Raw genomic sequence first — 44,764 nt, 5'->3', positions numbered from 1 at the left:
AAGGACTCCCGGCTGCGGAAGCTGTCCTTCACCGGTTCCACCGAGGTCGGCCGCCGGCTGCTCTCGGATGCCTCCGAGACCGTGCTGCGGACCTCGATGGAACTCGGCGGGAACGCCCCGTTCGTGGTGTTCGAGGACGCCGACGTCGATACCGCCGTCGCCGGGGCGATGCTGGCGAAGCTGCGGAACATGGGCGAGGCCTGCACCGCGGCGAACCGGTTCATCGTGCACGAATCCGTCGCCCAGGAGTTCGCGGAGAAGTTCGCCGCGAAGATGGCGGGCATGACCACCGCACGGGGCACCGAGGCCGAGTCCAAGATCGGCCCGCTGATTGATGCCAAGAGCCGGGACAAGGTCCACGAGCTCGTCACCGACGCTGTCGCGGCCGGCGCGGTCGCGGTGACCGGCGGTTCCGCCGTGGAGGGCCCGGGTTACTTCTACCAGCCCACCATCCTCACCGGCGTCACCGAGGGCACCCGGATCCTGTCCGAGGAAATCTTCGGTCCCGTCGCCCCGATCATCACTTTCGGCACCGAGGACGAGGCCGTCCGGCTCGCGAACAACACCGAATACGGGCTGGTGGCCTACGTCTTCACGCGGGACCTGAACCGGGGGATCCGGATGGGTGAACGGCTCGAGACCGGCATGCTGGGCCTGAACGCCGGCGTGGTCTCCAACGCTGCCGCCCCGTTCGGCGGCGTCAAGCAGTCCGGCCTGGGCCGCGAAGGCGGGCTCGAGGGCATTGAGGAATACCTCTACACCCAGTACATCGGCATCGCCGACCCCTACGCCGGCTAACCGCAGAACCTAGCCACACGACCTAGCCCCGGCGCACCCGGCGGACGGAGTTGCGGATCTTCCCCCAGGATTCCGCGAGTCCCCGCCGGGTGCGTTGTGCTGTCCGGGAGAGGATCCGGCGCGGCGCCGGGAGGGCCCTCCGCCAGCCGGACATGACCGACGGTGGCAGCCAGTCCGCGCGCAGCCGGACCAGCGGCCTCGCGTTGGCCCGCAGCGAAGCCTGCACCAGGGCGATCCTGGCGGCGGCAGAGTTGGCAAGATCCTCGGAGTCTGCGGACTCTGCGGTCTGCGCCGGTCCGGCGGCGCCCCCCGGGCGGCCGTACTGCTGACGTTCAAAGTCCTCGGTCAGGGCGGCCGCTGCCCGCTGCCCCGGGGCATCCGTGCCGCCGGGTTCGCCCAACGCCGCCGAGGCGCGCAACCGCTGCGAGAAATGCCGCGGCGTCTCGCTCGCTCCTGGGGCCACGCCGTAGTCCGTGGCCAGGTCCCGCAGTTCCGCCCAGGCCGGCAGAGCCGGTCCGGCTGTGGCGCCGGGATAGCCGCGCGCCGCGCTCCTCAGCCTGCGGCGCCGCACCCCGCCGCGCACCAGCCGAGGGGAAGCCACCAGCAGCGCCAGCAGCAGCACCGCACCAATGCCGTACAGTGTCTGTGCCGCCTGCGGGTCCACGGGCGCCGGCGTCCCGGTTCCGGGCAGCGGAACCGTGCCGGGGGCCGGGACCGGTGCTTGCGGGGAACGGTTCCCGGGGGTCAGGGCGTCGTTGCGTTCGTTGGTGCTGGCGCCGCTGGGCAGGGAGGCATCCGTGGCGTAGGCCGGAACGAGGCCGCGGGACGGCGTCGGCTCAAATGCGACCCAGCCGACGCCCTGGAAGTAGAGTTCCGGCCAGGCATGGGCGTCGCGGGCATCGACTTCGAACTCCGGAAGCGGACCCTGTCCCGAGACAGCCACCGTGGCCCCGGTGGGGCGGCCGGGCGCGTAGCCCACGGCGATCCTGCTGGGAATGCCCTCCAACCTGGCCATCACGGCCATGGCAGAGGCGAAATGAATGCAATAGCCGCTCTTCTGGCTCAGGAAGTCCGCCAGCACGGACAGCCCGTTGCCGTCGTAGCCGCCCTGCACGGGGGACTGCAGGGAGTAGCTGAACTCGGTGGAGCGCAGGTACCGCTGGATCGCCATGGCTTTCGCATACGGCGAGGCGGCTCCGGCCGTCACGGTCTTGGCCGTGCTGCTCACAACCTCCGGAACGTTCGACGGCTGCCGCAGGAACTGCTCCGGGACCCCGCGCACCGGCTCGGAGGCCCCCGCCAGCAGCGCTGCCGTGACCTGCGGAGTAACGGACATGACCACGTACTGCTGGTCGCGGGAGTTGGTGTCGACCCCCTTGATGCTGAGCGTGGCAGGATCCCAGCTCCAGCGCCCGGTGAGGCCGTTGACGGCTTCGGGTGCATACGGCGCGGGCAGGTACGGGCTCGTGTACTGGCCGGTGTTGACGGCCGTGATCACGCGGAGCTCTGTCGGGGCCCTATCAAGCCCGGACTCGATCCTGCCGGTCCCGGGTTGCCGGGTGGACTCCCGGTCATCAGGTGCCCAGGAATCGCCGTCGAAGCTGTCCACCGTCACCGAACGCAGGTATGGCGTCGTCGGCGAGTTCGTGGCGAAGGTGATCCGGCCCTCGCCCGAGGGGCTGCGCAGGCTGTTGCCCAGGCTGATCATCGGGTTCAGGCCGGTGGCGCCGCCGAAAGGGTTCAGCCGTGAGCCCTGCGGGAACGTGCCCTGCTCGAATCCCGGGATGACAGGCTGCAACAGCAGCGTGACGGTCAGCGCCGCGGCGGCTGTGATGGCTCCGCGCCGGAGCTGCCCGGGGTTCCGGGCGGTGTCGGCCAGGGTGCGGGCATCAGGGGTGAACCAATGGCTGCACCCGAGAATCAGCAGATACCCGACGGCGGCGCCCACGAACCCCAGCACTCCCACGCTTTGCGGCTTGACCATCGCCGGCACCACGAGGATTGCCAGGATCCCCAGCCCGCTTGTGGCCGGCAGTGCCAGCGGGAACGCCAGGGCATCGATGAGGATCACCAGCAGTCCGAGGACCGCGCAGATCAGCATCACGATTCCGGCGTTGGGGGCCACCGGGGTGCTCTCGGCAAGGACGGTTTCGCTGGCCCGCCGGAGGAACTTTCCCAGGTAGTTCATGGTCTCCGGGGACGGGAGGAACCCGGCAATGCTGTGCTGCCGGAAGAAAATGAAGGTCAGGGCCACGACGAGCGCCACCAGGCCGCCGGCAGCGACCAGCCATGTCCTGGCCCGCAACGACCGGAGCATTGCCATGGAGAACGCGACGGAGAGAACGGTGCTGAAGACCGGGGAGTACCAGGCCCATCCGCGCAGGACGCCGTTGAAGCCGAGGGCCGCGCCTGCCACTGCCACCGCGACGGCGGTCCCCATCACCCAGGGCTGGGCGCCGGGTCCATCCGGCCGGGGCGCCGCGCCGGGGGACCAGACTGTCGGTTCTTCCTTGCCAGCCGTGCCGGTTCCAGATCCGGAGCTGCGGTGCGGTGCGAGTGTCATGGCCGGCCCCCCACGCCGCGGCGGACGTCGGCCGCGGCGGACATCGCAGGGTCGGCCTGGTCAAAAGCTGCCCATGCGTCCGGCAGCGGGCTCCGCGCAGTTACCGCCACGGCCCGCCATCCGCCCAGCCGCAACGCCTCCAGTACCTCGGGCATTGGACCGGAATCCTGTGCCTGGTCCACGACCAGCAGCGCGAAGGCGTTCGCGCCGAACCCGGCCGCGGGAGACAGCGCCCGGGCCTCCGCCGGGGACAGGCTGCCCAGGATCGCCAGGACCGGTCCCCGCAGCCGGTGGGCGGAAAGCTTGTCCATCAGGGCGTCGTCGAAGACCTGCGGGGCTCCCGCCGCAGCTTCCCGCGGGCGGGGCTGCGGGGCGCGATCCCGGTGCTGTTGGGCATGGTGGTGCGGGTGGTGCGGGCCGGAAAGTTCGATGGCGGCCAGGCTTTCCGCGATGGACTGCAGTCCTGATGTTCCGGTGTATGCCTCGGCGTCCGGGTCGGGAGCGGACGGTGAATTCCGGAAGGCGGGCGCACCGGCGGTGTCCAGGAACCGCAGCGAGTAGTTGCGTTCCGCGAGGTGCGCGCCGATCGACATGGCCGCCGTGACAGCCCACTCGAAGGCGTCGCAGGTCAGCAAATCATGGCCGTCCCCGTCCCCGCTGCTCGAGTGGCCGCCCGGGGACAGGGCGCTGTGGCCAAACACGCCGTGGGGATAAGCCGAGAGGCGCTGATCCAGGATGATGGTCGCCTCGGGGGTGGTGACGGACTCCTCCTGCCGCACCATGAGGGACCCGTGGCGGGCGGTCGCGGCCCAGTGCACTCGGCGCAGCGGATCCCCATGGCGGTATTCGCGGGTCATAACGTCGTCGTCGCTGGGATTGGCCCGCGCCCGCGTGGGTGTGACGCCGTCGTGTCCGCGGGCGCCTGCGAGGCCCGTCTCGGGGAGCTCCACGGCGGCGGGCGTCACGGTGAGGAGGTCGCCGTCGTCAATCGCGTGGCGGTGGAAGGACAACCCGAAGGGGTCGCTGAACTCCGCCGTCACGGGCCCAATGAGGAACTGGCCCCGCCGGGGCGAGCGAAGGTGGTATTCATAGCGGCTGGTGCCGGCGGCAGCCCCACGTGCCGGGAATCTGAAGACGGGGGATTCGCCGAACCGGGCCGGCAAGTGTTCCTCCATAATCGCGTGGCCGGTCCCTGGCCCGGTCCGCGCGACGGCCAGCCGCACAGTGGTGCGCGCGGACGTTTCGACCGGCGACGGGCTGAATTCGCGGTAGACCTGGAACCTCGGCTTCAGGACGCGGGTTCCGGCCAGGGCCAGCACGGGCAGGACCAGCAGCAGTACGGCCAGGGCGAGCAGATCCCGGCGCCCCATGATCTGCGCGGCCAGCAGGGACAGCGCGCCCGCGCCCAGCAGGCCCCAGCCGCGGGTGCTGAATAAGTGCCCGGGCAACCGATCCCTCAACGCCACGGCGGACCCATTCCCTAGCGGGGGTTCGGCAGTTTGGGTGCCGGCGCCGCCGCCATGGCCGAGGCCTTCTTCCGGCCAGCGGGGCCGGTTCCGTTGGGTGAAGCCGTCACTTCCGGCGTGACGGGGATCTTGGCGATGATGGCCCGGATGACGGATTGCGGCGTCTCGCCCGCGCTGGCCGCCTTGCGGTCGAGGATGATCCGGTGGGCGAGGACCGCTTCGGCTACGCTGACGACGTCGTCCGGCAGCACGAAGTCGCGGCCCTCCAGCGCGGCTGTAGCTTTCGCCGCGCGCAAGAGCTGCAGCATGGACCGCGGGCTGGCGCCGAGCCGGAGAAGCCCGCTTTCACGCGTGGCCCGGCCCAGGGCCACCGTGTACTCCTTGATGGACCGTGACACGTAGACCTGCTGCACCGTGGCAATCATGGCGGCCACTTCCGCCGCGGTGACCACTGCCGTCACGCGGGCCAGCGGAGAGGACGCCTGGTGGGTCTCGAGCATCTCCATCTCGGACTCGCGGTCCGGGTAGCCCATGGAAATCCGGGCCATGAAACGGTCCCGCTGCGCTTCCGGCAGCGGGTAAGTGCCCTCCATCTCGATGGGGTTCTGAGTCGCTACCACCATGAACGGCTCATCCAGCCGATAGGACGTGCCGTCCACCGTGACCTGGTGCTCCTCCATGCACTCCAGCAGGGCTGACTGGGTCTTGGCCGAGGCACGGTTGATTTCGTCCCCGATGACGATATTGGCGAAGACCGCGCCGTGCCGGAACTCGAAGGTCCGGGTCGCCTGGTTGTAGATGGACACGCCCGTGACGTCGGACGGGAGCAGGTCCGGCGTGAACTGGATGCGGCTGACGGAGCAGTCGATGGTGCGGGCCAGGGTCTTGGCCAGCAGCGTCTTGCCCACCCCGGGGACGTCTTCCAGGAGCAGGTGGCCCTGGGCGAGAAGCACGGTGAGTGCCAGCTTGGCAGCGTCGGCCTTGCCGTCGATGACCGTATTAATGGCCGTCAGGATCCGGTTGCTGGCTGAGTGGAAGGCGTCCGCGTCCATGGCCGGCGCCGGGGACCGGTGTCCGGCTCCGTTTGGTTCCAGGCCAGCGCGGCCCGGGAGTCTCTGTCCTTCGGGGAGGATGTCGTCTAGGGAAGTGCGGTGGTAATCCATCGGCAGCCTTTCAGCCCTGGTGGGTCCCGGAACTGACCGCCAGCGGCCACCGGACCCCTCAGCGGCGTTCGCCTGTTTCCTAACGGGGAAATAACAGCGTACTAACAGCCTACTAACACAACTGCCGGGCCTGACAGAGAATTCCGGGGAAATCTCGGCGCCGGTTAGGGTGGATGAATGCTCAATCCCCTCACACCCGTCCCGTTCCGGCCGCCCGGAGACGACGGTACAGGACGCAGCGGGTATCCGCCCGCACCGGAGCCGCTTCCCGTGCCGGTCATGGACAACCACACGCATCTGGACTTTCCCGACGCGGAGCTCTTGGTGGGCGTCAAGGATGCCCTCGACGCCGCCGCAGCGGTAGGTGTCCAGGGTGCGGTGCAAGTGGGCTGCGACCTCGAATCCTCCCGGTTTACGGTCAAAGCCGTTGACCTTGATTCGCGGCTCCTTGGCGCCGTTGCCCTTCACCCCAACGATGCGCCCGGCTACGCCCGGCGCGGCGGCTTGGAGGACGCCCTGGCCGAGATCGAGGCACTGGCAGCCCATCCGAGGGTCCGGGCAATCGGTGAGACCGGCCTCGACTTCTTCCGGACCGAGGGGGAGGGCCTGGCCCACCAGCGTTATTCATTCCGCCGCCATATCGACATCGCCAAACGGCTCGGGCTGACGCTGCAAATCCACGACCGCGACGCCCATGACGACGTCGTCCAGGTATTGCGCGAAGAGGGGGCCCCGGAGCGCGTCGTCTTCCACTGCTTCTCCGGCGACGAGGCCCTCGCCCGGACCTGCAACGCGGAGGGCTGGTACATGTCCTTTGCTGGAACTGTGACATTCAAGAACGCGGCGGACCTGCGCTCAGCGCTGGCCATCGCGGAGCCGAGCCGGATCCTGGTCGAGACTGATGCGCCCTTCCTCACCCCGCACCCGCATCGCGGCCGACCGAACGCGAGCTACATGGTCCCCTATACGGTCCGGGCCATGGCCGATGTGACTGGTTCGGAGCTTTCCGAGCTGTGCGCCCAGATCGCCGCAAATACCGTGCGGGCGTACGGATCCTGGGACTGAATCGATCCTCTTCAGCCGTCCGGGATAGATACCGGGTATGCACCAATTCTTGGCGCCTTTATAACGCTTCGATTACAGTGGTCAACTATTAGCCGGGGTCGGGGAAGGCCTACGGTCAATTTCACTCCAGCAGGGCGTGCATTGTGGCAAACGAACCACATGTGCGCTCTCGTTTTGGGTGAGGCAGTGCACGCATGTTCCGTGACGCTCCGGACGATGTCCGGAGCCGCCGTTGGCGCGCTCACGAAGGGTGGTCACGTGTACTTATCCCCGTGCCCGGAAGGTCCAAGAGATTCGGGCAATTGTGGTCAAGTTCTTCACATCGGATGGAAAGTTCAGCTTCGTCAAAGTTGGCACGCAACTCGTAGTGCTGGTGGCACTGGTGCTGGGCCTCGTGGCCTTTGTCGGCAATAACAAGACGATCACACTCAACGTGGATGGCAAAGTCAGCTCCGTCCAGTCCTTCGGCGGAACCGTCGGGGAGGTCGTCAAGGGTGCCAAGGTTGAACTGCAGCCATCCGACAGGGTGTCGCCCTCGCTGGACGCCCATGTGCAGGACGGGGCAGTCATCAATGTCAACCTCGCCAAGGCCGTCAAGGTCAGCCTGGACGGCGCCGAACGGACCATTTCCACCACCGCGCCCACCGTTGAAGGGCTCGTGACCGAACTCGGCGTGGCCAGCGCCTCGCAGCTCTCCGTGCCCAAGGACGCCCAGCTCGCCGTCTCCGGTTCCTTCGTTTCCATCTCGACGCCGAAATCCGTGAGCGTCGTTGCCGACGGCAAGGCAACCAAGACCACCACCACGGCGGCCACCGTGGCCAAGGTCCTTGAGGACGCCAAGCTGTCCCTCGGAACCAGCGACCGCGTGTCCCAGCCCGGGAACGCTCCCGTGGTCAATGACATGGTGATCAAGGTTTCCCGCGTCGATGTCAGCAAGACGGCCAAAACCACCGAGCCCGTCGCCTTCGAAACACTCACCACCGAGAGCGCGGACATGTTCAAGGGTGAGAAGAAGGTCACCCAGGCCGGCGTTGCCGGCACCACCAGCAAGAGCTTCAAGCTGGTCCTCGTGGACGGCCGCGAAGCCTCCCGGACCCTGGTGTCCGAGACCGTCAGCACCCAGCCCGTCACTGAAAAGGTGACCGTCGGCACCAAGGAAAAGCCCGAGCCCGCCGCCAACACCGGTGCAGCCGCCCCCGCCATGATGAACCAGGGCATGTGGGACAAGATCGCCCAGTGCGAGTCCGGCGGCAACTGGTCCATCAACTCCGGCAACGGCTACTACGGCGGCCTGCAGTTCGACGTTGGGACCTGGCTCGGCTCCGGCGGCGGCGCCTACGCCCCGAACGCCGCAGCGGCCAGCAAGGCCCAGCAGATCGCCGTCGCCAACCGCATCTACGCCCAGCGCGGCCTGCAGCCCTGGGGCTGCGGCTGGGCCGCCTCGAGCTAGCACGCGCAAGTCCAGTTGGCCAGCCCAGCAGGCCAGGCCAGTTCTCAGCCCGGCGGCTGACAGCCGGCCACTGACCGCCCGACTCCGCGGCTACTGACCACAGCCAGGGGACCGCACAGGCCGGGTCCGGATTCCCTCCGGACCCGGCCTGCGGCGTACCCGCGCCGGGATAGGATACCTAGGTGACTGAACCGAGCCCCTCCGCCCCCGAAAGCCTCCCCGGAGCGGCGCCCGCACCGCTCATGGGTGCCTCCGATATCCGCCGGCTGGCCGAGGAAATCGGCGTGCGGCCAACGAAGACCCTCGGCCAGAACTTCGTCATCGACGGCAACACCATCCGGCGGATCGTGAACACCGCTGACATCCAAGCCGATGAGACAGTCCTGGAAGTCGGTCCCGGGCTCGGGTCGCTGACCCTAGGCCTACTGGATGCCGCCCGGAGCGTGGTCGCCGTCGAAATCGATCCGGTCCTCGCCGGGCGCCTGCCGGCCACGGTGGGGCAGTGGCGGCCGCACGCCGTCGGGAATTTCCACCTCGTCCTGGCCGACGCCATGCGGGTCACCGAGCTTCCCGTCGAGCCGACAGCGCTTGTGGCGAACCTTCCCTACAACGTCGCCGTCCCGGTGGTGCTCCACCTGCTGCAGCACTTCCCGAGCCTGCAGCACGGCCTGGTCATGGTCCAGGATGAAGTCGCCGACCGCCTCGCGGCAGGGCCCGGTTCCAAGACCTATGGCGTGCCTTCGGTCAAGGCCGCCTGGTACAGCAGCATGCGCAAGGCCGGCGTGATCGGCATGAACGTCTTCTGGCCCGCGCCCAAAATCCATTCCGGACTCGTCGCGTTCACACGCCGGGAGCCCCCCGTCACGACTGCCACCAGGGAGCAGGTCTTCGCAGTGATTGACGCCGCCTTCGCGCAGCGCCGCAAGACGCTCCGGGCCGCGTTGGCCGGCTGGGCCGGCAGCGCCGCCGAGGCCGAACGATGCCTGCGGGCCGCCGGCATCGACCCCACCGCCCGCGGTGAAGTGATCGACATTGCGGCGTTCGCCAGAATCGCCGAAGCGCACGAGCAGCCGGTCGCCTGAGGTCGTCGTGAGCTCCTTATGGCTTCCCCCGGGCGCAGTTCCGTGCTTGGAGCCCGGGCCGCAATGCCATAGCGTGGAGCCATGAACGCAGTGAGAGAGCGCTTTGCCGCGAGGACTGTTCGAGTCAAGGCTCCAGGCAAGGTCAACGTCTCACTGGACGTCGGACCGTTGCGGCCGGACGGCTACCACTCGGTTGCCAGCGTCTATCTGGCCGTCTCACTCTACGAAGAAGTTGCCGCCACCAGCACCGATACCGGTGAGATCACCGTCAGCATCAGTAACGCGAGCACCTTTGACGGCCTGGACATTCCGCTCGATCACCGCAACCTGGCCTACAAGGCGGCGGCCATCATGGCAGACGTCTCCGAACACTCCACCGGTGTCCATCTGGAAATCACGAAACGGGTGCCTGTGGCCGGCGGCATGGGCGGCGGTTCCGCCGACGCCGCCGCCACCTTGCTGGCCTGCGACGCATTGTGGAACAGCGGCCTGTCCCGCGACGAACTGGCCCACCTGGCCGCGGAACTCGGAGCCGACGTCCCCTTCGCGCTGCTCGGCGGCACGGCCGTGGGGCTCGGCTTGGGCGACGACCTCTCGCCCGCCCTCGTCAAGGCCCAGACCGACTGGGTACTCGTGACGGCGGACTTCGGCCTGCCCACCCCGGAGGTCTACCGGGCCCTGGACCGGCTGCGCGTGACCGAAGGCGTAGTGATCGAGGCACCCACCGCCGTGGACCCGATGATCCTCCAGGCCCTCCGCGGCGGCGACGCCGACGCCCTGAGCCGTGTCCTGGTCAATGACCTGCAGCGCGCCTCGATCGAACTCGCCCCTGGCCTCCGGGACACCCTTGGCCTCGGTGAATCCCTGGGGGCGATCGCCGGAATCGTCTCCGGCTCCGGGCCCACGGTTGCGTTCCTTGCACACAACCCTGCGGCGGCCGAGGGGCTGGCCAAAGATCTCCGGCACCACAGTTTCGACGCCATGGCGGTGCACGGCCCGGTGCACGGTGCCCGCATCATCTCCGATACGCTCCTTTAGGAGCTTTTTGGCGCACCGCATCATGGCTTAACAGCATCGCTTCACCGATCCACCCAATCGATACACCTAAGAAAGCAGTTCCCAGTGGCACACCTGCTCGGCGGCGAGAACCTCACGGTCTCGTATGCAACCCGTACCGTCCTCGATGGCATCACCCTCGGCCTTGAAGAGGGCGACCGGATCGGGATGGTGGGCCGCAACGGCGACGGCAAGTCGACCCTCATGCGGCTGCTGGCCATGCGCTCCACCCCGGACTCCGGCCGGGTGACCAAGCGCAGCGAGGTTAACATCGGTTACCTGGACCAGAGCGACGTCCTCGACGGCGACCTCACCGTCGGTGCCGCGATCGTGGGGGAGCAGGCCGACTATGAATGGGCCCGCAATCCCCAGATCCGCGAAGTCATGGGCGGCCTCGTGTCCGACGTCGACTGGCACGCCAACGTCCACGCGCTCTCCGGCGGGCAGAAGCGGCGTGTGGCGCTGGCCAAGCTGCTGATCGAGGACCACGACGTCATCATGCTCGACGAGCCCACCAACCACCTCGACGTCGAAGGCGTCGCGTGGCTGTCCCGGCACCTGAAGACCCGCTGGCGGGCCAACCAGGGCGCCTTCCTCGTGGTCACCCACGACCGCTGGTTCCTGGACGAAGTCTGCACCAAGACGTGGGAAATCCACGACGGCATCATGGACCCGTTCGACGGCGGTTACGCCGCCTATGTGCTGGCCCGCGCCGAACGTGACCGCTCCGCTTCCGTGGTGGAAAGCAAACGCCAGCAGCTCGTGAAGAAGGAGCTCGCCTGGCTCCGCCGCGGTGCCCCGGCCCGTACCGCCAAACCGAAGTTCAGGATCGAGGCGGCCAACGCCCTGATCGCCGACGTCCCCGAGCCGCGCGACTCGACGGCGCTGAGCAAGATGGCCACGGCCCGGCTCGGCAAGGATGTCCTGGACCTCGAGAACGTCTCACTGGACTTCCTCGGCGGCGACGCCGGGCAGAAGCTCTTCGACAACATCACGCTGCGGCTTGCGCCGGGGGAGCGGCTGGGCCTCGTGGGCGTCAACGGCGCCGGCAAGACCACCCTGCTGAAGCTCCTCAACGGCGAGATCCAGCCGAGCTCCGGGAAGGTCAAGCGCGGCAAGACGGTGGTCACCGCGGTCCTCACCCAGGAGGTCAAGGAACTCGACGACGTCTCGGACCTGCGGGTGATCGAGGTGATCGAGCGGGAAAAGCGCTCCTTCAACGTCGGCGGCAAGGAATTCACCGCCGGCCAGCTCGTGGAGCAGCTTGGCTTCACCAACGAGAAGCAGTGGACCCCGGTCAGGGACCTTTCCGGTGGCGAACGCCGCCGGCTGCAGCTCCTGCGCCTGCTCGTGGGGGAGCCGAACGTGCTGATGCTTGACGAGCCCACCAACGACCTCGACACCGATACGCTCGCCGCCGTCGAGGACGTGCTTGACGGCTGGCCCGGCACCCTCGTTGTGGTCAGCCACGACCGGTACCTGCTGGAGCGCGTCACGGACCACCAGATGGCGCTCCTGGGCGACGGGAAGATCCGCGCCCTGCCGCGCGGCGTCGACCAGTACCTCGAACTGCGCGAAGGCGCGCTCGCGGGCTCCACGATCACCGGCGGCGGGAACCCCGTCACATCCTCTGCTGCCGGCTCCGCCCCGGCCGTCGCAGGCCCGTCCGAGGCCGAAAAGCGCGACGCCCGCAAGGCCAAGAACCGGATCGACCGCCAGCTGGGCAAGCTCAAGCAGCAGGAAGACAAGATCCACGCTCAGATGACCGCCGGGGCCGGGGATGCCAGCAAGTTCGACCAGCTCGCCGAGCTCAACGCCAAACTCGGGGAGCTCGCCGGCGAACGCGAAGCCCTCGAACTCGAATGGCTCGAGGCCCTGGAAGTGCTGGGGGAGTAGCCTCCGGGCGGGCGCGGGACATGCCCAGTGTGTTCAGGCACGGCTGGACATGTCCCCTGCAGGCTGAAACCCCGCCGGACAAGTCCCGCTGCGCAGGCCAACACTGGGCATGTCCCTTGCAGCGCTGAAAACGCGCAGGACATGTCCCTCAACGCAGGCCAGCACTGGACATGTCCCTTGCAGGGCTGAAAACCCGCCGGACATGTCCCACGGCGTGGGCCAGGGATGGGCATATTCGCCTTATGTCCATTCCTCGGAACCGGTACTGGGCATGTCCCGCCGAGCGCTCAAGGGGCTCGGCACCCCATTCCGGAAGTCCCTCGGAGGGCTGGATAGGCCGCCGGACATGTCCCTCAACGCAGGCCAACACTGGGCATGTCCCTTGCAGGGCTGAAAACCCGCAGGGCATGTCCCACTGCGCGGGCCGAGACTGGGCATGTCCCTTGCAGGGCTGAAAACCCGCAGGGCATGTCCCACTGCGCGGGCCGAGACTGGGCATGTCCCTTGCAGGGCTGAAAACCCGCAGGACATGTCCCACTGCGCGGGCCGACACTGGACATGTCCCTTGCAGGGCTGAAAACCCCCAGGACATGTCCCTTGGCGCGGGCCAGGGATGGGCATATTAGCCTTATGGCCATTCCTCGGAACCAATACTGGACATGTCCCACGGCAGAAAGCGCGCCCGCACCGGGACTCAGTCCTGGCTGCGGGGCCCGGGATCCTGCTGCAGCCCGGTCAGGCCGTTCCATGCCAGGTTCACCAGGTGCGCGGCGACTTCGCGTTTGTCCGGCGTACGGCTGTCCTGCCACCACCGGCCGGTGGTCGCAACCATTCCCACGAGCATCCGGGCGTACATGGCGCCGTCGGCGGGGCTGAAGCCGCGGCGGGCGAGCTCGTCCTCGAGGATGTGCTCCACCCGGGCCGCCACCTGCGAGAGCAGGGTGGAAAAAGCCCCTCCGGGTGGGACGTCGGCGCGTCGCGCATGAGGACGCGGAAGCCGTAAGTCCGGTCCTCGATGTAGGTCAGCAGCGCCACTGCGGCCCGTTCTACCAGGACGCGTGGCTTGGCGTCCTCGGCCAGGGCATCGTTGATGGCGGCCAGCAGGATGTGGAACTCACATTCCACCACCTGCGCATACAAGCCTTCCTTCGAGCCGAAGGGCCCTTAGACCACCGGTTTTGAGACGCCCGCGGAGGCGGCGATTTCCTCGATGGTGGTGCCGTCCAGGCCGCGGCGTGCGAAAAGCCATCCCAATCAACTGCGTGCGGCGGCTGCAGGCCCGTCATGCGGGGGCCGGACAGCGTGGCCAGGGGCACGCGCGGGCCTGCGCTACCGCCGTCCGCCCCGCCGGATGCGCCTGCACTCTTGCTCACGGCACCATCATGCCCTACCGTCCGGCCGCACGGCCCGCTACCGTCCGGCCGCAGCGGCCCGCCGCCCTTTTCGCGGCCCTGAGTCGCACGAGCATCAACCTTCGTGGCAGAATTGGTTCTCGTGCCACAGGTCATGCCGGCACGATCCGCTCTGGTGTAATGGCAGCACCCCGGCCTTTGGAGCCGTGGAGTATAGGTTCGAGTCCTATGAGCGGAACTGGCGAGACACACTGCGCAACCAAGCAAGGAGAGCCAATACGTGAGCCCCGAGAACACTGGCCCAGCCGCCGTGATTGTCCTAGCTGCAGGGGCCGGTACCCGGATGAAATCCCGTACCCCAAAAATTCTCCATGAGATCGGCGGCCGCTCCCTGGTCGGCCACGCGCTTCAGGCGGCCCGCAGTATCCACCCCCGTGAACTGGCCCTCGTGGTCCGGCACGAACGCGACCTCGTCGCCGCCCATGTCACGGCCCTTGACCCGAAGGCCCTGATCGTGGACCAGGACGAAGTGCCGGGCACTGGCCGCGCGGTCGAAGCCGCACTGGAAGCCCTCGATGCGCCAGGCGCCGGGGGTCCGCTGAGCGGAACAGTCGTTGTCACTTATGGCGACGTCCCCCTGCTCACCGGCGAACTCCTGGCCGAGCTCGTCGCGACTCACGAGGCCGAGGGCAACGCCGTCACTGTTCTCACCGCCGTGCTGGACGACGCCACCGGCTACGGCCGCATCCTCCGCGCAGGGGACGGGACCGTCATGGGGATCCGCGAACACAAGGACGCCACCAGCACCGAACGCGAAATCCGTGAGGTCAACTCCGGCATCTACGCCTTCGACGCCGCCGTGCTGCGCGACGCGCTGGTCCACGTCACCACGGACAACGTCCAGGGCGAAAAATACCTCACCGATGTCCTGGCCCTGGCCCGCGCCGCGGGCGGGCGCGTCGCCGCCGTCGTCACCGAAGACCGCTGGCAGGTGGAGGGCGCCAACGACCGTGTCCAGCTCTCGGCGCTCGGAGCCGAACACAACCGGCGCACCGTCGAAGCCTGGATGCGCGCCGGCGTGACGGTCGTGGATCCCGCCACCACGTGGATCGACGCCACCGTGAGCCTTGAGGAGGACGTCCGCCTCCTGCCCAACACGCAGCTGCACGGTGCCACCACGGTGGCGCGCGACGCCGTCGTCGGCCCGGACACCACACTGACCGACGTCACAGTGGGTGCGGGCGCGAAGGTGATCCGGACCCACGGCTCCGGCTCCACGATCGGTCCGCGCGCCAGTGTGGGCCCCTTCACGTACCTGCGCCCCGGCACCGTCCTGGGCGAGACCGGCAAGATCGGGGCGTTCTACGAAACCAAGAACGTCACCATCGGCCGCGGGTCCAAGCTGTCCCACCTCGGCTATGCCGGAGACGCGGAAATCGGCGAGGACACCAACATCGGCTGCGGCAACATCACCGCCAACTACGACGGCGAGAAGAAGCACCGCACGGTGATTGGCTCTGGTGTGCGCACCGGTTCCAACACCGTGTTCGTCGCTCCCGTCCGCGTGGGCGACGGCGCCTACAGCGGTGCCGGCGCGATCATCCGCCAGGACGTCCCGGCGGGCGCCCTCGCCGTCACCTTGGCCAAGCAGCGGAACTCCGACGGCTGGGTTACGGCCAACCGCCCCGGTTCCGTCTCCGCCGCCCTCGCCGAGTCTGCCGGCGCCGAGTCCGCCCTCGCTGAGTCCGACGCCGCGGGCGGCGCCCCAACATCCTCCACTACTCCGGCACCGACAGAAGAGGGCTAGCAATAATGAGCGAAATTACGGCACACGGCGAGAAGAAGCTGGTGCTGGCCGCAGGGCGCGCGCACCCTGAGCTGGCCAAGGAGATCGCGAAGGAGCTGGGCACTGAACTGCTGCCCCTGGACGCCTACGACTTCGCCAACGGCGAGATCTACGTGCGTGCCGGCGAGAGCGTCCGAGGCACCGACGCCTTCGTGATCCAGGCCCACCCGGCCCCGTTGAACAACTGGCTCATGGAACAGTTGATCATGATCGATTCGCTCAAGCGGGCCTCCGCCAAGCGCATCACGGTCGTGTCCCCGTTCTACCCCTACGCCCGCCAGGACAAGAAGGGCCGCGGCCGCGAGCCGATCTCGGCACGCCTCGTCGCCGATCTGTACAAGACCGCCGGCGCCGACCGCATCATGAGCGTCGACCTGCACACTTCCCAGATCCAGGGCTTCTTCGACGGACCCGTGGACCACCTCATGGCCATTCCGCTCCTGGCCGACTACATCCGCACCCGGGTCGGCTCGGACAAGGTCACGGTCGTCTCGCCGGACACCGGCCGCGTCCGCGTCGCCGAGCAGTGGGCCGAGCGCCTCGGCGGCGCGCCGCTGGCCTTCGTGCACAAGAGCCGGGACCTCACCGTACCCAACCAGGCGGTCTCCAAGACGGTCGTTGGCCAGATCGAAGGCCGCACCTGCGTCCTGATCGACGACATGATCGATACCGGCGGAACCATCTCCGGCGCCGTCCAGGTGCTCAAGAATGCCGGCGCCAAGGATGTCATCATCGCCGCGACCCACGCCGTGTTCTCCGATCCGGCGGCCCGCCGGCTGTCCGAGTCAGGCGCCCGCGAGGTAGTGGTCACCAACACCCTGCCGATCACCCCGGACAAGCGCTTCCCGCAGCTGACCGTGCTGTCCATCGCGCCGCTGATCGCCCGCGCCATCCGTGAAGTGTTCGACGACGGCTCCGTCACCAGCCTGTTCGACGGCCAGGCCTGAGCCGGCCTGCGGAGGGCCCGGTTTCAGAAACCGGGTCCTCCGCTGGTAGCCTTGTACCGAAACCTTGGCGAGGGAGAGCGCCGGCAGGCCGTTTGCATTAGTTGTATGCGCGGTCAACCGGATTGCTGGTCTCCGTTATCGACTGGGTCTGAATCTCCTTCTGAAGGGCAGCTGCACGGCAGCCCGGCGTTGAAGGTCGTAAACAGACCTCCGCCCTTGCTGAACACCGTTAGTCCCACAGCTTGAAATCCCACGAGGAGATATCCATGTCTGAGCAGAAGCTCGCAGCAGAAGTCCGCACCGAATTCGGCAAGGGCTTCGCCCGCCGCGCCCGCATGGCCAACCTGATCCCGGCCGTCATCTACGGCCACGGCGCCGAGCCGATCCACATCACCCTGCCGGCGAAGGCCACCACCCTGGCCGTCCGCAAGGCCAACGCCCTGCTGACCCTGGACATCGACGGCGAGCAGCACCTGGCCCTCGTCAAGGACATCCAGCGCGACCCGATCAAGCAGATCATCGAGCACCTCGACCTGCTGACCGTCCGCACCGGCGAGAAGGTCACCGTTGACGTCCCCGTGCACCTGAACGGTGAACTGGCTCCGGGCAACGTGTACAACCAGGAAATGACCACCGTCTCCCTTGAGGCCGAGGCAACCCACCTGCCCACCGCCATCGAGGTCAGCATTGAGGGCCGCACGGCCGGCGAGCACATCCACGCTTCCGACCTCGTCCTTCCGAAGGGCTCCGTCCTGCTGGCCGACGCCGAGGCTCTGGTCGTTCACATCTCCGAGGCCACCGAGGTCTCCGAGGAAGAGGCTTCGGCCGACACCACCGAAGGTTCCTCGGCCGCAGCCGAGTAATTCCGGTGAATTTAGCGGCGGCCGGGTCCCTCAGGGGCCCGGCCGCCGTCGTCTCTGATGTTCGTCGTCTCTGATTGTCGTCGTATCCCGCGCCGCAGGCGGCACCGGAGCCGGCTCCGCCTGAGCGTCCCACCTGGCGCCCCACCCTGCCGCGTCCCACCGAAGGACTGATCCATGACCGACACCTGGCTGATCGTAGGCCTTGGCAACCCCGGATCCGAGTACAGCCACAACCGGCACAACGTCGGCCAGATGGTCCTTGACGAACTCGCCTCGCGCGTCGGCGGCGGCTTCAAATCGCACAAGTCCCGTGCCCATGTTCTGGAAGGGCGGCTGGGCATCGGCGGACCCCGGATCGTGCTGGCAAAGCCGCTGTCCTATATGAACGTCTCCGGTGGCCCGGTCTCGGCCCTCGCCCAGTTCTACGGCATCGATCCCGCCCATGTGATTGCCGTCCACGACGAGATCGACATCCCCTTCGACACCGTGCGGCTCAAGATCGGCGGCGGCGAAGGCGGCCACAACGGTCTCAGGGACATCTCCAAGGCCCTGGCCACCAAGGACTACCTGCGGGTGCGCGTGGGCGTCGGGCGTCCGCCCGGTCGGATGGAGACAGCGGACTTCGTCCTGCGCGATTTTTCCTCCCCGGAGAAAAAGGAACTGCCCTTCCTCATCGACTCGGCGGCCGACGCCGTCGAGGTCCTGGTCAGGGACGGCCTGCTCGCCGCCCAGCAAAAGTTCCACCCGGCCAAGGCCACGTAAATACGGCCCGAAACTCAACGTGGCCAAGCGCCCTGCCGCGAAGCCGTCCGGCCCCGCGGCAGGTGCCGCACGGAATAGTTGCCTGCGCATTGCGTGTTTTCTTTCCAAGCTTTCCGCATTCCAGCTATGATCTGTCTACTCTCATGTCGGGGGATAGGGATACGCTACTTCTAAGTGGGCAGTCTGGGGTTGCTGTCTGCAAAGCGGTACGAAGGAAACTACATGTCGAGGGATTCGCTGGGCTGGGGGAATGTTTCCACTACATTGGCACCCGCCGAAGAAGAACATGCTGCCGGTCCGGTCGCGAGACACGGCTGGTCCGGTTTGGCGCGGCACGCTGATGCCGAGCGTGTCCGCAAGGAACTGCTGGAGCAAGACCGGATGGGCGTTGTCATCACGGGCGACCGGGGTGTCGGAAAGACGCTGGTCGGCCGGACTGCCCTCGGGGGATTCGGCCCCGAGGTGTACACCATCCAGCTCCGCAGCTCGGGGCCTGGATCGGCAACCCCGTACGGTTGCCTCGCCTTTACCCTTGCGCGGCTCCCGCAGAGCTCCCTAGGCTCGCCGACCGCCATCCTGCACGGTATTACCTCGCTGATCCGCGACGACGCCGCCGGCCGCCAGTGCGTGATCCTGCTCGACAACGCCGGGTCCCTCGACGAACTCAGTACCGGGGTCCTGCTAAACCTGCTGCAGACCCGGACCGCCCGGCTGATCGCAACGGCCCAGCGCACCACAGACCTTCCGCCGGATTTCTACTGGCTCATCACCTCGGGCCAGCTTGCCGAGGTCCGGCTCGCCAACCTGACCGAACTCGAAACGCTGGAGGTCCTGCAGTCAGCCCTGGGCCATCGGGTCTCGACGGCCCTGGCAAGCCAGCTGCACCAGCTGGTCGGCGGCAGCCCCACGCTCCTGCAGGCCGTCGTCTCCGAACAAATCGAACGCGGAAACCTCGTCTTGTCCGGATCCGTGTGGACACTAGTCGACGAAGTCGTGCTCGATGGCCGGACGGCGCTGGAGGATATTGTCCGGGCCAGGTATGCCAGGGAATCGCCAGAGGCCCGGGAGGTCATCGACGTCCTCTCATGTGCCCGGACGCTGCCACTGTCCCGGCTCGCCAGGATGTACAGCCCCGGAGTTATCGCAGACATGGAAGAGGCCGGCCAGATCGTGGTCGACCGCATGGACCGGCACCTCGTCACCCTGGGCGACCGCTACCTCGGCGACATTGTCCGCAACTGGCTGAGCGTGGAGCGACGCCTGGAGCTTCGGGACAAGGTCCCAGGGCACCAGGAACATGAACTGGACGAGCTGACAGTCGAGGATTTGCTGGCCTACGCGGCGTGGACCCACGACTGCAACGCCCAGCTCGCACCCGCACACGCTGTCGCGGCTGCCAGCGCCGCCGTCAAGCTCTTCGACCCGAAGTTTGCCCTCAAATGCGCGGGCAGCCTGTCTCCCTCGGACCGTGAGTGGGCCGAGGGACAGCTCCAGAAATCGGCCGCCTACCTCCAGCTCGGGCTGCCACTGCAGGCCATGTCCGCGCTGGACGATGTCTCCGAACGGCAGGTCACCGACCTCGCGGCCGCGAACTTCGCCGAATTCATTGCGGCGAAAGCCGACTGCATGGCGTGGCTGGAGGACCGGTCCGGCCAAGTCCCCGAACTGCTCCGGCAGGCCAGGGTCCGGCTCCAGGACCTGAGCCTGGGCGAGCCGCCCGCCACCCCGGCGGCACTTTCCCGGGCCGCGCTGTGCCTGGATCTGTGCGAGTTCAACTACTTCTCCTTCATCGGGGATTTCGAGCCCGTCATGGAGCGGCTCACCACCGCGGCCACCACCGACGTCCCGGGCGCCGATCCCGTGCACCGGCTCAGATCGGCCATCATCCTGATGGAGGCCTGGTCCCTGACCGGCCACGAACTCGATGCCCGCAAACTCATGCGGGAGATCGGCGGACAGCTGGGCGAGTGGTCCAACGTGCCGCGCATCCGCGAAAACTTTGCCTGGCGCTCCTTCAACGTCCTGCTCATCTCCGGCCTGTGGCGCCAAGCCATCGACATGCTCAAGGACGCGAGCGGCCGGGCAGGGCACGGGCTGCATTCTGGTAGCGCCGCAACCGACCTCGCCGTCGGGCTCGCCTACGTTTATGCCGGCCGGGGATACATGGCACTGGACCCGCTGCTGGCCGCGATCGCCCAACTAGAGGTTCGGGCGAGCCTGCAGTCCCTGCGCCAGGCCTACGCCGCCACCGCTTTTGCCTACGCGCAGACCGGCAACTCGGTCCAGGCCACCATCTACCTGGACCGGGCCCGTTCGGCTGACGGCCCGGCCCGCTTCACCGTCGCCACTTCCGCGGAGTTCTGCCTGGACATGGCCTCGCGGTGGCTCGGTGACCCCGAAGCCAAGGACCGGCTGGTGCGCTCGGCGGAGGCACATTTCCGGAAGGGCCGCCACACGCTTGCCGGCATCTGCATGCTCGGAGCCACGGTCAACGGAACCGTCAAGGATTTTCTTTTCATGGAGGAAATCGCCGGGCTGCGGCAGGGGCCGCTTGCCGAGCTGTCCAGAACCGTCGCCGTCGGCAGCCGGAAGAAAGACGCGGCGATCATGCTCGAAGCGGCCGGGCAGGCCGCGGCCCTCGAACTTGACGCTGTCCAGGCCAGGTGCGCGGCACTCGCGTTCGACTACGCGAAGGGCGCCGGACTGACCGCCAGTGCCAACGCTGCGTACAGCATGCTCGAGAGCCTCTCGGAATCCGTTCCGGCGCTGCCCGTCATGCCCCGCAACAAGGGCCCGCTGCTGACGGAACGGGAACGGCAAATCGCCACCCTTGCCGGGAACGGGGTCTCCAACAAGGACATCGCCCTGGAAGTGGGCATTTCCGTCAGAACTGTGGAGGGCCACCTGTACCAGGTGTTCACGAAGCTCGGCGTTTCTTCGCGAAGTGATCTGCTTGGACTCATTTAGGGGCCCGGCGGGAGGCCCCGGCACGGCGCCGACCCGCGCCTTGACCGGGAGGTCGGAAGATTTGTTGTCGGCAGTCGAGGCCCTTCAAGGCGGCAGCCATGTGGCCGTATTCGTCCTCGGCGACAGCGGAATGGGCAAATCCAGGCTCATCGAAGCCGTCGTGGCGGAGCTGGGCGCGGAGGTGACGCCGGTGCCCATCCACGGCAGCGCGTCGCTGACCAAGGTGCCGTACGGTGTCCTTGGCCCCTTCATCGTCGGACTGCCGGTCCAGGAAGCAACATCGCAGCTGGCCGTGTTGAGGACGCTGTGGGCGCACCTGGAGGAGCAGAAGCGCGCTACCCAGAAGCCGCTGCTGCTCGTCGTCGACGATGCCCACGACCTCGACGAGGCGACGGCCGGGATCCTGGCGGAACTGGCTGCGGCCGGCTGGGCGAAACTCCTTGTGGGCGCGGCCGCCCGGCCAGGACTGCCGGAACCACTCCTGCAGCTGTGGTTTGAAGGCATCGCCGAACGGCACGACCTCCGCCCGCTCACCCTCCCGCAGACCACAGAGATGCTGGAGGGCGAGCTCGGCTCGCAAGTGCTGCCGAACGTCGCCGAGATCCTCTGGGAGGCCTCCGGCGGCAACCCGATGCTCCTCAACGGGCTCCTCGACGACGCCAGGAACGACGGGACGCTGCTCCGGCGCAACGGTGTCTGGTTGTTTACCCGCCACCTCAACAGCCACGGCGAACGGCTCACCGACGTCGTGCGCCGCCAGCTGCTGCTGCGCTCGCCGGAAGAACGGCAGGCCCTTAATCTGGTGGCGCTGGCTGAACCCGTGGCCAGGGACCTGATCGAGTCTGTGACCGGCGAAGAGGCCGTGGGATCGCTGATCGACAGCGAACTGATCCGCGTGACGGACCGCGCAACCGGAGAGCTGCGGCTGTGGCACACCGTGTACGGCGACACCTTGCGGAACCTGATCTCGCCGGCGAGGAGCCTGCAACTTCGGCAGAGCCTGCTGCGGAAGATGGACAGCGAGCCGACGTCGGCCGAAGGACTGCTGCGCCACGTGAGCTGGTCGATCGAATGCGGTGCGGAGGTCGAGGACCGGCAGCTCCTTCGGGCCGCCGTGCTGGCCAGCCGGCTCTACGAGGATGAGCTTGCCCGGAGGGCTGCCGTCCTGGTCAAGGATCCGGAACTGCAGATGGCGGCCCGTGCCGTAATAGCACGGACGCGCTACAACGCCTCCGACTATGTGGCGGCGCGGGACATCCTCGACGCCGATTTCGGCAAGGGCAGCAGCATCCCCGGCCTCTTGGCGGGATCGCTCCTGTGGGCCGCCGTGATGACGGCATTGGGCCACACGCCGGCGGAGATCATGACACGGGCACAGGTGCTCCAACGTGCCGCCGAACGCCTCGCCGCGGCCCGGCCCGATGACGCTGAAGCCATTATGCGCGCCACAAAGGAGCGCCTGGCCACCATGGAAGCCATGGTCCTGGCACTGTCAGGCGAGTACGCCGCGGCCCCTGCCACGGCGGAAGCGGGTGGTGCTACCCTGCCTGCGGCCAATGCCCTCGAGAAAGTGTTCCGGCTCTGCCTCGACGCGGAGCGGCTCCTCGCCGGCGGCAAGGGACTGGGCGCCCTCGCCGTGATGTCCAGGGCCATCGAAGCCGCCGGAGCCGATCACGATGAGCTCTACTTCCTCACCGACTTCCTGGTGGTCCGTTCCGCCGCCGCCGCCATCCACTCCGGGGACTGGCACGGGGCAGAAACGCTCCTGACCAGCTTTGTCGCCGGATCCGGGCCCAGCCTGATTTCCTTCGGCGGGGGAGTCCACGCGGCTCACGGCATCATCCTGCTCTACCAGGGCAAGGCTGCCCAGGCCCTGAACACCCTGAGCGCCGCGCTCGAAGCCCTGAGGTTGACCGACCCCCAGCAACTGTTCGCCCTTACGGCTGCCATGGCCTTCGCGGCGGCCGCCGAAGTCGGTGCCCAGGCGAAGGCGGAGCTCCTCCTCGCCGACTACGAGGCGGCCCCCGCGGCCTTGCCGCGGTACATGCACTCGCTGGCCGAGATGGCCGTGGTCTACGGAAAGGCCCGGCTCGGGAATTACCCCGGCGCCATCGCGGAACTGAAGCGGCTCGGACACCCGGACCCGGACATGGACACCCCCGGCCTCGAACTCGACGCACTGGCCTTTTGCCTGGAACTGGGGGATACGGACTCGGCGCCGAGACTGCTCGAACTCCGGGACGGGCTTGAGGGCCCAAGGCCCGCCGCGATCTGCGCTTACGCGGCAGCCATCAGCACGGACAGCCCCGCAGACCACCTTGAGGCCGCGAAAACCTGTGAAGCTGCGGAACTGTGGACCTTTGCCGCCCTTGCCTACGACGCCGCGGCGCACGCCTATCGGGCCGCGGGCGACACATTGAGAGAGCGCATGGCGAACTCCCAGCGGAAGCGGTGCCTGGACCGGGCCGACGACCTCCCCGGTGAGGACGCGGCCAGGAGCGATGACTCGCTCGGCATACTGACCCGCCGCGAACGCGACATTGTGGCTCTGGCGGTGCGCGGCCTCACCGACCGGCAGATTGCCGCCGAACTCCAGGTGTCCGTCCGCACGGTTGAAGGCCATCTCTACCGCAGCTACGCCAAGCTCAACGTCAAGGGCCGCGAAGAGCTTCCCGGCATCGGCGGACGGTAGCAGACGGACGCCAGCGTACAAGCTGCCGGCTGGGCCTGCGGCAGGGCGAATTTCCGGTTTCCGGGACCCTACCGTCAGGGACACGCGCGACGGGATTCCGACTACTTGCTTTCGGCCACTCGGTGCTCGGGTCCAACTGAGTACAGCTACGTAGAGGCAGCGGAATACTTGCTGCGTAATCGAGTACTACTTACGCATACCGAAAAAACGCGTAGTCCCTACCGTTGAGGTATCACCGCTCACACTTTGACAGCGAAGGTCTCTCATATGTTCCAGCAAGAAGCCGGCTTGCCTGCGGGCAGCGGCCAGACAGAAGCCATTTTTCCCGCGCCAAGAAACGGACATGGACGGAACAAAGACAAACCCTTCACCCGCCAGCAGGTCGTTGCCGACGTCATTGAAACCCTGACGTCAGGTTCGGGCTGCGGCATAGTACTTGTGGGCGACCACGGGGCCGGCAAATCCTTTATCGCCCAGCGAGCCCTTGAGCAGCTCGGCGACGATTACCTGGTTGTCCAGGTCCGTGGCAGCTCCATTTCCTCCAAGCTTCCCTACGGGGCCCTGAGCGTCCTCCTGAACGACCTCGACGCCTCCCATCTCGAGCACCCCCTGATGGTGCTGCGCGGACTGACCCAGCTGCTCCACAACAAATCCGAGGGGCGGCGAATCGTTCTTTTCGTGGACAACGCCCATGACCTCGACGAGCTCTCGAGCATGATGGTGGCCCAGCTGAGCGCGGGGGCCCATGTCACCCTGTTGGCGGCGTGCGTGGACATGCCCCACGTCGGCGGCGACATCATGGGCCTGTGGAAGGACGACCTGCTCCGGCGGGTAGACCTGGGATCGTTCGACTTCGCCGAGACGGCCGCAACGCTGGATCACGAATACGGCGGCCGTTTCTCCCTGACCGCAGCCCGGGCCCTGTGGAGCGCTAGCGGGGGCAACGCCTTGTTCCTCCATTCGCTCGCCCGGGAACAGATCAAACTGGGCACACTGGTACGCCAGGACGGCGTATGGTTCCTGGGCAACGGCCCCATTGCCTTGACCGGCGAGATCCGGGACGTCGTGAAGGCACGCCTGAACCGGCTAGGCGCCGGCCAGCGCGACGTCTTTGAACTGCTGGCACTTGCCGGCTCGGTCCCGCTGCAGACTCTCATGCTGATCGCCAACCCGCAGGACATGGACGCGCTCCAGGAGCGGGCCCTGATCCGGGTCACCCATGATCATCCGCCGATGGTTAGCGTCGCCAACCCCGTGACGGCCGGAATCGTCGCCAGCGTTGTGCCGCCCGGCCGCAGCGCTGAACTCCGCCGCCGGCTCACGGCCGTACTCCAGGAGCCGGATGCCCTGGACGCCGGCAGCGCGACCGCCGTCGCCTGGGCGCTGGACTGTGGAGAGCAGGTGCGCCCGGAGGTGGCGCTGGCCGCGGCCCACACCGCGAACAGCGGGTCCGACCCCGCGGCGGCACTGCGGTTCATCCAGGAGGCCGAAGGAAGCGAACGCCCGGTCCTGACGGCCATCGAAGCGGTGAATGCCCACATTTTGGTGAACAACGCGGAGTCCGCGCGGCGGGTTCTGGACGCCCTTGATGACACCGCCTGCCGGGAGCTTCCAGTGTCCGAGTGGACAGCCTTGCAGCTGCTGCGGGCAGAGCTGGAAAAGCGCAGTCCGGTCCCTGGAGCCGATCCCAGGGCCAGGCTGCGCGAGCTCGCGGAGCGGCTGGCGGCAGAACCGGAGCAGCACACCCCCGCGGTGGACGCGGCCCGCGAGCAGCTGCGCCTGGCCGAGGCCGAGCTCGCCGCATTCCAGGGACGCTACGCCGATGTCCTGGCCGCGACCGAGCATGTGGACACCACGGACCTGGGCAGCGAACTGCGCATCATGACCGCCAGTGTCCGCGCCGAGGCCCTAGCCGTCACTGGCAACGCCGTAATGGCGCTGGCCCTGGGAAAGCAGGTCCTGGCGGCCACAGCCAACGTGTGCCTCACGGACCGTGCAGTCCGTGAGGTAAGGGGCAGGTTCTTGTTCCTGCTTCTGCTCTCGGCAAATTTCCGGGAAGCATCCGCGTATCTTGACGTGACTTACGGGGGCGTCGAGCCCCAGACCCGGCTCGGCGGGATGTTCGAGATTGGGCACGGCGTCGTTGACCTGCACGCCGGCCATCTGGACGACGCACTGTCCCGACTGCAGGCCGGCAGGTGGCAGCTCCGGGCCCAGGACCCCGATGCTTTGACTGGGCTGGCCACGGCAGTCTGTGCCTATGCCGCCGCGCTTCAAGGCGAAGAGGAGACGGCAGGCCTCCTGCTGGGCGACTTGGACCAGCCGCGGCCGCCCGTGGCCTGGCTGGCGGAACGGCTTACACGCTATTTCGAACTCTCGGCCCAGGCCGAGCTCGGCCAGCGGGCAGCATCCATCCGCGCCCTGGCAGCCGAGGCGGAGAACGACACGGAAACCTCGGCCGTGGCCACTGCGCTCCTGTTCCAGTCCGCCGCCACCAGGTTGGGAGACCGCCAGATGGGCCACAAGCTCGGCAGCCTCGGGGGCCGGGTGACCGGGCAATTCGCGGCCCTGTGCTCGCGGCTGGCAGAAGGCATGCGGGAAGCCGACAGCGAACTCTTGCTGGGGGCGTCCAAGGATGCCGACACATCCGGCAACGCCGTCTTCGCCCGGGATGCGGCCCGGAAGGCCGTCAGCTGCGCCAACGACGCCGGTAACCGGATCGCTCTGCGCATCGCCCAGCGGACGCAACAGTCGCTTGATGACAAGTTCGGCAGCCCCAAGAACGGTCTGCACTCGCTCACAACGTCGACCCTGACGGCGAGGGAATGTGAAGTGGCCGTCCGGGCCGCTGCCGGCACGGCGAACCGCAAGATCGCGGAACAGATGCACGTATCGGTCCGCACCGTGGAGGGGCACCTCTATCAGGTGTATTCGAAGCTGCATGTCGCCAGCCGATCGGAACTCAAAGATGTCATCTCGACTCCGGCAGACAGTGCCCGGCTCGGCTGAACCCGGCAGAATCCGGTCGGCATCCCGGTCGGCTTTCCGGGGAAGGCAGAGGGCGGCAGGAAGATCCGGCAATGGAAAGCATGGCTGAAACTGCACCTTTGATCGAGCGGTCAACACTGCTCAAGGATCTGGTGCGCTGCCTGCGCGACGACACTAGATCAGGTGCGATCGTCGTCGGCGGCGCCGGGACCGGCAAGACCGCCGTCCTCAAGGCCGCCCTCCGCGAACTCGGGACCCGCAGACACCTGATTCGGCTGACTGCCACCCCGGCCCTGGCCGCCGTTCCCTTTGGCGCCCTGGCGCCGTACCTGTCCCGGCTTCCCGACCGGGAACTGGACTCCTACGCCGCGGTCGTGGGGGCAATGGCGGTAAGCCTTAAATCCGAGGCGGAGCGCCCTTTGTTCGTCGTCGACGACGCGCATTGCCTCGATCACGGGACCGTCGGGCAACTCGCGCAGGCCGCAGCCACCGGTGCAGCGAGTATCTTTGCGACCTGCAGGCCCGGGCCGATGATCCCGGAAGAATTCCTGTCGCTGTGGGACGACGGAATTATTGCCAAGCTCGATCTTGCCCCGCTCAGCCGGACTGGAACACACCAGCTGTGCGAGCAGGTCCTGCGGGCCGACGTCTCACCGTGGGTCAGCGCGCTGTTCCACGACGCTGCGGACGGGAACCCGCTCATGTTGATGTCCTTGATCCTGCACGCCCGTAGCACCGGCGCCCTGGGATGCAGGCACGGAGTATGGTTCCTGCTGGCCAACCCCGACATGGCCCGGGTTCCTGCGGCGGACGTCGTTGACCGGCAATTGCGCTCCATGACGCCGGAGGAGAAGACCGCAGCCACGATCGTTGCCCTGGCGGGGCCGCTTTCCCTGGCCCAGATCCTGCGGATCAGCGGCCCCAAAGCCGTCGATGCGCTGGACACTGCCGGGATAATCGCTGTCTCGGCCGGGCACCACCGGCTCGTCAGGCCCGCGAGCCCGATGGTCGGCGAGATTATCCGCCTCCGGGTCCCCGCCGGGCGCAGCTCGGCCCTGCGTTCGAGCGTGCTGTCGCTGCCCTCAGAGCGTGCCCTGCTCCCCGGAGCCGCGCTGAACCGCCTCCGCTGGTCCCTGGACTGCGGTGTGGAGATCCCGCCCGCGCAGCTGCTCCAAGCCGCCGTCGCTGCGAACACGGCCCTGGATCCTGCCACAGCTGCCCGGGCTGCTCGCGCCATCCGGGACGCCCGGTTCCTCCCTGAGGCCAGGATCCAGCTGGCCTATTCCCAGTTCATTGCCGGACGCCGCGCCGCCGCCGTGGCGGGCCTGGAGTCCGCGCGCCCCGTGGCCGCCGGACGATCGTCGTATCTGGCGGCCCTGCTCGCGGCCCGGCTGGGCTCTTCCACGCCGGACCGGGATGCGGTAACTTCCACGCACTCTCCGGGAGATGCCCCGCAGGAAGAACAGCGGGAGGAAACGTGGGACGGGCCGTGGGATGAGGGGGCCGCTGCCCGGGTAGCGGCTGAGTTCCTCCGCCGGACGGGGGACAGCAGGTCCGTGGCTGCCGACTCCGGGCTGCGGGAACTGGTTGGTACCCCCGGCACTCCTCCCGAAATCCGGGTCCCGGCCCTATCCCTGCTCGCCGAACGGCTGTCAGCCCAGGGCCTGCTGCGTGCAGCTCTGCGACTGGACTTCGAGGCATGGAATGGCGCCTGCAGCGGGAGCCGCGGGCTTCCCCTGATGTATGAGGACCTAATGGTGCGACACTGCCTGATCCTGATCGGGGCCGGTGACTGGGACGGGCTCGGCAGCGTGCTCGACGATTACGCGGCCCGCGAGCCCGGACGGCTGCTGTACAGCGGCGGCATGCTCCACCTCATGCGGGGATACTCCAGGCTGCGCCAGGGCCGGATGCGCGAAAGCTTGGCCGAGTTGCGGCTTGGCGTAGAGGAACTAACCATCGCCGACCCCTTGAACCTGCTTCCGTTTGCTCACGCGGTGGCAGCCTACGCGGCTGGCACCGTCGGACGGCACTATGAGGCTAGCCAGCATTGCCTGGCCTTCCGGCTTTCGGACTACCGGGAGCCAAAAACCCTTCGCCTGCTGGCGGAGGCGTATTGTCAGGCAGCGGAACCCGTGGGCGGCCCGGAGGGGAGTGACGCAATGGCCCTGGCACGGTTGGCGGACGACGCATTGCACGAGGGCCTGCGGGGCGTTGAAACCGATATCAGGCGGCTCGCGTTCCGCAGCGGTGGCGTTTCCGAGGCCGACGCCGAGGCACTGGCCCTCAGCAGCAGGGCAGTGGATGGGCCAGAGGCGCGCCTGCTGGAATCCTACGCGCTGGCGGTATCGGCGTCCGACGCTGCCGACCTCATTGGCATCAGCGACGACGCGCTCGGCGGCGGGCACGGGCTCTTGGCCCTTGAAGCCGCCCAGCAGGCCGAGCGGATCCTGGCCGATGACCCGGACCGGTGGAGGCTCACCGCCGTCCAGCGCCGGGTTCACCACCGGCTCGTGGAAGCCGGCATGTCCGCGCAGTTGGAGATCGTCCACAGCGATCACGGGGCCCCGCTGACCGGACGCGAGGCCGAGGTTTTGGAACTTGTGTCCCACGGCGCCACGAACGCCGAGATCGCCTCGGCGCTGTGCGTATCGCAACGAACCGTGGAGGGGCACCTGTCCAGGATCTTCGCTAAACTCGGCGTCGGCCGGCGCGCGGACCTGCTGGGCCACGGCTCCCTGAATCCTGAACCCTGAACCCCAGACCTCTGGCCGGCGGCAGCGCCGGCGGTGCGTACAGGCCGGGTGGCCTATGGGACCGGCGGGAGTATCCCCAAGTAGTGCCATCGCCCGTGAGCCCACAGAAATCACGTAAACGCTACTCGTGTGCAGATCCGCTCCGGGCGATTGACTTAAGCCAGTCCCACGAACCCACAAGGTCGCAATGAGGACAAGTTCTAAATGAGGAAACGGTCTCAACGAGGAAACTGTGTCAAATCGAGGAAACATCAGGGCGGCAAACGACATGGCATGATCAGCAGGAAATTAGGTCCTAAAGACCCTCTTGCCTGCTGAAGCAGCCACTGCCACCATAGAGGTGGTCGGGCCGTAACCTCCCTACCCCCAACTCCTTCGTTGGAATCGTACGGTGCCCCAGCCGGCAGCCGTACGCCAAGGTCGGAGCCGGCGGCGTCAGAGCCTTCTGAGACCGAGGCTCTCCCCCCAGCCGCCGCCGGCTCCCTTAACGGGATGCTCCCGAGTCCGCGCCGCTCTGAGGCGCGGACTCGGTGTGAGCGCCGTCGAGGAGCGCCGCAAGGGTAAAAGCGACGAGGCAGGCCGTTGGGCGCGCCAGACCACGCCGCACCTGGCCCCGCGGAGCCCAGAGAAGCCGGAAGCCCAGAGAAGCCGGAAGCCTAGAGAAGCCGGAAACCCAGTGAAGTCGGGAGCTGCGTGGTTGTCGTGGCCGGGGCCTGCGGGCCGCCGCACTGCAGGGACATCACCGCATGGGATAATTAGGATTAATCTGCGTGACGTAATGGCGCCGCCGGCCTTCCGGCCGGCGCGCTCGAGGCGCCGCAGCGAACGCCGATCCAGGAGTCTCCGCCATGGTTGCCACACCAGCCCACCTCCGCCGCTCTGCCATCACGCTCGGGAACGACGAGGTCCTGAGGATCCGCAACGACTTCCCGATCCTGCAACAACACGTCAACGGCAAACCCCTCATCTACCTGGACTCCGGGGCTACCTCGCAGAACCCGATCAGCGTGCTCGAGGCCGAGCAGGAGTTCTACGAGCAGCGGAACTCGGCGGTCCACCGCGGGGCGCACCACCTCGCCGTCGAGGCCACCGAAGCGTTCGAAAATGCCCGGGAAACGGTGGCGGACTTCGTCGGGGCGGAGTGGGATGAACTGATCTGGACCTCCAACGCCACGGAGGGCCTGAACCTGCTCACCTATTCCTTCCTTAATGCGTCCCTGCCCGGCGCGGCCCCGGAAGCAGCCCGGTTCGCCCTGGCCCCGGGCGACGAACTCGTGGTCACGGAGATGGAACACCACGCCAACCTGATTCCCTGGCAGGAGCTGGCGGCCCGGACCGGCGCCGTCGTGAAGTTCATCCCGATCGACGACGCCGGCGCCCTGGACCTGGAGGCCGCCGCCGGCATCATCGGCCCCCGCACCCGCGTCTTGGCGTTCACCCACGCGTCCAACGTCCTGGGCACCATCAACCCGGTGGCCGCACTGGTGGCCCTGGCCCGTTCCGCGGGCGCGCTGGTGGTGCTCGACGCCTGCCAGTCCGCGCCGCACCTGCCCCTGGACCTCAAAGCGCTCGACGTCGACTTCGCGGTGTTCTCCGGCCACAAAATGCTGGCCCCCACCGGCATCGGCGCCCTCTACGGCCGCTCGGAGCTGCTCAACGCGATGCCGCCGTTCCTGACCGGCGGCTCCATGATCACCACCGTCACCATGGAACGGGCGGGCTTCCTGCCGAGCCCGCAGCGCTTCGAGGCCGGTACGCAGCGCATTTCGCAGGCGGTGGCACTCGCCGCAGCGGTGAACTACCTCAGCGAAACCGGGATGGACCGCATCCACGCCTGGGAGGCCGAACTCGGCCAGCGCCTGGTACAGGGCCTGGAATCCATCCCCGGCATCCGCGTGCTGGGTCCCGCGGCGGGGCAGGAACGGATCGGCCTGGCCGCGTTCGACGTCGCCGGTGTCCACGCGCACGACGTCGGACAATTCCTGGACAGCCGGGGCATCGCCGTGCGGGTGGGGCACCACTGCGCCCAGCCGCTGCACCGCCGGCTCGGACTGACAGCTACGACGCGCGCCAGCACGTACCTTTACAACACCACGGACGATGTGGACGCGTTCCTCAACGCGGCCGCCGATGTCCGTGCCTACTTCCAAGCCTAGGACGGACATCCATGAGTCTTGACCAGCTCTACCAGCAGATCATCCTGGAACACGCCAAGGCCCGGCACGGCAGCGGCCTGGCCGCGGCGGCCGCGCCGGAGGACGCGAGCAGCGGCCAGTCACACCAGCTGAATCCGACCTGCGGCGACGAGATCACCGTGCGGGTGTCCGTGGCCGGCGGGAAAGTCAGTGAGCTGCGCTGGGACGGCGACGGCTGCTCCATCTCCATGGCCTCGGCGTCCGTGCTGACGGACCTCGCCGAAGGCATGAGCGTCGGGGAACTCCGCACCGTCATTGACAGCTTCCGCGAAGTGCTGCGTTCGCGCGGCAAGGTGCCGGCCGATCCGGAGGTGCTGGGCGACGCCGCCGCGTTTGAGGGTGTGTCCCGTTATGCGGCCCGGGTCAAGTGCGCCATGCTCTCATGGGTGGCCGCGGAAGACGCTCTCGGCCAGGCGGTGGCAGCCTGACGGCTGCTTGATAGAACCGCGCTAGGGCCGGCCCCTCACGCCCGGCCAGCGTTATGGCCGGACTGCGTTACGGCCGGCCCAGGCCCTTGTAGGTCCAGCCGGCAGCCCGCCACTTGGCCGGGTCCAGCACGTTGCGGCCGTCCAGGATGCGCGGCGCCGTCACGAACGCCTTGGTTGCGTGCGGATCCAGTTCCCGGTACGCCTGCCACTCGGTCAGCAGCAGCACGGCGTCGGCCCTGTGCAGCGCCGTCTCCAGATCCGGTTCGAGCGGAAGCTCCGGGAAGCGTTTGGCGGCGTTGGCCAGCGCCTGGGGGTCGGTGACCGTCACCACAGCGCCTTGCAACTGCAGCTGCGCCGCGGCGCTCAACGCGGGGGAGTCCCGGACGTCGTCGCTTTCGGGCTTAAAAGCCGCCCCCAGCACGGCAATCCGCTGTCCCATCAGAGTGCCGCCACAGAGCTCCCGCGTGAGCTCTACGACGCGGGTCCGGCGCCTCATATTGATGGCGTCAACCTCGCGAAGAAAGGTCAGCGCCTGGTCTGCGCCGAGCTCGCCGGCGCGGGCCATGAAGGCACGGATGTCCTTGGGTAGGCAGCCGCCGCCAAAGCCGATGCCTGCGTTGAGGAATTTCCTGCCGATCCGTTCATCGAGTCCGATGGCATCGGCAAGCCGGGTGACGTCGGCCCCCGTGGCTTCGCAGACCTCGGCCATGGCGTTGATGAAGGATATCTTGGTGGCCAGGAACGAGTTGGCGGCAGTCTTGACGAGCTCTGCGGTGGCGTAATCCGTCACCAGCCGTGGCTTCCCGCTCGCCAGGGGTTGAGCATAGACCTGGTCCAACACGGCGACGGCGGGGTGGTCCTCGCTCCCGTCCGGCACGCCGTACACAAACCTGTCCGGATTCAACGTGTCCGTCACCGCGTGGCCTTCGCGCAGGAATTCAGGATTCCAGGTCAGCATCGCACCTGGCTCTGTCTCCGCCAGCATCTCGGCCAGCCGCGCCGCGGTGCCCACCGGCACCGTGGACTTTCCTGCAACGACATCGCCCGCGGATACGTAGTCGGCGAGCGATGCGACCGCCGCGTCGACGAATCGGAGGTCGGCGGCGTTCTCGCCCCGCTTCTGCGGCGTACCCACGCAGATGAAGTGGACCTCCGAACCGCGGGCCGCCGCCATGTCGGTGGTGAACCGCAACCGCCCCGATTCCTCAAGCTCGGAGAGCAGCTCGTCCAGCACCGGTTCGTAGAAGGGAGCATGGCCCGCTGACAGCTGCGCCACCTTGTGTTCGTCGAGGTCGATGCCTACAACGTCATGGCCCAGCTTTGCCATGCACGCAGCATGCACTGCACCGAGATAGCCGCATCCAATAACCGAGATCCGCACAGTACCGATGTCCTCCCGTTATGGCCTGTTCACAGCGTACGCGGTGCGCCCGGGGATCACACACTCCCGCGGCGTGCCATGAACAGCAACGCCGAGAGGGCCCCCACCAGGGCGCCGGCGGTGTTCGCGGCGACGTCAACGACGGAGGCAAAGCGCGCCGGGAGGAAGACAAGCTGGGCCAGCTCAATCAGGACGGACAGCAGGAAACCGACGGCAACCCCGCCCCACCAGAGCCGCGGGCCGAGGATCCGGGCGACCAGGGCGCCGAGCGGCAGGAACAGGATGACGTTTGAGGCCATCTCCACGGCCGAGTAGTTGAACCATGGAGGGACGCCCCAGTGGTGCAGTTGCCGCAGCGAGCGCGTCAGGAAAACAGATGCGCCCCGGTCCACGGGAACGGGCCAGAGGGCGATGAGGCCGAGGCCCAGCAGATAGGTGCCCAGTGCCCACATGGCCGCACGACGGGGTAGCAAGTGGCGTCCCCTTTCAGCGGTCCACTTTTTGCTGATTCTAGCGCCAGCACCTGACCGGGGCTGAAATTCCGGCACACCGGCGGCTGCTGCCGCCGGTGTGCCGGATCCTAGCTAACCAGCCCGGCAATGCCGATCGCGGCCGTCGCGGCCCCCAGCAGCATGGAGATGCTGACGAGGACCACGTGAACGGTCAGGAATCGCGTGGCTTTGCCGTCGGCGTCGCGGGCGCGCGGGTCCTTCATGACGCGGCGCAGGAACTGCGGCCAGACCACCAGGGACCAGACGCCGGCAATGATCAGGACGACGGCGAGGAACGCTGGCAACTCCACGACGCTAGTGGCTCTCGAGCCAGGCCTGGGCCTGCTGGGACTGCAGGTTCAGGGCCTTGCCGACCATCGGCTCGGCGGCGTCGGCGATCTTGCCGCCAAGGAACGGCACCGAGGAGGTGACGTTGCCCTCGAGCTCGATCCGGGTGCTGCCGCCGTCGGACACGAGGCGCTGGACAGCGTTCACGTCCAGCGGTGCGCCGGAGACCTTGAGGGAGATCTTGCTCTGCCGGGAGCCGTCGGCGGCGGGAGCCTCCCAGGCTTCGAGCTGGGTCACCTTCAGGCTTTCGCCGACAAATTTCCGGGCGATATCGGGCATCCGTGTGGTGGGGATGGTCCGCACGGTGGTGGTGCTAAAGGCGCCGGCGGGATCTCCGTCGAGGGCAAAGGATTCCAGGGTGCCGCCAACGAGCTCGCTCGTGTGGCGCAGGAAGTCTTCATTGACGAAAACCGCGGTAACGCGGTCGACGCTGTGCGGAACGGTGGTGGATGCACTCAGGGCCATAGGGGGTCCTCCGGGATGTGGAAGTGGACGTTTCGGGCTCCAACATCCTACGGCGTGTGCACGGCAGGCTCCGATTCGAGATTTTCCAGATCCCTGGCGGCCGCGGTGATATTCCGTGACATGGCGGGAAATATGACGCTGTGGAACGGCAGGACGGCCAGCCAGTAAAGGCGGCCGCTGAGGCCCTTGGGGAAGAAGATGGCGCGCTGGTGGTACCGGCTGCCCGTCCCCTCCGGCTCCACGGAAAGTTCCAGCCAGGCCCGGCCAGGAGCCCGCATTTCGGCCCGCAGCCGCAGCAGTCGGCCGCGGTCGATCTGCTCGACCCTCCACCAGTCCACCACTTCGCCCTCCGCGAGCAGATGCGGGTGCCGGCGGCCGCGCAGCAGCCCTGCCCCGCCGGTCAGCTTGTCCAGCCAGCCGCGCACCTGCCAGGCCAGCGGCAGGGAGTACCAGCCGTTCCGGCCGCCGATTCCCTCGATGATGGTCCACACGTGCTTCGGGTCCACGTCGCTGGGGAAGCTGCGCTCGTCCACGAACACTCTGTGGCCGGACCAGTCCGGGTCGCTCGGCAGCGGATCGGCGTCCACCCCGGCGCTTGCCCACGTGGTTTCCACCTGGCCGTCGCGTTCCTTTCCCAGGGCGAGGGCCACGGCACGCCGGTAGGAGGTCAGGCCGCCCTCGGGCACACGGATGCAGTCATCGATGTCGTGCTCCCGGGAAACGGCGTCGTGCTGCAGCGATTCCACGAGCGGCAGGGACATGGAGAGCGGGATCGGCGTTACAAGGGCCACCCACAGGCCCGCCAGCTTGGGGGCCGGCACCGGCAGGGCCAGGACCCAGCGGCGGGGGAGCCCGGCCTCCGCGGCGTATTCCCGCATCATTCCGGCGTAGCTGAGCACCTGGCGGCAGCCGATATCAAACGTCCGGTTGATGTCACCTTCCAGCGAGGCCGCCGCCACGAGGTAGTACAGGACGTCGCGGACGGCGATCGCCTCGATCTTGTTGCGCACCCAGCTTGGGGCCGGCATGAGCGGGAGCGTCTCGGACAGGTGCCTGATCATTTCGAACGACGCCGAGCCTGAGCCGATGACGACGCCGGCCTGGAACACCACTGCGTCCACCGGGCTGTCCAGGAAGACTTTCCCCACCGCCTCGCGGGAGCGCATGTGCGTGGAAAGTTCGGCCCCGGCCGGGTGCAGGCCGCCGAGGTAAACAATCCGGTCCACTCCGGCTGCGGCCGCGGCGTGGGCAGCCGTCGCGGCCATGGCTTTTTCCTTGTCCTCGAATCCGGCTCCGGCCGCCATGGAATGGACGAGGTAATACAGGACGTCGACGCCGTCGAGCGCCTCCCGCAGGGCCTCGCCGTCGTCGAGGCTGCTGTGGACCACCTCGACGTCGTCCACCCAGGGCACGCCGGCGATCTTGGCCGGGGTCCGGACCACCACTTTGACCCGGTGCCCGGCTTCCAGGAGCCGGGGGACCAGCCGCCCGCCGATGTAGCCGGTGGCCCCGGTGACCAGCACGGTTTTCCGGGAGGCGGCCTTCGCGGAAGCTGCCTGCGGGGATGGAGCAGGCGTCGGAGTGGGTTCAGGGGTAGCGGTCGTGCCGTTCATGGTGACTCCTTGTCGGCCGGCAGTTGGCGGGTGGCCTACCAAGCTATTCGGTGCCCCGGCCACTTCGGATGGGCCCCCCTCTTCCTGCCAGCCTAGCCCCGCCGGTCCAGACCCGTCGGCCTGGCCGTGGCCTCCGCGGTAGGCTTGGAGGACCCGGGATTCTCACGAATTTCGGCTATTCGTGTTGCCTGCACCCCGTGATCACATCAGGAGCAACAGCTATGAGCCTCAACGGCCCCTCTCTCACCGGTCTGCGCCGTGTCCTCGCCGAAGACCGGAATTACGCGCGGGTCCAGGCTGAGGCCGCCCGCGGGTTCGCCGCCCGCAGCGAGGACTACCAGATCAGCGCCCCGGCCGGAATGCGGTCCGCGCTGCTCGCCGAAATGGCGGACGGACTCACGACGCAGGCGGCGAACGAAACCGGCGCTGCCGGAAACGGCGCCGTCCGTCCGGTGCCCGTGGTCCTGGCCGTCACCGCGACTGGCCGTGAGGCCGAGGACCTGACCGAGGCCCTGCGCGCCTTCCTGCCGGCCGACGCCGTGGCCGAGTTCCCAAGCTGGGAGACCCTGCCGCATGAGCGCCTCTCCCCGCGCTCGGACACCGTGGGCCGGCGGCTTTCCGTGCTGCGGCGGCTCGCACACCCCGAGTCGTCCACCGCCGGTGCGCTGCGCGTCGTGGTGGCCCCCGTGCGCGCCGTCGTCCAGCCAATCGTCGCCGGTCTGGGCGAACTGGTGCCTGTGACGCTGAAGCTCGGCCAGGAGACCCCCTTCAGCAGCGTCGTCAAGAGCCTCGCCGACGCCGCCTACGCCCGGGTGGACATGGTGACGCGCCGCGGCGAGTTCGCCGTCCGCGGCGGCATGCTGGACGTCTTCCCGCCCACGGAGGACCACCCTATCCGGGTCGAGTTCTTCGGCGACGAGGTGGACCAGATGCGCTGGTTCGCCGTCGCCGACCAGCGCTCGCTGACCGGGCCCGGCCTGCACCACCCCACCGAACTCCACGCCCCGCCGTGCCGCGAAATCCTGATCACACCCTCCGTCATGTCCCGCGCAGCCACCCTGAAGTCCCAGCTCCCGGCCGCCGCGGACATGCTGGAGAAGATCGCCGGCGGCATCGCCGTCGAGGGCATGGAATCGCTGGCCCCCGTCCTGGTGGACGCCATGGTGCCGTTCCTGGACCAGCTTCCGGCCGGTTCCATCTCGGTGGTGATCGAGCCGGAGAAGGTCCGCACCCGTGCCCACGACCTCGCCGCCACCAACGAGGAATTCCTCGAGGCCGCCTGGTCCACGGCGTCCGACGGCGGCACGGCGCCGCTGGATTTGAGCTCCGCGGCGTCCGAGGCTTTGCATTCGGCCAGCTTCCGTTCGCTGACGGAAACCCGCACTGCCGCCCTGGAGCACGGCGTTTCCTGGTGGTCCATCACGTCGTTGGCCAGCGACGAAGAGCTGCTGCCCGACGTCGACGTGCTGAACCTGCATGCCCGGGAACCCCGCGGCTACCAGGGCGACGTGGCGGAGATGATGGACTTCATCGGCTCCCGCGTCCGGGACCAGTGGCGGATCGTCGTGGTCACCGAGGGCCCCGGCCCGGCGCAGCGTCTCGCCGAACTCTTCCACGACAACGACATTCCCTGCGCACGGGTGGACACCCTCGAGGCGGATCCGCAGGCCGGGCTGATCGAGGTGACCACCGCCGCCGTCGGCCGCGGATTTGTCCTGGATCCGCTCAAGCTGGCGCTGCTCACCGAGGCGGACCTCTTGGGCCGCACCTCCGCGGGTTCCACCAAGGACATGCGCCGGATGCCGTCCAAGCGGCGGAACGCCGTGGACCCGCTGCAGCTGGTGGCCGGGGATTCCGTGGTGCACGAACAGCACGGCATCGGTCGGTTCGTGGAGCTGATCCAGCGCCGGGTGGCCGGGGGCGGCGACGGGGTGCGCGAATACCTGGTGCTGGAATATGCCCCGTCCAAGCGCGGAGCCCCGGGGGACCGGCTCTTTGTGCCCACCGACCAGCTGGACCAGGTCACCCGGTACGTAGGCGGGGACACCCCGGCGCTGAGCAAGATGGGCGGCGCGGACTGGGCGAGCACCAAGTCCAAGGCCCGCAGGGCGGTCAAGGAGATCGCCGGCGAGCTGATCCGGCTGTACTCGGCCCGGATGGCCTCCCGCGGCTACGCCTTCGGCCCGGACACCCCGTGGCAGCGGGAACTGGAGGAGGCCTTCCCGTATGTGGAGACCCCGGACCAGCTGACCACCATCAACGAGGTCAAGGCCGACATGGAGCGCGAGATCCCGATGGACCGGCTCATCTCCGGTGACGTCGGCTACGGCAAGACCGAGATCGCGGTCCGGGCCGCGTTCAAGGCCGTCCAGGACGGCAAGCAGGTGGCCGTGCTGGTGCCCACGACGCTGCTCGCCCAGCAGCACTACGAGACCTTCACCGAACGGTTTTCCGGTTTCCCGCTGGTGGTCAAGCCGCTGTCCCGCTTCCAAAGCGGCAAAGAGGCCAAGGAAACCGCCGACGGCGTCAAGAGCGGCTCCGTGGACGTGGTGATCGGCACGCACCGGCTGCTGTCAAAGGACTTCGGCTTCAAGGACCTCGGCCTGGTGATCGTGGACGAGGAGCAGCGCTTCGGCGTCGAACACAAGGAGGCGCTGAAGAAGATGCGCACCAACGTGGACGTCCTGGCCATGAGCGCCACCCCGATTCCGCGGACCCTGGAAATGTCCCTGACCGGCATCCGCGAGACCTCCACGCTGGCCACCCCGCCGGAGGAACGGCACCCCGTGCTGACCTACGTGGGCCCGTACACGGAGAAGCAGACCTCGGCCGCGATCCGCCGCGAGCTGATGCGCGAAGGCCAGGTGTTCTTCGTCCACAACCGGGTGTCCACGATCGACCGCACCGCGGCGAAGATCCGCGAACTGGTCCCGGAGGCTCGGGTGGAGGTGGCGCACGGGCAGATGTCCGAGAGCCGGCTGGAACAGATCATCGTGGACTTCTGGGAAAAGCGCTTCGATGTCCTGGTCTGCACCACCATCATCGAGACCGGCTTGGACATCTCCAACGCCAACACCCTGATCGTGGACGGCGCGGACAAGTACGGACTGTCCCAGCTGCACCAGCTGCGCGGACGGGTGGGCCGCGGCCGGGAACGCGCCTACGCCTACTTCCTCTACCCCTCGGAAAAGCCGCTCGGCGAGGTGGCGCTGGAACGGCTCAAGGCTGTCGCGACGCACAACGAGCTCGGCGCCGGCATGCAGCTGGCCATGAAGGACCTGGAGATCCGCGGGGCCGGCAACCTGCTGGGCGGCGAGCAGTCCGGCCACATCCAGGGCGTCGGCTTTGACCTCTACATCCGGCTGGTCGGCGAGGCCGTGGCCGAGTACCGGGGCGAGGCCGAGGAGAAGGCCGCCGAGATGAAGATTGAACTGCCGGTCAACGCGCACCTGCCGCACGACTACGTGCCGGGCGAACGGCTGCGCCTGGAGGCCTACCGCAAACTGGCCAGCGCCATCACCTACGAGGCGATCGATGAGGTCCTCGCGGAGCTCGTGGACCGCTATGGCGAGCTGCCGCTGCCCGCCACAAACCTGATTGACGTTGCCCGGTTCCGGGTGGGCGCCCGCGAGGCCGGACTGTCCGACGTCGCGCTGCAGGGCAACTTCATCAAGTTCTCCCCGGCGCAACTGCCGGAGTCCAAGCTCATGCGACTGACCCGGATGTACCCCGGCGCGCAGGCGAAGCCGGCCCTGGACGCCGTGCTCGTCCCCAAGCCCAAGACCGCCAGGATCGGCGGCCGGGACCTGCAGGACGCCGAGATCCTCGAGTGGGCCAACGGCGTCATCCGCAACATATTCTCGGACTCGGCTGTCTCGGCCACACAGGCGGTGAAATAAGCGAATGATGGGAGGACATCACGCCGCGTCGGGAGCCGCGGCGTGGGTGGCTATTGCCTCAACCGGCCCGTACGCGCTCGGCTGGTACCCGCTGGATCCCACGGGAATCGTGATCGGCGCCATGGCGACGGCGGGGACCGCGCTGGTCTGCGACTGGGACCACCGCGCCAGCACCGTGGCGCATGCGCTGCCGCCGGTGTCCAACCTGGTGGCGCGCGGGATCGAGAACGTCAGCGGGGGCCACCGGCAGGGCACGCATTCGGTGCTGGGCGCGGCGTTCTTCGTGCTGCTGGCCACGATCGCCGGGCAGTGGCAGGTGCAGACCCAGTGGGGGCTGCTGTCCGTCGGGGCCGGCCTGGTGTGCATGTTCATGATCAACATCGCGGTGAAGGCACTGAAACTCTTTCCGAAGTACGGCTGGATCAGCAACTGGATCTTCGGGCTGCTCATGGCAGGAGTGGTGACGTGGTTTGCGCCGCACCAGTGGACCTGGCTGCCGGTCTCGATGCTCACCGGGGTGCTGGTGCACATTGTGGGGGACATGATCACCACCGGGGGAGTGCCGCTGCTCTGGCCACTGGTGATCAAGCCGCCGAAGGTCCTGCGGAAACTGCCGCTGCTCAAGAACATCTGGAGAGCCAACGGGGCGTTCTCCATCCCGCTGTTGGGCAGGGCGGGCTCACGGCGGGAATGGTTCGTCCTCATCCCGGTGAGCGGCTACGCGATGGTGGGGATGTTCGGCGCCGGCCTGGCCGTGGCCAAAGCGCACTTCCCGGCAGCCCTGGCGCTGGGCACGGGGCTGGTCAAGGGCCTGTTTGCGCTGGTGCCCGGCTAGGCCGCACTCATTTAGATGTGAGGGTTTCTTAAATGACTGAAGCTCCGGAATATCCGGAGCTCAGTCATTCAAGAAAGCGAGAGGCCTAGTTTTCGCCGGCCGAATCCGAACGGCCCAGCAGGGTCTGCGGGATCCAGAACGAGAGGGCGAAGAGGACCAGGCAGACAGCCATCGGCCAGACGTTTTCCAGCGTCAGGAAGGCCAGCGAGTAGATTGCACCGAGGAACAGGACCATCATCGGCACGAACAAGGCGATGCTGGATCCGAGGCTGTTCTCGACTCGCCGGGACGGGGTGGTGTTGCTGGACATTCGTTCCTCCTCGGCCCCGGGGGGCTCTCAAAACTGTGGGCACTGCCGGCGTGGATCAGTACGCGGACGAACCCTGTTCACCCTTGACGATCGCAATGCCGGAGCTGGCGCCAATACGTGTTGCACCTGCAGCAATCATAGCCTGAGCGTCGGCCAGGGACCGCACGCCGCCGGAGGCCTTGACGCCAAGGTCCGGACCGACGGTGCGGCGCATGAGCGCGACGTCCTCGGCGGTGGCACCGCCGCCGTTGAAGCCCGTGGAGGTCTTCACGAAGTCCGCCCCCGCTTCAACCGCAGCCTCGCAGGCGAGCACCTTCTGGTCATCGCTTAGCAGGGCCGTTTCGATGATGACCTTCAAGATGGCCTCGCCTTCGTGCACGGCGTCGGCGACGGCGGCGATGTCATCCACCAGCGCGCCCTTGTCATTGGCGCGGGCCGCGGCGATGTTGATGACCATGTCCACCTCTTCGGCACCGTCCAGGACCGCGCCGCGGGCCTCGAAGGCCTTGACGTCGCTCGGCGTGGCGCCCAGCGGGAACCCGACCACGGAGCACGTCAGGACGCCGGAGCCCTTGAGCGCCTTCTTGACGGTCTTGACCCATACGGGGTTCACGCAGACCGACTTGAAGTGGTATTCGGACGCCTCGGCGCACACTTTGAGGATCTCCGCCTCGCTGGCCTCCGGCTTGAGCAGCGTGTGGTCGATGTAGGAGGCGATGTTGGGCGTGCCCGCGGTGGCGGCGTCGTGGCTCATGGTGGTCCCTTTCGTGGCGGGCCTGGGACGCGGCGGTCCCTTCCCGGGCCTTGTGGGCCTGCGGGCCCTGGCGGCGCCGCATGGTGCGCGGCTTATCAGGGAACCATCTTGCCATAGGAACATGCCGTGTGGATGCCCAGCCGGGCCGCCCCCGCACGCTCAGGCCGCGACCGCCAGGGGCCGGGCCATCGTGGCTTGAAGCAGCTGGGAAGCACACACCGACGCGGCCGAACCGGAGGCCACGAGCAGTCCCAGCCGGACGCCGTCGTAGGCTGCGGCGTCACCGATCGCCCAGATGCCCGGCACGGAGGTGCGGAAGTCCTGGCCGATGACAATCCCGCCCCGCGGCGCGGTGGTCAGCCCGGCCGTGGCGGCCAGTTCGTCGCGGGCGATGCGCTCCTCGGCCAGGATCACGAGGTCCCCGTTCATGCTGGACCCGTCCTCGAAGACGATGCCGGACGCCGGCAGGACGGACCCGGCGATGGTGGGTACGACGGCGGCGGGGCGGACGGTGGTGCGGACGGGGCGGACGCCGCGGGCACGGAGCACTGCCTCGGCCTGGCCGGCGGCGGAGCCCGTGCCGACCAGGATGCCCAGCGGACGCCGGCCCAGGACCCGGGTGACGTCCTTGACGGCCTCGCCCAGCCGGGCGGCGTCGTCGATCGTGGAATAGCTCAGGCACCGCGCGGCCCCTTCCACCGGTGCCTCGGCGGGGGCCGAACCGGTGGCGATGACGAGCTCGTCGTAGTCGAATTCCATGCCGTCGGCGGTGGTCACGCGGCGGTTTTCCGCGTCGATGTAGCTGGCCGGCTGGCCAAAACGGACGGACACCTGGGGCAGGACGGCGAGTTCCAGCAATTCCTCCGGGGCGTCGTCCCGGTTGCTGAGGACCGTGATGGCGCCGGCAAACGGGGTCCGGGTGAGCTGCCGGACGAGGGCCTGGGCGGCCGTACCGGCGCCGGCGATGACGATCCTGGGCCGGGCGGCCGTTGTGACTGTCGTCGGAGAGGCGGTGCCGGGAGCGGCTTCCGCCGAGGGGGACGTGCCGGAGGTGGGAGACAATGCCGGAGCGGACATGTTCAGGCCCTTTCGCTGGGTGGCCATCGTGTGGCCGGTGTGCTTGATGAACCCCAGCGTAGGCGTCCGATTTTTCCGGGGTGTTTCCCGGGTGTTGCCGCTTTTGCCCTGCCTGTTCGCCAGTATTTACCGGCTGGTAATGTCGTGCGTCACACCTCCGCGGCGGCCGGCCACATCAAAGCAACGCGGGGTCACTTAGCGCCCATCAGGGGCTGTGGGATGGGCGCTAAGTGACCCCGCGTTGAGTTACACCCGGATCCGGTAGCCGCGCTTCACCACGGTTTCCACCAGGCGGGTGTCCGGCAGCGCGGACCGCAGCCGGCTGACGGTCATGTCCAGGGCATGCACGGAGCCGCGCAGTTCCAGGAGGTCCGAGAGCGCTTCGCGGGACAGCACGGCCCCGCCGGCGCCGATGAGCGCGCGCAGCAGCAGTAGGGGTGCCGGTGCCATGTCGACCGCCTCGCCGTTGATCCGCAGCGAGCGGCCGCGCAGCTCAATGCTGCCGGAAGCGGTATCGAGCCGGCGGACGTGGTTGAGCGCCAGGTGCTCGCAGACCAGCCGGATCAGGGCGCCCATCCGGAAGCGTTCCGGGATCAGTGGGTGCAGCCCGGCGTCCAGCAGCGGCTGAGCGGTGATGGGCCCGACGACGGCGGTCGCCACAGTAGTCTTCAGGCTCTCCACAAGCTGTTTGTAGACGCCCATCTCGTGCGCCGTGCTCCACATGGCGTCCACGGCGGGGGCGCTCGTGAAGGTCAGGACATCCAGGTTGCCGCTGCACGCGGCTTCGATGAGCTTGGGCAGCCGGTCGGCGCCGTCGGGCTTCACCCAGCGGTACGGGGTGACGGTCAGGACGGTGGCGCCGGACATGCGCAGGCGCTCAAGCTGGCGGACATCGGTGTAGCCGTGTAGCTGCACCGCGACTGTCTTGCCCCGCACACCCTCGGCAAGGAGCATGTCCACGAGCGTGGCCGTGGTCTCGTCGCTGCTGATGCCGACGTCGGCAAGCCCGGCCGCACGCACGGCGCCGCGTGCTTTGGGCCCGCGGACGAACATCCGGGTGGCGGACAGGGTCTCGAGCAGCTGGTCGCCGATGCCGAACGTGTCCGCGGCCTCGCACCAGCGGCGCATGCCGTAGGCGGTGGTGGCGATGCAAAGATCGGGCCGGGCGGCGATGATCGCCCGCGTGTCCTCGATCAGGCTCTCGTCCTCCCGGACTGGGGCGATCTTCAGGGCCGGGGCGTGAAGCACCTCAGCAC

At 68.0% G+C, this 44,764-nt stretch carries 30 protein-coding genes, 1 tRNA gene and 1 pseudogene (1 of these 32 running past the window's edge); 19 read left to right on the top strand and 13 right to left on the bottom strand.

The genetic code is table 11. The annotated features are described in order from the left end of the window. Positions 1-798, top strand: a 798-nt coding sequence (locus AC1DKQ_RS08075) for an aldehyde dehydrogenase family protein (protein ID WP_476918645.1), incomplete at its 5' end; no start/stop codon positions are given. 22 nt (positions 799-820) lie between these two features. Here AC1DKQ_RS08075 and AC1DKQ_RS08070 read toward each other — a convergent pair. The 3 genes from AC1DKQ_RS08070 to AC1DKQ_RS08060 are packed head-to-tail and all read right to left on the bottom strand — an operon-like array spanning position 821 to position 5,990. After that, positions 821-3,361 (bottom strand): transglutaminase TgpA family protein, encoded by a 2,541-nt coding sequence (locus AC1DKQ_RS08070; protein WP_476918644.1) that lies wholly within the window; start codon positions 3,359-3,361, stop codon positions 821-823. Continuing rightward, a complete protein-coding gene (locus tag AC1DKQ_RS08065) occupies positions 3,358-4,827 on the bottom strand; it encodes a DUF58 domain-containing protein (protein ID WP_476918643.1) in 1,470 nt (489 codons plus the stop codon). Before AC1DKQ_RS08065 ends, AC1DKQ_RS08070 begins: the two co-directional genes overlap by 4 nt. Before the next feature lie 14 nt (positions 4,828-4,841). After that, positions 4,842-5,990 (bottom strand): AAA family ATPase, encoded by a 1,149-nt coding sequence (locus AC1DKQ_RS08060; RefSeq protein WP_476918642.1) that lies wholly within the window; start codon positions 5,988-5,990, stop codon positions 4,842-4,844. A gap of 177 nt (positions 5,991-6,167) precedes the next feature. On the opposite strand from AC1DKQ_RS08060, the gene AC1DKQ_RS08055 reads away from it, so the two are divergent. From AC1DKQ_RS08055 to AC1DKQ_RS08035, 5 genes are all read left to right on the top strand, one after another. Continuing rightward, the gene (locus AC1DKQ_RS08055; protein WP_476918641.1) at positions 6,168-7,055 is read left to right on the top strand and encodes a TatD family hydrolase; all 888 of its coding nucleotides are present in this window, start codon (positions 6,168-6,170) and stop codon (positions 7,053-7,055) included. A 304-nt stretch (positions 7,056-7,359) separates the two neighbouring features. After that, complete coding sequence (locus tag AC1DKQ_RS08050) at positions 7,360-8,505, top strand: ubiquitin-like domain-containing protein (protein WP_476883706.1); 1,146 nt, start codon at positions 7,360-7,362, stop codon at positions 8,503-8,505. A 242-nt stretch (positions 8,506-8,747) separates the two neighbouring features. Then, complete coding sequence (gene rsmA / locus AC1DKQ_RS08045) at positions 8,748-9,587, top strand: 16S rRNA (adenine(1518)-N(6)/adenine(1519)-N(6))-dimethyltransferase RsmA (protein ID WP_476918653.1); 840 nt, start codon at positions 8,748-8,750, stop codon at positions 9,585-9,587. Between the two features lie 81 nt (positions 9,588-9,668). Next, positions 9,669-10,625: a 4-(cytidine 5'-diphospho)-2-C-methyl-D-erythritol kinase gene (locus AC1DKQ_RS08040; RefSeq protein ID WP_476883705.1), complete on the top strand. Its 957-nt coding sequence runs from the start codon at positions 9,669-9,671 to the stop codon at positions 10,623-10,625. An 84-nt stretch (positions 10,626-10,709) separates the two neighbouring features. Further along, on the top strand, positions 10,710-12,539 hold the full coding sequence (locus AC1DKQ_RS08035; protein ID WP_476883704.1) for an ABC-F family ATP-binding cassette domain-containing protein: 1,830 nt from the start codon (positions 10,710-10,712) through the stop codon (positions 12,537-12,539). Between the two features lie 694 nt (positions 12,540-13,233). Here AC1DKQ_RS08035 and AC1DKQ_RS08030 read toward each other — a convergent pair. Continuing rightward, positions 13,234-13,793: pseudogene (locus AC1DKQ_RS08030) on the bottom strand (TetR/AcrR family transcriptional regulator). A gap of 264 nt (positions 13,794-14,057) precedes the next feature. On the opposite strand from AC1DKQ_RS08030, the gene AC1DKQ_RS08025 reads away from it, so the two are divergent. The 11 genes from AC1DKQ_RS08025 to sufU all read left to right on the top strand — a co-directional run bounded on the left by AC1DKQ_RS08025 (position 14,058) and on the right by sufU (position 32,335). Further along, positions 14,058-14,129: transfer RNA gene (locus AC1DKQ_RS08025), tRNA-Gln, on the top strand. Between the two features lie 42 nt (positions 14,130-14,171). Next, positions 14,172-15,698, top strand: coding sequence for a bifunctional UDP-N-acetylglucosamine diphosphorylase/glucosamine-1-phosphate N-acetyltransferase GlmU (gene glmU, locus AC1DKQ_RS08020; RefSeq protein WP_476918640.1), 1,527 nt, complete (start codon positions 14,172-14,174; stop codon positions 15,696-15,698). Between the two features lie 5 nt (positions 15,699-15,703). Beyond that, positions 15,704-16,684, top strand: a complete 981-nt coding sequence (locus AC1DKQ_RS08015) for a ribose-phosphate diphosphokinase (protein WP_026537748.1) — start codon at positions 15,704-15,706, stop codon at positions 16,682-16,684. Positions 16,685-16,950: 266 nt separating this feature from the next. Then, a complete protein-coding gene (locus tag AC1DKQ_RS08010) occupies positions 16,951-17,547 on the top strand; it encodes a 50S ribosomal protein L25/general stress protein Ctc (protein WP_476883702.1) in 597 nt (198 codons plus the stop codon). A 174-nt stretch (positions 17,548-17,721) separates the two neighbouring features. Beyond that, positions 17,722-18,309 carry an aminoacyl-tRNA hydrolase gene (pth, locus tag AC1DKQ_RS08005; RefSeq protein ID WP_476918639.1) on the top strand — a complete coding sequence of 196 codons (588 nt, stop codon included), beginning with the start codon at positions 17,722-17,724 and terminating at the stop codon, positions 18,307-18,309. A 222-nt stretch (positions 18,310-18,531) separates the two neighbouring features. Then, positions 18,532-21,276, top strand: coding sequence for a helix-turn-helix transcriptional regulator (locus tag AC1DKQ_RS08000; RefSeq protein WP_476918638.1), 2,745 nt, complete (start codon positions 18,532-18,534; stop codon positions 21,274-21,276). Then, positions 21,254-23,968, top strand: coding sequence for a helix-turn-helix transcriptional regulator (locus AC1DKQ_RS07995; RefSeq protein WP_476918637.1), 2,715 nt, complete (start codon positions 21,254-21,256; stop codon positions 23,966-23,968). Before AC1DKQ_RS08000 ends, AC1DKQ_RS07995 begins: the two co-directional genes overlap by 23 nt. Positions 23,969-24,235: 267 nt before the next feature. Beyond that, the gene (locus AC1DKQ_RS07990) at positions 24,236-26,977 is read left to right on the top strand and encodes a helix-turn-helix transcriptional regulator (RefSeq protein ID WP_476918636.1); all 2,742 of its coding nucleotides are present in this window, start codon (positions 24,236-24,238) and stop codon (positions 26,975-26,977) included. A gap of 80 nt (positions 26,978-27,057) precedes the next feature. Then, complete coding sequence (locus tag AC1DKQ_RS07985) at positions 27,058-29,712, top strand: helix-turn-helix transcriptional regulator (RefSeq protein WP_476918635.1); 2,655 nt, start codon at positions 27,058-27,060, stop codon at positions 29,710-29,712. An 848-nt stretch (positions 29,713-30,560) separates the two neighbouring features. After that, positions 30,561-31,868 (top strand): aminotransferase class V-fold PLP-dependent enzyme, encoded by a 1,308-nt coding sequence (locus AC1DKQ_RS07980; protein ID WP_476918634.1) that lies wholly within the window; start codon positions 30,561-30,563, stop codon positions 31,866-31,868. An 11-nt stretch (positions 31,869-31,879) separates the two neighbouring features. Next, positions 31,880-32,335, top strand: a complete 456-nt coding sequence (sufU, locus tag AC1DKQ_RS07975; RefSeq protein ID WP_476883695.1) for a Fe-S cluster assembly sulfur transfer protein SufU — start codon at positions 31,880-31,882, stop codon at positions 32,333-32,335. Between the two features lie 67 nt (positions 32,336-32,402). Here sufU and AC1DKQ_RS07970 read toward each other — a convergent pair whose 3' ends face one another. The 5 genes from AC1DKQ_RS07970 to AC1DKQ_RS07950 all read right to left on the bottom strand — a co-directional run bounded on the left by AC1DKQ_RS07970 (position 32,403) and on the right by AC1DKQ_RS07950 (position 36,633). After that, entirely contained in the window at positions 32,403-33,716 is a 1,314-nt protein-coding gene (locus AC1DKQ_RS07970; RefSeq protein ID WP_476883694.1) for a UDP-glucose dehydrogenase family protein, read from the bottom strand. Between the two features lie 56 nt (positions 33,717-33,772). After that, positions 33,773-34,189, bottom strand: a complete 417-nt coding sequence (locus tag AC1DKQ_RS07965; protein ID WP_476883693.1) for a VanZ family protein — start codon at positions 34,187-34,189, stop codon at positions 33,773-33,775. Between the two features lie 107 nt (positions 34,190-34,296). Next, a complete protein-coding gene (locus AC1DKQ_RS07960) occupies positions 34,297-34,518 on the bottom strand; it encodes an SCO4848 family membrane protein (protein ID WP_277526174.1) in 222 nt (73 codons plus the stop codon). Between the two features lie 4 nt (positions 34,519-34,522). Beyond that, positions 34,523-35,020: a DUF2505 domain-containing protein gene (locus AC1DKQ_RS07955; protein ID WP_120953656.1), complete on the bottom strand. Its 498-nt coding sequence runs from the start codon at positions 35,018-35,020 to the stop codon at positions 34,523-34,525. A gap of 47 nt (positions 35,021-35,067) precedes the next feature. Then, the gene (locus AC1DKQ_RS07950) at positions 35,068-36,633 is read right to left on the bottom strand and encodes an SDR family oxidoreductase (RefSeq protein ID WP_476918633.1); all 1,566 of its coding nucleotides are present in this window, start codon (positions 36,631-36,633) and stop codon (positions 35,068-35,070) included. Positions 36,634-36,854: 221 nt separating this feature from the next. On the opposite strand from AC1DKQ_RS07950, the gene mfd reads away from it, so the two are divergent. Continuing rightward, positions 36,855-40,532 carry a transcription-repair coupling factor gene (gene mfd, locus AC1DKQ_RS07945; RefSeq protein WP_476918632.1) on the top strand — a complete coding sequence of 1,226 codons (3,678 nt, stop codon included), beginning with the start codon at positions 36,855-36,857 and terminating at the stop codon, positions 40,530-40,532. Positions 40,533-40,536: 4 nt separating this feature from the next. After that, on the top strand, positions 40,537-41,367 hold the full coding sequence (locus AC1DKQ_RS07940) for a metal-dependent hydrolase (protein WP_476883690.1): 831 nt from the start codon (positions 40,537-40,539) through the stop codon (positions 41,365-41,367). 85 nt (positions 41,368-41,452) lie between these two features. On the opposite strand, the gene AC1DKQ_RS07935 is transcribed toward AC1DKQ_RS07940, so the two are convergent. From AC1DKQ_RS07935 to AC1DKQ_RS07920, 4 genes are all read right to left on the bottom strand, one after another. Further along, positions 41,453-41,677 (bottom strand): hypothetical protein, encoded by a 225-nt coding sequence (locus tag AC1DKQ_RS07935; RefSeq protein WP_476883689.1) that lies wholly within the window; start codon positions 41,675-41,677, stop codon positions 41,453-41,455. Positions 41,678-41,732: 55 nt separating this feature from the next. Then, on the bottom strand, positions 41,733-42,431 hold the full coding sequence (gene deoC / locus AC1DKQ_RS07930; protein WP_476918631.1) for a deoxyribose-phosphate aldolase: 699 nt from the start codon (positions 42,429-42,431) through the stop codon (positions 41,733-41,735). A gap of 159 nt (positions 42,432-42,590) precedes the next feature. After that, the gene (locus AC1DKQ_RS07925) at positions 42,591-43,535 is read right to left on the bottom strand and encodes an FAD-dependent oxidoreductase (protein WP_476883687.1); all 945 of its coding nucleotides are present in this window, start codon (positions 43,533-43,535) and stop codon (positions 42,591-42,593) included. Positions 43,536-43,754: 219 nt separating this feature from the next. Beyond that, on the bottom strand, positions 43,755-44,764 hold the 3' portion of the coding sequence (locus AC1DKQ_RS07920) for a uroporphyrinogen-III synthase (protein ID WP_476918630.1). It continues 202 nt past the right edge of the window; the window shows 1,010 of its 1,212 coding nt (coding positions 203-1,212); its start codon lies beyond the right edge, outside the window; the stop codon is at positions 43,755-43,757.

The sequence above is a fragment of the Arthrobacter sp. 05L421 genome, from assembly GCF_056397785.1.
Note: the sequence above shows the minus strand (reverse complement) of the source record. Positions and strands in the feature narration are given on the sequence as shown.

Coding starts and splice junctions, on each gene's coding strand:
- AC1DKQ_RS08070 (WP_476918644.1), bottom strand. CDS start 3,361: ATGACACTCGCACCGCACCGCAGCTCCGGATCTGGAACCGGCACGGCT.
- AC1DKQ_RS08060 (WP_476918642.1), bottom strand. CDS start 5,990: ATGGATTACCACCGCACTTCCCTAGACGACATCCTCCCCGAAGGACAG.
- AC1DKQ_RS08055 (WP_476918641.1), top strand. CDS start 6,168: ATGCTCAATCCCCTCACACCCGTCCCGTTCCGGCCGCCCGGAGACGAC.
- rsmA (WP_476918653.1), top strand. CDS start 8,748: ATGGGTGCCTCCGATATCCGCCGGCTGGCCGAGGAAATCGGCGTGCGG.
- AC1DKQ_RS08040 (WP_476883705.1), top strand. CDS start 9,669: ATGAACGCAGTGAGAGAGCGCTTTGCCGCGAGGACTGTTCGAGTCAAG.
- AC1DKQ_RS08015 (WP_026537748.1), top strand. CDS start 15,704: ATGAGCGAAATTACGGCACACGGCGAGAAGAAGCTGGTGCTGGCCGCA.
- AC1DKQ_RS08010 (WP_476883702.1), top strand. CDS start 16,951: ATGTCTGAGCAGAAGCTCGCAGCAGAAGTCCGCACCGAATTCGGCAAG.
- pth (WP_476918639.1), top strand. CDS start 17,722: ATGACCGACACCTGGCTGATCGTAGGCCTTGGCAACCCCGGATCCGAG.
- AC1DKQ_RS08000 (WP_476918638.1), top strand. CDS start 18,532: ATGTCGAGGGATTCGCTGGGCTGGGGGAATGTTTCCACTACATTGGCA.
- AC1DKQ_RS07990 (WP_476918636.1), top strand. CDS start 24,236: ATGTTCCAGCAAGAAGCCGGCTTGCCTGCGGGCAGCGGCCAGACAGAA.
- AC1DKQ_RS07985 (WP_476918635.1), top strand. CDS start 27,058: ATGGCTGAAACTGCACCTTTGATCGAGCGGTCAACACTGCTCAAGGAT.
- AC1DKQ_RS07980 (WP_476918634.1), top strand. CDS start 30,561: ATGGTTGCCACACCAGCCCACCTCCGCCGCTCTGCCATCACGCTCGGG.
- sufU (WP_476883695.1), top strand. CDS start 31,880: ATGAGTCTTGACCAGCTCTACCAGCAGATCATCCTGGAACACGCCAAG.
- AC1DKQ_RS07955 (WP_120953656.1), bottom strand. CDS start 35,020: ATGGCCCTGAGTGCATCCACCACCGTTCCGCACAGCGTCGACCGCGTT.
- AC1DKQ_RS07950 (WP_476918633.1), bottom strand. CDS start 36,633: ATGAACGGCACGACCGCTACCCCTGAACCCACTCCGACGCCTGCTCCA.
- mfd (WP_476918632.1), top strand. CDS start 36,855: ATGAGCCTCAACGGCCCCTCTCTCACCGGTCTGCGCCGTGTCCTCGCC.
- AC1DKQ_RS07940 (WP_476883690.1), top strand. CDS start 40,537: ATGATGGGAGGACATCACGCCGCGTCGGGAGCCGCGGCGTGGGTGGCT.
- AC1DKQ_RS07935 (WP_476883689.1), bottom strand. CDS start 41,677: ATGTCCAGCAACACCACCCCGTCCCGGCGAGTCGAGAACAGCCTCGGA.
- deoC (WP_476918631.1), bottom strand. CDS start 42,431: ATGAGCCACGACGCCGCCACCGCGGGCACGCCCAACATCGCCTCCTAC.
- AC1DKQ_RS07925 (WP_476883687.1), bottom strand. CDS start 43,535: ATGGCCACCCAGCGAAAGGGCCTGAACATGTCCGCTCCGGCATTGTCT.